This window comes from Actinospineispora acaciae DSM 45401 (genome assembly GCF_000620785.1).
GTDB lineage: Bacteria > Actinomycetota > Actinomycetes > Mycobacteriales > Pseudonocardiaceae > Pseudonocardia > Pseudonocardia acaciae.
Genome location: NZ_JIAI01000018.1, coordinates 57,672 through 113,186, shown reverse-complemented (window position 1 = coordinate 113,186; position 55,515 = coordinate 57,672). Strand labels below are relative to the sequence as shown.

General features: G+C 72.3%; 54 protein-coding genes (1 of these 54 cut by a window edge). 24 read left to right on the top strand and 30 right to left on the bottom strand.

Features of this window, described 5'->3' with window-relative positions; all coding sequences use genetic code 11:
* The 4 genes from N912_RS0142960 to N912_RS0142945 form a co-directional block, all read right to left on the bottom strand.
* Positions 1 to 357: SDR family NAD(P)-dependent oxidoreductase (locus N912_RS0142960; protein WP_037069573.1), on the bottom strand; the 357-nt coding region annotated here is incomplete at its 3' end.
* A 5-nt stretch (positions 358 to 362) separates the two neighbouring features.
* Complete coding sequence (locus N912_RS0142955; protein WP_028927295.1) at positions 363 to 785, bottom strand: cupin domain-containing protein; 423 nt, start codon at positions 783 to 785, stop codon at positions 363 to 365.
* Between the two features lie 19 nt (positions 786 to 804).
* Positions 805 to 1,560, bottom strand: coding sequence for an SDR family NAD(P)-dependent oxidoreductase (locus tag N912_RS0142950; RefSeq protein WP_028927294.1), 756 nt, complete (start codon positions 1,558 to 1,560; stop codon positions 805 to 807).
* A 2-nt stretch (positions 1,561 to 1,562) separates the two neighbouring features.
* Positions 1,563 to 2,915 carry an MFS transporter gene (locus tag N912_RS0142945; RefSeq protein ID WP_028927293.1) on the bottom strand — a complete coding sequence of 451 codons (1,353 nt, stop codon included), beginning with the start codon at positions 2,913 to 2,915 and terminating at the stop codon, positions 1,563 to 1,565.
* 117 nt (positions 2,916 to 3,032) lie between these two features.
* Between N912_RS0142945 and N912_RS0142940 the strand changes: the two genes are divergently transcribed.
* Both N912_RS0142940 and N912_RS0142935 read left to right on the top strand, forming a co-directional pair.
* A complete protein-coding gene (locus N912_RS0142940; protein WP_037069570.1) occupies positions 3,033 to 3,812 on the top strand; it encodes an IclR family transcriptional regulator in 780 nt (259 codons plus the stop codon).
* Between the two features lie 84 nt (positions 3,813 to 3,896).
* Positions 3,897 to 6,155, top strand: a complete 2,259-nt coding sequence (locus N912_RS0142935; protein ID WP_084211818.1) for a penicillin acylase family protein — start codon at positions 3,897 to 3,899, stop codon at positions 6,153 to 6,155.
* A gap of 7 nt (positions 6,156 to 6,162) precedes the next feature.
* Here the strand turns inward: N912_RS0142935 and N912_RS0142930 are convergent, their stop codons facing one another.
* A complete protein-coding gene (locus N912_RS0142930; protein ID WP_028927290.1) occupies positions 6,163 to 7,395 on the bottom strand; it encodes an MFS transporter in 1,233 nt (410 codons plus the stop codon).
* 211 nt (positions 7,396 to 7,606) lie between these two features.
* Here N912_RS0142930 and N912_RS0142925 point away from each other — a divergent pair, with 211 nt between their 5' ends.
* The gene (locus tag N912_RS0142925) at positions 7,607 to 8,455 is read left to right on the top strand and encodes a PaaX family transcriptional regulator (RefSeq protein ID WP_028927289.1); all 849 of its coding nucleotides are present in this window, start codon (positions 7,607 to 7,609) and stop codon (positions 8,453 to 8,455) included.
* Positions 8,456 to 8,475: 20 nt separating this feature from the next.
* On the opposite strand, the gene N912_RS0142920 is transcribed toward N912_RS0142925, so the two are convergent.
* Genes N912_RS0142920 through N912_RS0142880 form a run of 9 tightly spaced genes read right to left on the bottom strand, consistent with a single transcriptional unit; the run spans position 8,476 to position 16,696 of the window.
* Complete coding sequence (locus tag N912_RS0142920) at positions 8,476 to 10,125, bottom strand: thiamine pyrophosphate-dependent enzyme (RefSeq protein WP_037069565.1); 1,650 nt, start codon at positions 10,123 to 10,125, stop codon at positions 8,476 to 8,478.
* Positions 10,122 to 11,252, bottom strand: coding sequence for a pyridoxal-phosphate-dependent aminotransferase family protein (locus N912_RS65380; protein ID WP_037069562.1), 1,131 nt, complete (start codon positions 11,250 to 11,252; stop codon positions 10,122 to 10,124). Before N912_RS65380 ends, N912_RS0142920 begins: the two co-directional genes overlap by 4 nt.
* Positions 11,249 to 12,340: an amidohydrolase family protein gene (locus N912_RS0142910; RefSeq protein ID WP_156994362.1), complete on the bottom strand. Its 1,092-nt coding sequence runs from the start codon at positions 12,338 to 12,340 to the stop codon at positions 11,249 to 11,251. The genes N912_RS65380 and N912_RS0142910 overlap by 4 nt, the downstream gene beginning before the upstream one ends.
* Before the next feature lie 19 nt (positions 12,341 to 12,359).
* Positions 12,360 to 13,388, bottom strand: coding sequence for a DODA-type extradiol aromatic ring-opening family dioxygenase (locus N912_RS0142905; protein ID WP_028927285.1), 1,029 nt, complete (start codon positions 13,386 to 13,388; stop codon positions 12,360 to 12,362).
* A 14-nt stretch (positions 13,389 to 13,402) separates the two neighbouring features.
* Positions 13,403 to 14,578 carry an amidohydrolase family protein gene (locus N912_RS0142900; RefSeq protein WP_211261597.1) on the bottom strand — a complete coding sequence of 392 codons (1,176 nt, stop codon included), beginning with the start codon at positions 14,576 to 14,578 and terminating at the stop codon, positions 13,403 to 13,405.
* 2 nt (positions 14,579 to 14,580) lie between these two features.
* Positions 14,581 to 14,859 carry a hypothetical protein gene (locus tag N912_RS0142895; protein WP_156994361.1) on the bottom strand — a complete coding sequence of 93 codons (279 nt, stop codon included), beginning with the start codon at positions 14,857 to 14,859 and terminating at the stop codon, positions 14,581 to 14,583.
* Positions 14,849 to 15,211 (bottom strand): Rieske (2Fe-2S) protein, encoded by a 363-nt coding sequence (locus N912_RS0142890; protein ID WP_028927282.1) that lies wholly within the window; start codon positions 15,209 to 15,211, stop codon positions 14,849 to 14,851. The genes N912_RS0142895 and N912_RS0142890 overlap by 11 nt, the downstream gene beginning before the upstream one ends.
* Complete coding sequence (locus tag N912_RS0142885) at positions 15,208 to 15,444, bottom strand: hypothetical protein (protein WP_037069558.1); 237 nt, start codon at positions 15,442 to 15,444, stop codon at positions 15,208 to 15,210. Before N912_RS0142885 ends, N912_RS0142890 begins: the two co-directional genes overlap by 4 nt.
* Complete coding sequence (locus N912_RS0142880) at positions 15,437 to 16,696, bottom strand: Rieske 2Fe-2S domain-containing protein (RefSeq protein WP_028927280.1); 1,260 nt, start codon at positions 16,694 to 16,696, stop codon at positions 15,437 to 15,439. The genes N912_RS0142885 and N912_RS0142880 overlap by 8 nt, the downstream gene beginning before the upstream one ends.
* Positions 16,697 to 16,852: 156 nt before the next feature.
* Here N912_RS0142880 and N912_RS58270 point away from each other — a divergent pair, with 156 nt between their 5' ends.
* Both N912_RS58270 and N912_RS0142870 read left to right on the top strand, forming a co-directional pair.
* Positions 16,853 to 18,208, top strand: coding sequence for an MFS transporter (locus N912_RS58270; RefSeq protein ID WP_051581588.1), 1,356 nt, complete (start codon positions 16,853 to 16,855; stop codon positions 18,206 to 18,208).
* Entirely contained in the window at positions 18,205 to 19,203 is a 999-nt protein-coding gene (locus N912_RS0142870) for a substrate-binding domain-containing protein (protein ID WP_028927279.1), read from the top strand. Before N912_RS58270 ends, N912_RS0142870 begins: the two co-directional genes overlap by 4 nt.
* Here the strand turns inward: N912_RS0142870 and N912_RS0142865 are convergent.
* From N912_RS0142865 to N912_RS0142845, 6 genes are read right to left on the bottom strand one after another with little or no spacing between them, the layout of a single operon-like run.
* Positions 19,200 to 19,889, bottom strand: a complete 690-nt coding sequence (locus tag N912_RS0142865) for a class II aldolase/adducin family protein (RefSeq protein ID WP_028927278.1) — start codon at positions 19,887 to 19,889, stop codon at positions 19,200 to 19,202. The genes N912_RS0142870 and N912_RS0142865 overlap by 4 nt on opposite strands.
* Positions 19,886 to 20,647, bottom strand: a complete 762-nt coding sequence (locus N912_RS0142860; protein ID WP_028927277.1) for an SDR family NAD(P)-dependent oxidoreductase — start codon at positions 20,645 to 20,647, stop codon at positions 19,886 to 19,888. The genes N912_RS0142865 and N912_RS0142860 overlap by 4 nt, the downstream gene beginning before the upstream one ends.
* The gene (locus N912_RS66195; protein ID WP_037069547.1) at positions 20,644 to 20,925 is read right to left on the bottom strand and encodes a hypothetical protein; all 282 of its coding nucleotides are present in this window, start codon (positions 20,923 to 20,925) and stop codon (positions 20,644 to 20,646) included. Before N912_RS66195 ends, N912_RS0142860 begins: the two co-directional genes overlap by 4 nt.
* Positions 20,926 to 20,936: 11 nt before the next feature.
* Positions 20,937 to 22,886, bottom strand: a complete 1,950-nt coding sequence (locus N912_RS58260; protein ID WP_037069544.1) for a hydantoinase B/oxoprolinase family protein — start codon at positions 22,884 to 22,886, stop codon at positions 20,937 to 20,939.
* Positions 22,886 to 25,009 carry a hydantoinase/oxoprolinase family protein gene (locus tag N912_RS0142850; RefSeq protein ID WP_028927276.1) on the bottom strand — a complete coding sequence of 708 codons (2,124 nt, stop codon included), beginning with the start codon at positions 25,007 to 25,009 and terminating at the stop codon, positions 22,886 to 22,888. The genes N912_RS58260 and N912_RS0142850 overlap by 1 nt, the downstream gene beginning before the upstream one ends.
* A gap of 20 nt (positions 25,010 to 25,029) precedes the next feature.
* Positions 25,030 to 26,493 (bottom strand): aldehyde dehydrogenase family protein, encoded by a 1,464-nt coding sequence (locus N912_RS0142845; RefSeq protein WP_084211814.1) that lies wholly within the window; start codon positions 26,491 to 26,493, stop codon positions 25,030 to 25,032.
* A 78-nt stretch (positions 26,494 to 26,571) separates the two neighbouring features.
* Here N912_RS0142845 and N912_RS0142840 point away from each other — a divergent pair, with 78 nt between their 5' ends.
* From N912_RS0142840 to N912_RS0142800, 9 genes are all read left to right on the top strand, one after another.
* Entirely contained in the window at positions 26,572 to 27,375 is an 804-nt protein-coding gene (locus N912_RS0142840; protein ID WP_028927274.1) for an IclR family transcriptional regulator, read from the top strand.
* 58 nt (positions 27,376 to 27,433) lie between these two features.
* Positions 27,434 to 28,267 (top strand): fumarylacetoacetate hydrolase family protein, encoded by an 834-nt coding sequence (locus N912_RS0142835; protein ID WP_028927273.1) that lies wholly within the window; start codon positions 27,434 to 27,436, stop codon positions 28,265 to 28,267.
* Entirely contained in the window at positions 28,264 to 29,451 is a 1,188-nt protein-coding gene (locus N912_RS64790; RefSeq protein WP_028927272.1) for an FAD-dependent monooxygenase, read from the top strand. The genes N912_RS0142835 and N912_RS64790 overlap by 4 nt, the downstream gene beginning before the upstream one ends.
* Positions 29,448 to 30,305, top strand: coding sequence for an SDR family NAD(P)-dependent oxidoreductase (locus tag N912_RS58255; RefSeq protein ID WP_169748052.1), 858 nt, complete (start codon positions 29,448 to 29,450; stop codon positions 30,303 to 30,305). Before N912_RS64790 ends, N912_RS58255 begins: the two co-directional genes overlap by 4 nt.
* 7 nt (positions 30,306 to 30,312) lie before the next feature.
* Complete coding sequence (locus N912_RS0142820) at positions 30,313 to 31,035, top strand: SDR family NAD(P)-dependent oxidoreductase (RefSeq protein WP_028927271.1); 723 nt, start codon at positions 30,313 to 30,315, stop codon at positions 31,033 to 31,035.
* Between the two features lie 33 nt (positions 31,036 to 31,068).
* The gene (locus N912_RS61270) at positions 31,069 to 31,956 is read left to right on the top strand and encodes a MarR family winged helix-turn-helix transcriptional regulator (protein ID WP_051581586.1); all 888 of its coding nucleotides are present in this window, start codon (positions 31,069 to 31,071) and stop codon (positions 31,954 to 31,956) included.
* A gap of 114 nt (positions 31,957 to 32,070) precedes the next feature.
* Positions 32,071 to 33,258 (top strand): LLM class flavin-dependent oxidoreductase, encoded by a 1,188-nt coding sequence (locus N912_RS58240; RefSeq protein ID WP_051581585.1) that lies wholly within the window; start codon positions 32,071 to 32,073, stop codon positions 33,256 to 33,258.
* A gap of 18 nt (positions 33,259 to 33,276) precedes the next feature.
* Positions 33,277 to 34,311, top strand: coding sequence for an amidohydrolase family protein (locus tag N912_RS0142805; protein WP_211261596.1), 1,035 nt, complete (start codon positions 33,277 to 33,279; stop codon positions 34,309 to 34,311).
* A complete protein-coding gene (locus N912_RS0142800) occupies positions 34,308 to 35,486 on the top strand; it encodes a dipeptidase (RefSeq protein ID WP_028927269.1) in 1,179 nt (392 codons plus the stop codon). The genes N912_RS0142805 and N912_RS0142800 overlap by 4 nt, the downstream gene beginning before the upstream one ends.
* 131 nt (positions 35,487 to 35,617) lie before the next feature.
* On the opposite strand, the gene N912_RS0142795 is transcribed toward N912_RS0142800, so the two are convergent.
* Complete coding sequence (locus N912_RS0142795; protein ID WP_028927268.1) at positions 35,618 to 36,052, bottom strand: Rrf2 family transcriptional regulator; 435 nt, start codon at positions 36,050 to 36,052, stop codon at positions 35,618 to 35,620.
* A gap of 127 nt (positions 36,053 to 36,179) precedes the next feature.
* On the opposite strand from N912_RS0142795, the gene N912_RS0142790 reads away from it, so the two are divergent.
* Complete coding sequence (locus N912_RS0142790) at positions 36,180 to 36,935, top strand: SDR family NAD(P)-dependent oxidoreductase (protein WP_028927267.1); 756 nt, start codon at positions 36,180 to 36,182, stop codon at positions 36,933 to 36,935.
* Between the two features lie 12 nt (positions 36,936 to 36,947).
* On the opposite strand, the gene N912_RS58235 is transcribed toward N912_RS0142790, so the two are convergent.
* Positions 36,948 to 37,985, bottom strand: coding sequence for an Lrp/AsnC family transcriptional regulator (locus N912_RS58235; RefSeq protein ID WP_037069541.1), 1,038 nt, complete (start codon positions 37,983 to 37,985; stop codon positions 36,948 to 36,950).
* A 104-nt stretch (positions 37,986 to 38,089) separates the two neighbouring features.
* On the opposite strand from N912_RS58235, the gene N912_RS0142780 reads away from it, so the two are divergent.
* The 4 genes from N912_RS0142780 (at position 38,090) to N912_RS61260 (ending at position 42,269) form a co-directional block, all read left to right on the top strand.
* Positions 38,090 to 39,484 (top strand): MFS transporter, encoded by a 1,395-nt coding sequence (locus N912_RS0142780; protein WP_028927266.1) that lies wholly within the window; start codon positions 38,090 to 38,092, stop codon positions 39,482 to 39,484.
* Between the two features lie 130 nt (positions 39,485 to 39,614).
* Entirely contained in the window at positions 39,615 to 40,472 is an 858-nt protein-coding gene (locus N912_RS61265; RefSeq protein ID WP_051581583.1) for a polysaccharide deacetylase family protein, read from the top strand.
* Positions 40,469 to 41,386, top strand: coding sequence for an alpha/beta fold hydrolase (locus tag N912_RS0142765; RefSeq protein ID WP_028927265.1), 918 nt, complete (start codon positions 40,469 to 40,471; stop codon positions 41,384 to 41,386). Before N912_RS61265 ends, N912_RS0142765 begins: the two co-directional genes overlap by 4 nt.
* A complete protein-coding gene (locus N912_RS61260; protein WP_051581582.1) occupies positions 41,376 to 42,269 on the top strand; it encodes an alpha/beta fold hydrolase in 894 nt (297 codons plus the stop codon). Before N912_RS0142765 ends, N912_RS61260 begins: the two co-directional genes overlap by 11 nt.
* Here the strand turns inward: N912_RS61260 and N912_RS0142755 are convergent.
* From N912_RS0142755 to N912_RS58220, 4 genes are read right to left on the bottom strand one after another with little or no spacing between them, the layout of a single operon-like run.
* A complete protein-coding gene (locus N912_RS0142755) occupies positions 42,232 to 42,597 on the bottom strand; it encodes a RidA family protein (RefSeq protein ID WP_028927264.1) in 366 nt (121 codons plus the stop codon). The two genes, N912_RS61260 and N912_RS0142755, sit on opposite strands and share 38 nt — an antisense overlap.
* Complete coding sequence (locus tag N912_RS0142750) at positions 42,594 to 43,514, bottom strand: pyridoxal-phosphate dependent enzyme (protein WP_028927263.1); 921 nt, start codon at positions 43,512 to 43,514, stop codon at positions 42,594 to 42,596. The genes N912_RS0142755 and N912_RS0142750 overlap by 4 nt, the downstream gene beginning before the upstream one ends.
* Entirely contained in the window at positions 43,511 to 44,851 is a 1,341-nt protein-coding gene (locus tag N912_RS0142745; protein ID WP_051581581.1) for an MFS transporter, read from the bottom strand. Before N912_RS0142745 ends, N912_RS0142750 begins: the two co-directional genes overlap by 4 nt.
* Positions 44,852 to 44,899: 48 nt before the next feature.
* On the bottom strand, positions 44,900 to 46,096 hold the full coding sequence (locus tag N912_RS58220; protein WP_051581580.1) for a M24 family metallopeptidase: 1,197 nt from the start codon (positions 46,094 to 46,096) through the stop codon (positions 44,900 to 44,902).
* Between the two features lie 200 nt (positions 46,097 to 46,296).
* On the opposite strand from N912_RS58220, the gene N912_RS0142735 reads away from it, so the two are divergent.
* Both N912_RS0142735 and N912_RS0142730 read left to right on the top strand, forming a co-directional pair.
* The gene (locus tag N912_RS0142735) at positions 46,297 to 47,232 is read left to right on the top strand and encodes a LysR family transcriptional regulator (RefSeq protein WP_028927261.1); all 936 of its coding nucleotides are present in this window, start codon (positions 46,297 to 46,299) and stop codon (positions 47,230 to 47,232) included.
* A 19-nt stretch (positions 47,233 to 47,251) separates the two neighbouring features.
* On the top strand, positions 47,252 to 50,518 hold the full coding sequence (locus tag N912_RS0142730) for an NACHT domain-containing protein (protein WP_028927260.1): 3,267 nt from the start codon (positions 47,252 to 47,254) through the stop codon (positions 50,516 to 50,518).
* Here the strand turns inward: N912_RS0142730 and N912_RS61255 are convergent.
* Both N912_RS61255 and N912_RS0142720 read right to left on the bottom strand, forming a co-directional pair.
* Entirely contained in the window at positions 50,505 to 51,512 is a 1,008-nt protein-coding gene (locus tag N912_RS61255; RefSeq protein ID WP_051581579.1) for an LLM class flavin-dependent oxidoreductase, read from the bottom strand. The two genes, N912_RS0142730 and N912_RS61255, sit on opposite strands and share 14 nt — an antisense overlap.
* Positions 51,509 to 52,282, bottom strand: a complete 774-nt coding sequence (locus N912_RS0142720) for a GntR family transcriptional regulator (protein ID WP_028927259.1) — start codon at positions 52,280 to 52,282, stop codon at positions 51,509 to 51,511. Before N912_RS0142720 ends, N912_RS61255 begins: the two co-directional genes overlap by 4 nt.
* A 90-nt stretch (positions 52,283 to 52,372) precedes the next feature.
* On the opposite strand from N912_RS0142720, the gene N912_RS66860 reads away from it, so the two are divergent.
* From N912_RS66860 to N912_RS0142710, 3 genes are read left to right on the top strand one after another with little or no spacing between them, the layout of a single operon-like run.
* Positions 52,373 to 52,840 (top strand): hypothetical protein, encoded by a 468-nt coding sequence (locus tag N912_RS66860; RefSeq protein WP_342670903.1) that lies wholly within the window; start codon positions 52,373 to 52,375, stop codon positions 52,838 to 52,840.
* Positions 52,822 to 53,604, top strand: a complete 783-nt coding sequence (locus N912_RS58210; protein WP_342670902.1) for a divalent metal cation transporter — start codon at positions 52,822 to 52,824, stop codon at positions 53,602 to 53,604. Before N912_RS66860 ends, N912_RS58210 begins: the two co-directional genes overlap by 19 nt.
* Before the next feature lie 11 nt (positions 53,605 to 53,615).
* On the top strand, positions 53,616 to 54,410 hold the full coding sequence (locus tag N912_RS0142710) for a putative hydro-lyase (protein WP_028927258.1): 795 nt from the start codon (positions 53,616 to 53,618) through the stop codon (positions 54,408 to 54,410).
* Positions 54,411 to 54,435: 25 nt separating this feature from the next.
* On the opposite strand, the gene N912_RS0142705 is transcribed toward N912_RS0142710, so the two are convergent.
* On the bottom strand, positions 54,436 to 55,389 hold the full coding sequence (locus N912_RS0142705; protein ID WP_028927257.1) for a phytanoyl-CoA dioxygenase family protein: 954 nt from the start codon (positions 55,387 to 55,389) through the stop codon (positions 54,436 to 54,438).
* A 16-nt stretch (positions 55,390 to 55,405) separates the two neighbouring features.
* Positions 55,406 to 55,515: the 3' portion of an MFS transporter gene (locus N912_RS58205; RefSeq protein WP_051581577.1), read on the bottom strand. Its footprint extends 1,135 nt past the window's final position; 110 of the gene's 1,245 nt are visible here — the last part of the coding sequence; its start codon lies off the right edge, out of view; it ends in the stop codon at positions 55,406 to 55,408.

Here is a 55,515-nt window from a genome sequence, read left to right as displayed (position 1 = left end):
CATGTGTGGCATGACTTCTCGGCACATGAGGAAGGTGCTGGTCAGGTTGGCGTCGATGAGGAAGTGCCAGTCCTGGTCGGTGATGTCTTCGAGTGGGCCGAGTCGGTTGTTGCCGGCGATGTTGAGCAGTCCGTATGGGGCGCCGTGGTGTTCGATGCCGGCCGCGACGGCGTGGGCGACCTCGCCGCTGTCGGTGACGTCGGCCGCGACCGGCAGCAGGCGCGCGTGGTGCGGGAGCCGGTCGAGCGCGTCGGTGGACAGGTCGATCGCGGTGACCGCGAACCCACCGGCCAACAGCTCGTGAACCGCGGCGGAGCCGATCCCACCCGCCGCACCGGTGACGATGACGTGTCTCATCCCGCTCAGGCCCGCCGGTAGCCCGCGAGCGACTCGTCCGGCACGTCCTCCAGGTTGACCACGATGTTCTCCGGCGTTCTCGCGGTCAGCCAGACCAGCTCCTCGGTGGTGCTCATGTTCGCCTCCACGTGCGGCATGAACGGCGGGACGAACACCCAGTCACCCTGGCGCATGTCGAGGTACTCGGAGTAGTCCTCCCCCCAGTAGATCCGAGCCGAACCCCGGAGCACGTACCCGCCGGTCTCGGCCTCGCCGTGGTGGTGCGGAAGCGACCGGTAGCCCGGCTCGTTCGACACCTGACCGAACCAGATCCTGGTGGCGGGCGTGTGCTGCGCGCTCACCCCGGAGATGCGCACCGCGCCGCCGGACTGGCCGGTGCCGCGCTCTTCCTCGCCGCTCCTGGTGACTACCGGTTTCACGTCGGCCATTGGCCCTCCTCGATCGTGCTCATCCGATGTACAAGCCGCCGTTGACGGCCAGATCCGTGCCGGTGGTGTAGCGGGACAGGCCGCTGGCGAAGAAGACGGCGGCGCCCGCGATGTCGTCGGGCTCGCCGAGCCGGCCGAGCGGGACGCCGCGAGCCTGCCGAGCCTCCAGCTCGGGCGAGGCGTCCTCGGTCATCGGCGTCCGGACGATCCCCGGGTGGATGGTGTTGGCGCGGATCCCCCTGGGGCCGAGCTCGCGCGCCATCGCGCGGGTCAGCGAGACGACAGCGCCCTTGGACGCCGCGTAGTGCGGGCCACCGCGCAGGCCGCCGCCCTGCTGGGCCGCGATCGAGCCGATGGTCACGATCGAGCCGCCCGGGCCGAGGTGCGGCAGCGCGGCCTGCACCAGGTTGAGCCCGCCGCCCAGGTTGACCTCGACCATCCTGGCGAGCGCCGAGGGCGTGACGTCCGCCAGCGCGGTGCCCTCCACGATGCCGGCGTTCGCCACCACCGTGGTGAGCCTCCCGAACCTGGCCACCACCCGGTCCACCGCCGACGCCACCGCCGGCGGGTCGGTCACGTCCGCCTCGATCCCGATCGCCGCCTCGGCGCGGTCGGGACCGACCAGCGAGTCGCTCAGCCCGGCCAGCTCGCGCTGACCCAGCCCGATCAGCCCGACCCGCGCCCCGTGCGCGACAAAAGCCCGGGCGATGGCGAAACCGATGCCTTTGGCATTGTCCGCGCCTGAGACGACCGCGACGCATTCTGTCAGCAACATAATCAGCGCTCCAGCGGCCGGTCGTAGCGCTCGGGCATGAAGTACAGGGCCACCGCCGAGATGATGACGATCACGAGCCCATAACCCGTGACGCCGATCGGGTTGCCCCCGAAGAGCCCGAGCAGAAAGGCGGCGATGAACGGGGTCGGCGCGCTGAAGATCAGGTTCGCCAGGGTGTACCCCATCGCGGATCCGGTGTACCGCACCGAGGTCGGCAGCGCCTCCGCGTAGAACGCCGGCTGCACCCCCGCGTTCAGCTGCACCGAGCAGAGCGCGAGGCTGATCACCGCCGCGCTCGCCCACCAGCTCCGCAGGTCGAGAAGGGGGAACAGCAGAACGACCGACACCAGCAGCCCGACCGTGCCGATGGCGAAGACCTTCCGGCGGCCGATGCGGTCGCTGAGCCAGCCGCCCAGCACGCCGGCGGCGATGGACAGCGCGTTGCCGGTCAGCAGCAGGCTGAAACTGATGCTGTTGCTCAGCCCGAGGGTGCCGGTCAGATAGCTGATGGCAAAGGTGACGCAAATGTAGAAGACCGACGCCGACGAGGCCCAGGTCAGCACGAGCAGGGTGAGAATCCTCGGATGCGTCCTGAACACCGTCAGCGCGGAGGGCCGGTCCCTTTTGTCCGAGGCTCGCGCATCGGCGAGAAAGAGCGGGGTCTCGGCCACCCGCGCCCTGATGTAGACGCCGACCCCGATGAGCACGACGCTGAACAGGAACGGGACCCGCCACCCCCAGCCGGCGAACGCCTCCGCCGACATCGTCGCGGCCAGCGCGGTGAGCGCCAGGGTGGCGACCACCTGGCTGATCGGCGAGCCGATCGCCATCAGCGCGCCGTTGCGGCCACGCTTGCCCTCGGGCGCGTGCTCCATGGACAGCAGCTGGGACCCGGTGGCCTCGCCGCCGAGCCCCAGGCCCTGCAGGAACCGGAGCATCACCAGCAACAGCGGAGCGACGAACCCGACGCTGCCGTAGGTGGGCAGCAGCCCGATCAAGGTCGACGCCGCGCCCATCAGGAGCAGCGTCCAGGTGAGCACCCGCTTGCGGCCCACCCGGTCGCCCAGCACACCGAAGACCAGCCCGCCGAGCGGCCGGGCGAAGAACCCCGCGCCGAACGTGGCGAAGCTGGCCAGCAGGCCGACCCCCGGAGCCAGCTCGGGAAAGAACAGCTTCGGGAACACCGTGGCGGACAGCGCGCCGTAGACGGAGAAGTCGAACCACTCCAGCGCGGATCCGACCGCGCCGCTGACCACCGCGCGCCGGGCCGCCGGGCTGTCGGCCGTGTTCCCCGCGCCGCCGAGCTCCGACGCGGTCGAGCCCCCTCGGACGTCGCTGTTCGAGCTGTTGGTCATCGAGTACGTGCCTTATCGGGTCGGGTGGCGCGGCGGGATCCGCCGCGGTCCCCCTCAACATCCCACTATGAGTCACGAACCGGGCAAAGTATCCCGGTATGGGGGAAACTGGCGGCCATGTCAGTTCCCGTGCTGCGAACCGTGGACCGCGCGCTCCAGCTCATCGAGCTGCTGCGGGTGCACAGCGAGGTCACCGTCTCCGGGGCGGCCGAGGTCCTCGGGGTGGGCACCTCGGTGGTGCACCGGCTGCTCGCGACGCTCGAGGCCAGGGGGTTCGCCCGCCGGGCGGCGGACTCCCGCGCGTACTGCCTGGGGCCGGCGCTGCTCGCGCTGCGCCCGGAGAGCTCGGACGCCGACTACATCGCGATCGCCCAGGACCAGCTGCGCCAGCTCCAGGCGGCCACCGGCGAGACGGTCCACCTGGCCGCGCTGCACGGCCGCAACGTGCGGTTCTTCTACACGATCGTCTCCCGGCACACGATGCGCGTCGAGTCCCGGGTCGGCGACCTGCTCCCCGCCCACGCCGCCTCGGCCGGCCGCGCGCTGCTGGCCACGCTGCCGGTGGTCGCGCTGCGCAAGCTCTACCCGGAGCCGACGCTGCTCACCGTCGGCCGGACGTCGACCCCGACGCGCGAGGCACTGGAGACCGAGCTGGAGGCGGTCCGCCGGCGCGGCTACGCACGCAACGTGGAGGACACCGAACCGGGCGTGGCGGCGCTGGCGATGGCGGTGCACGGGCCCGCCAGGATGCCGCCGATCGCGGTCACCGTCGCCGGCCCGCAGGCCCGGCTGCTGCTCGAACGCGACGACACCGAGACGGCGACCGAACGAGAGCTCTCCGCCACGCTCCGCCGGTCGGTGCGGGCCATCCAGGCACGGTTGAGTCCCGCCGGCTGACCATCTTGACAATGCCGAGCCGGTGGTGTGGCGTGATCCGGGGCGGAATGGGTCAAAGACGACCCCGAAAAGGTGAGCCAACATATGAACAACGCGCGGAACAAGGGCCTGAGCCGACGCCGCGTCCTGGGCGGAGCGGCCGGACTGGCCGCCGGTGCCGTGGCGGTCGCGGTGGGACTGCCGGCCTGTGGCACCGCCACTTCCACGCAGACGCAGACCCCGCCCGATCTCGACCGCCTACGCGCGCGGGCGGAGCACGTGACGATAACCCGCGACGACTGGGGCATCGCGCACGTTTCGGGAAAGACCGACGCCGACGCGGTGTTCGGGATGATCTATGCCCAGGCCGAGGACGACTTCAACCGGATCGAGACCAACTATCTGACCAGCCTCGGCCGCCTCGCCGAGGCCGAGGGTGAGAGCGCGATCTGGCAGGACCTGCGCCAGCGCCTGTTCATCGACCCCGAGGTGCTGAAGGGAGACTACGAGCGGTGCCCGGCCTGGTTGCGCGAGCTGATGCAGGCCTGGGCGGACGGGCTGAACTATTACCTCGCGACGCATCCCGAGGTGCGTCCACGCGTCATCAACCGGTTCGAGCCGTGGATGCCGCTGAGTTTCTCCGAAGGCAGCATCGGCGGCGACATCGAGCGAGCGCCACTGAGCCAGGTCGAGGCCTTCTACGGCAAGCGCCCGGTGCCGATGACCGATGACGAGCGCCGGTTGTTGTTCCGCGAGCCCACCGGCTCGAATGGCATGGCCATCGCGCCGAGCCATACCCGGGACGGCCACGCGCTGCTCCTGATCAACCCGCACACCAGCTTCTTCTTCCGCTCCGAGCAACACGTCACCAGCGAGCAAGGGCTCAATGTCTACGGCGCCGCCACCTGGGGCCAGTTCTTCATCTACCAGGGGTTCAACGCCGACGCCGGATGGATGCACACGTCGAGTGGGGTCGACAATGCCGACCAGTTCGCCGAGACGATCGTGACCGGGACGGACGGCAGCCACTCCTACCGCTACGGCGACGCGCTGCGGCCGGTGACGACGAAGACGATCACGTTGTCCTACGGCACCGAGGACGGCCGGCCTGCGCAGCGCAGCTTCACCACCTTCGCCACGCACCACGGCCCGATCGTGCGCGAGGCGGACGGCAGATGGATCGCGTTCGCGCTGATGAACAAGCCGATCGAGGCGCTGCAGCAGAGCTTCCTGCGCACCAAGGCGCGGGACTACGCGGGCTTCCTCGAGGTGGCCGGACTCAAGGCCAACAGCTCGAACAACACGCTGTTCGCGGACTCGAAGGGCGAGATCGCCTTCCTGATGCCCCAGTTCATGCCGGTGCGCGACGATCGGTTCGACTATCGCAAACCCGTCGACGGCAGCGATCCGGCGACCGACTGGCGTGAGCTGCACAGCCTCGAAAGCCTGCCCCAGGTGGTGAATCCGAAGAATGGTTGGGCGTTCAACTCGAACAACTGGCCATGGACCGCCGCCGGCCCGGACAGCCCCAAGGCCGCGAACTATCCCCGCTATTTCGACGGTGCCGGGGAGAACGCGCGCGGGCCGCACGCGGTCCGGGTGCTGAGCGCCCGAACCGACTTCACGCCGGAGACGCTGATCGCGGCCGCCTTCGATCCCTATCTCACCGGCTTCGCCCGGCTCGTGCCGGGGCTGGTCGCGGGGTGGGACCGCCTCCCCGAGGGCGATCTGCACAAGGCGAAGCTCGCCGGCCCGATCGGCCTGCTGCGCGGCTGGGACTATCGCTGGGCCACGGCATCGACCCCGACCTCGCTGGCCGTTTTCTGGGCCGAGGCACTCTGGGCGACCTCGGCCCGGCCGGCCGCGGCCGCGGGTTTGTCGGTATCCGACTACATGGCCGACCGCGCCACCGATGCGCAGCGGCTCGCGGCGCTCGAATCGGCGATGGACCGGCTCACGCAGGATTTCGGCGGCTGGCAGGTGCCGTGGGGCGAGATCAACCGCTTCCAGCGCAACGACGGCGCGATCGTCCAGAAGTTCGACGATGCCAAGCCGAGCATCCCGGTGCCGTTCACCTCCGCCCGGTGGGGCTCCCTCGCGTCATTCGCGGCGAAGCGCTGGCCCGGCACGAAGCGCTATTACGGCACCAGCGGCAACAGTTTCGTGGCGACCGTGGAGTTCGGGCCGAAGGTGCGCGCCTGGGCTGTCACCACGGGCGGCGCGAGCGGACATCCCGACTCGCCGCACTTCAACGACCAGGCCGAACGCTACGCGAGCGGCAACCTCCGGCCCGTCTATTTCTATCCCGACGACCTCAAGGGCCATGTCGAGCGGAGTTACGCGCCGGGCCAACTCGCGAAGTGAGCGTGTCTCACCGTGACTCCTTCTGGCGTTCCGGCGCCGTCGACGCGTCGCCCGCGTGCCGGACCAGGCCGAAGACCGCGACGGCCCCGCTGGCCGCGACCAGGGCGGCGATGGTGAACGCGAGGTCGAACGAGCCGGATCGGTTGACGATGACGCCGGTGAGCACCGGTGCGACGACGCCCGCGGTGGCCTCGAGCGCCTGGCTGACGCCGGAGAACAGGCCGGCGCGCCGCCAGGTCACGTCGAGCACGACGGAGCTGAGCACGGGGCCGATCCAGCCGAGGCAGAAGCTGACCAGGGCGAGCAGGGCGATGGCGGCGGGAAGGGAGACGGCGCTCGCGCAGATGTAGAGGCCGATCGCGGACACCAGCAGGGCCGCCGAGGCCGGATAGGCCCGCGCCCAGCGGAACCGGCCGGTTCGGGCCAGGATGCGGTCGGTGAGCAGCCCCCCGAGCAGCACGCCGAGGACCCCACCGAGCCAGGGCAGGCTCGCCGCCACACCCATCTGTTTCAGGTCCAGCCCTCGAGCCATCGAGAAGTAGCCCGGTAACCAGGTGAGCAGGAAGTAGAGAAGGTAGCCGGTGCAGAACATTCCCCAGAAGCACCCGGCGAGGGTCCTCATCCTGTCGGGACGGAGCCCGGTTTCCGGGACGGCCCGCAGGTGCTCGGGTGTGGTGATGCCCCGCTGGATGACGGCGAGCTCGCGTTCGCCGACGAATCGGTTGCGGGCCGGATCGTCGGTGAAGATCACCCGCCAGGCCAGCACCCACAGCAGGCCGACACCGCCGAGGATGAGAAACGCCGGGCGCCAGCCCAGCTCGACCATGATCCAGGCGATCAGCGGGACGCCCAGGGCCGGGGCCAGCTGGATGCCGACCATGATCATGCTGAACGTCCTGCCGCGTTGCCGGGCCGGAATCCAGTTGGCGATCACCCGGCCGCCGACGGAGCCGCCGGGCCCCTCGCCGACCCCGAACAGGAACCGCACCACCAGGAGCGCTCCGAAGCTGTTGACCAGGGTGGTCGCCGCGGTGAGCAGCGACCAGGAGGTCGCGCCGATGAGCTGCCATCGCCGGGCGCCGTGGCGATCGGCGAGGTAGCCGGTCGCGATCGTTGCCGGTACCAGGCCGACGAAGAAGACCCCCAGCACCAACCCCCACTGCGCGGGGTTGAGGCCCAGCTCACGGGTGATCGGTTCGGTCCCGACCGAGATCGCGACCCGGTCCACGACGTTGATCATCGTGTACAGGGTGAGGAAGGCGGCAACAACCCAACGGAACATTGCGCAGCTCCCATGGTGTGACGGAGGACACTCAGTATGAAACGAAATCTATCCGTCCGGCAACTACTAGTTTCATATTGATCTCGGCCGGGCAGCCCGGCGCGGCGACGAGGGCACCCCGGGGGACTGCCTATAGTTCGAGGGAACCGAAGCTCACCGAGGGGCCGCCGTGGGTAGCACGCGAACAAGTGGGTCGACCGGGGACCGGCCGACCATTCCGGCCCGTGAGATCGTCCTGGACCTGCTCGGGGGGTTCGTCCGGCACGACACGGGCCGCATCAGCATGCAGGCCATGGCCGAGCTCATGGGCGCCTTCGGCACGTCCCCCGACGCCACCAGGGTCGTCATCTCGCGCCTGCGCCGGGAGGGCTGGGTAGCGGTGCAGCGCGAGGGCCGGCGCAGCGTGATCACCATGACCGACCAGACCAGCCAGCTCATGCGGGCCGGCGAGGGCCGGCTCTACCGGCGCGACGGTGACCTGTGGGACGGCAGATGGCGAATGATCATCTACACGGTGCCGGAGGCCCGTCGCGCCACCCGCATCCGCATCCGCCGCATCCTGGACTGGCACGGGTTCGGGCCGTTGGCGACCTCCACCTGGATCTGTAGCCACGACCGGCTCGACGCGGCGCTGGAGGAGATCGGCGAGGAGCCCGAGCTGCGGCTGGACCCGCTGGTCGCGAGCAGCATCTCCGCGGAGCACGACCGGGTCATGGCGAACCGCTGCTGGGACCTGCGGCGCCTCAACGAGGAGTACGCCGAGTTCATCGACCGCTACTCCCGGTTCGACGACGCGGCGCTGGCCGATCTCAGCGACCAGGACTCGTTCGCGCTGCGGGTCGAGGTGCTCTACGGCTATCGCAACGCCTCATTCCATGATCCGGACCTGCATCCCCGACTGCTCCCGAACGACTGGCGGGGTCGAATTGCCCACCAGCTCTTCCTGCGCGTCTACGGGATCTTGGAAGAACCCGCCGCGAAGTACTACCAGCAAGCCGTGACCCGCTATCCAACTTGAATCAATTTCGAAACAAAACATTAACGACTTACTCGTTCGTGTTTCATGGTGAGCATCGCCCACGGGTCGGGCATCGGCCCGACCGGAACCTCGATCACCGTGGGCCGGCGGGCCTCGATCGCGGCGCCGAGGGCACGCTCCAGCGCGTCCGGACCGACCGCGCGGACCCCGCGCACCCCGAACGACTCCGCCAACGCCGGGAAGTCCGGGTTGTGCAGCTCCGAGGCGATGCAGCGTCCGTCGAACCGCTCCATCTGGGTACGCCGGACGTTGCCGTAGGCGCCGTCGTTGAACACCACGGCCACCACCGGGATGTCGTGCAGCACCGCGGTGGCGAGCTCCTGGACGTTGAACAGGAACCCGCCGTCGCCGGCCAGCACGACCACCGGGGTGTCCGGCGCGGCGAGCTGGGCGCCGAGCCCGGTGGGCAGCTCGAAGCCGAGCGTGCCCTGGTAACCGGGTGTGAGGAAGGTTCGCGGCCGCCACACCGGGAAGCCGAGCCGGCACCAGTACCCGATCTGGGTCATCCCGGCCACGACGATGCCGTCCTCGGGGACGGCGCGGCGGATCGCCTCGCCGTAGTGGGCCTGCGGCCTCAGGGCGAGCACCGTGGCCGCCGCGTCCTCCCGCAGCCGGGTCAGGTCGGGCCAGCTCGGGGTTCGGCCGGAGCGGGGCAGTCGCTCGGCGAGCTGGGCGAGGGCGAGGCGGGCGTCGGCGTGGATGGCGATCTCGGGGCTGACCTCGCGGCGCAGCTCGGCCGCGTCCGCGTCGATCCTGACCAGCCTCTGGTCGGGCCCGAACGGCAGCCGCCGGCCCATCGGGAGGCCGAGGCGGGTGCCCACGGCCAGGATCACGTCCGCGGTGGGCGTCAGGCGAGGTCCGAGGGTCGGCTCGCAGGCCAGCGGGTGGCGCGCGTCGAGGGCGCCCTTGCCGTCGGCCGTCATGACGACCGGGGCGCCGGCGCGCTCGGCCAGCTCGCGCAGCTCGTCCCAGGCGCCCGCGACGAGCACCCCGCCGCCGGCCAGGACCAACGGCCGTTGCGCCGCGGTGAGCAGCGCGGCGGCCCGGTCCAGGTCGTCCGGATCCGGGTCCGGCGTCCACGCGTCGCTCGGGTCGGCCGGGCCGGCCGGGTCGGTCGCGGCCCGGTCGGTCGGCGGGCGGGCCGCTTCCAGCACGTCGGGGGGCACCTCCACGGCGACCGGGCGCGGACGGCCGGTGCGCATCCGGCGCAGTGCCTCGGCCACCGCCGGACCCAGCTCGCCGGGCCGCATCACGGTGGTGGACCACTTCACCACGGCGCGCAGCGCGGCCGCCTGGTCCCGCAGCTCGTGCAGCTGGCCGAGCTGCGCGCCGATGGTGGCCGACGGGATCTGCCCGGCCACACACAGGATCGGGGTGTTGCGGGCGTACGCGGTGGCCAGGCCTGCGGTGGCGTTGAGCAGCCCGGGTCCGGGAACGACCAGGCAGCAGGACGGCTCGCCGCTGACCCGGGTGTAGCCGTCGGCCATGTACGAGGTGGCCTGCTCGTGGCGGGTGTGCCAGACCCGGAACGCGCCGTCCCGACGGGCCAGGGCGTCGAACAGCGCGTCGAGCTGCACCCCGGGCACCGTGAAGATGGCCCGCACGCCGCCGTCGGCGAGGGCGTCCAGCAGCGCGTCGGCGCCGGTCACGACCGCGCCCCGATGCCCTCGATGCGCAGGTAGTCCCGGGTGGCGTCCAACCAGTCGGTGACGACCCCTGGCTCGGCGGCCCGGCCCATGTGCCCGACCCGGAACGAGGCGCCGGCGTGCGGGGGCAGCCCGGCCGCGGCCAGCATGCCGTGCTTGTCGACCAGCCATCGCAGGTAGTGGTCGACGTCCATGCCGTCCGGCGCCCGCACCGAGGTCACCGCCGGGGCGGCGATCTCGTCCGGCACCAGGGTGCACAGGCCGAGGGCGCGCAGCCCACCCCGGGCCTGCCGCGCGGCGGCGGCGATCCGCCGATGGTGCGCGTCCAGCCCGACCTCGAAGATCCGGTCCGTCGCGGTGGCGAGCGCGTGCACCACGTTGCCGGGCATCGTGGTCGGGTGCGGGTGCCAGCTGGACCACATGTCCTGATAGCGGTGCCAGGTGGCCAGGTCGAGGTACCACCCGACCGCCTTGCGCCGCCGCGCGGGCGGGGCGCTGATCAGCTCCAGCGCGCGGGGACCCACCGCGACCGGCGCCACCCCGACCGGCCCGCCGAGGCACTTGTTGGCCACCGTGACGCACAGATCGACACCCCAGTCGTCCATCCGCAGCGGCGCGCCGCCCAGCGAGGAGATCGCGTCCACCACGGTGATCAGCCCCGCCGCCCTGGCGGTGCGGCACAGCCGCTCGACCGGGGTGAGCACGCCCGTCCCCGTCTCGTGGTGCACCATCGCGACCGCCCGAACGGCCGGGTGCCCGCCCAGCATCGCGGCAAGCTCCTCACCGCCCGCCGGCCGGGTGCCCTCGGTGCGCAGCTCGTGCACGACCAGGCCCAACGTCCGCGCGATCTCGACCAGCCGCTGCCCGAAGATGCCCTCCACCACCACGACCAGCTCGTCGCCGGGCGCGAGGACGCTGCCCAAGGTCATCTCCATGCCGGCCGAGCCGGGCCCGAACAACAGGTGGACCTCGCCGGCGGTACCGAACACCTCCGCCAGCTGCCGCCGCAGCCGGTCGTAGGTGGCCGTCCAGTGCGGTCCGTAGTGAAGCGGGACGGGCCGCCCGAGGGTGGCGAGCACGTCGGGCTCGACGGTGCACGGACCGGGCACAAGCAGCAACGGCTCGTTCATCGGCTTTTCCTCGCCTGGGGCTCGGGCAACAGGGGGAACGCGGCGCGGGGGTTGTGGTGCAGGATCTGGGTTCGGTCCTCGGCGCTGAGGAAGTCCATCGCGTCGATCACCGGCACCAGGTCGTCGGAGGGGCGGCCGGTGACCGGGTTGAGCACGCCGGTGCCGGCGCCGGGGGCCTCGGTGCCGAACACCATCTGGGCCACCCCGCGCTGCCTGATCGCCGTCGCGAGGAAGTCCGGGTCGTAGGCGCAGGTGTCGAAGAACAGGTTGGCGCGCAGGTCCCGCCGGGTCCGCGCCACCTCGGTGACCGGCATGCCGACCTGGCCGCCTTCCCGTTCGGCGCTGGACCGCACCACCACCTCCGAGGCGCCCACCCGCAGTCGCTGCCCCGCCTGGAGCAGCCGGCGCGGCGCGCCGCCGCAGTGGCACACCAGGACCCGCAGGCCGGGGTAGCGCTCGAACACCTCCCCCTGTTCGAGATGCATCGTCGCGAGCGTCTCCTCGGCCATGTTGTGCTGCTGGTAGCCGTGGGAGACGGCCTCCAGCCGGGGGTCGCGGCTGATCGACGGGTGCACGACCAGCGTCGCCCCCAGGTCCTGCGCCGCCTCGTAGAGCGGGAACCAGTACGGCTCGCTCATCGCGGGCGTGCGGCGGTCCGCGCCGGGGTCCGGGTTGACCAGCGCGCCCACGAAGCCCTCGGCCACCCGCCGTTGCAGCTCGGCGACGCAGTTGGCGGTGTCGCACTCGGAGCTCTGCGGCAGCTGCGCCACCCCCGCCAGCCGGGTCGGATGGGCACGGCACTGCGACGCGATGACGTCGTTCGTGGTCTCGGTCCACGCCTGGACCAGGAACGGCCGCTCCCAGTGCATCATCGCCACCGGTCGGGGGGAGACGAGCTGCAGGTCGATGGCGCGCTCGTCCATGATCCGCAGGTGGCGGCGCAGCGCCCCGTCCATCTGCTCGTCGGGGATGCTCAGCCGCATCGCGGCCGGGCTGCGCAGCGCGATCAGGTTGTAGGCGTAGGCGCGGAACTGTGGCGGTGTGGACATGTGTCCGTGGGTGTCGATGACGGCGACGCCGTGGTACATGGTCAGCACCCCGTCCCGGTCACGGCCGCTCCCAGTGGGCGAAGGCCATACCGACCGGCGAGTCGTAGACGGGCACGTAGTCGACGACGGTGCCCGCCGCCCCGTCGGCCACCGCCGAGGCCGCTATCCAGTTGCGGGTCTCCCCGCTGCCGCTGCCCAGCCCGCCTCGCATGCCCGTCCCGCCGCTGGCCACCGCGAACGCCTCGGTGTCCCGGTCCGAGACGTTCGCGGCGCCCAGCGCCCAGCCGTCGAAGTGGTCGGCCATCGCCCGTGCGTCGCCGAGGCGCACGGCCTCCAGGACTCCCCTGTTGAACTCCTCGTCCAGGCCGGCGTCGGCCATGCCCGGGGTGTGCCACAGCCCGCCCGAGCCGATCACCGCGACCCGCAGGTCCTGGTCCCACGCCTCGATCCGGGCCCGGACCGCGCGGCCCAGCTGGTAGCAGCGCAGCCCGGTCGGCTGCGGCGCGTAGTAGCAGTTGATGAAGAACGGGACGGTGGGCAGGTCGTAGTCCGGGCGCAGGTAGTAGGACGGGCGCATGAAGGCGTGGCCCATGCCCTCCTCGATGTCCGCCAGCCCGGTGCAGAAGGCCAGGTCGAACCGGTCCTCGGTCAGGGTCTCCATCAGGTACCTGGCCAGGTTCGGATGGCCCTTGACCGCGACCCAGTGCTCGATGCTCTTCGGCCTGGTCGGCCGCGCCGTCCCGATGATCGGGAGCCCGAAGTAGCGGGACACCTTGTATCCCTCGAAGCCCGGGCCGACGAAGATCCCCAACGCCGGGAAGTTGGTGAAGCTGAACTGCTCGCCCTGGTCGTCGCCGAACACCAGCAGCACGTCGGGGCGCGCGGCGTCGAGCCGCTCGCGCAGCGTGGCCAGGGCGGTCATGCACCGCTGGAACTTCCGCTCGTTCTCCTCGGGCGTGTCGAGCGGGACCGCCTCGTCGAGCGTGCCCTGCCTGGACCGTTCGTCCCGCGCCTGCCGCCATTCTCGCGCGGACGCGAACAGGTACGGCGAATGCGAGGTGCATATGACCGTGCAGATCTCTGCCATGATCCCGTCTCTCCTCAGAGCCCGAACAGCTCGATCGCGTTCTCCCCCAGGATGCGGCGCTTGGCCTTCTCACCCAGGAAAGGAAGGTCGTAGATCACCGCGGGGGTGTCGAAGTCCCAGTGCGGATAGTCGGACGAGTACAGCAGGCGCCGCTCGGCATTGATCATGTCGAAGGTGTTCTCGATGACCTCGATCTTCGCCGTGCGCTCCATGGGCTGCGAGGAGTAGTACATGTCCCGCATGTACTCGCTGGGCAGCCGGGTCAGCATCGGGGCCTCGCTGGAGCGCATCAGGTACTCGTTGTCCAGCCGCTGCATCAGGAACGGTATCCAGGCCAGGCCGCTTTCCACCCACACCACCTTCAGGCCGGGGAAACGCTCCGGAATACCGTTCATCACCATGTTGGTGAGGTGGATCATGTTGGTGGTGGTGAAACCCAGGGCGTGGACGGAGATGAACTTGTTGAGCATTCCCATCGACCGGTCGTGCCAGTTGTACGCGGCGTGGAACGCCAGCGGCATGCCCCGCTCCTGCAGCTCCGCGTACACCGGCACGTACTCGTTGGCGTGCACCTGGCGGTAGCGGACGCTGGTCACCATGAAACCGACCACGCCGGGTTCGTCGGCGAACTCGCGCACCATGCGCAGCGCGGCGGCCGGGTCGTTGAACGGGAGGTAGACCATCGTCCGAATCCGCCCGTCCCGGGTCAGGACATCACGGGTCAGCCACCGCGCATAGGCGCGGGCGAGCGCGACCTCGACCTCCACCTGCGGGTGCAGCCCCAAGGTCAACATGACGGTGGGGAACAGCACGGTGTAGTCGATGCCGAGGTTGTCCATGGCCCACAGCGTGCGCGCCACCAGCGGGTTTCGACCGTCGTGCCGGTCCGCGCGCAGCTCGTCGGGGACGTCCAGCCCGCCGCGCAGGATGCGGCCGGCCAGCTCCTGGTCGCCGATCGGCGCCCCGACCGCGCGGGTGGCCATCTGCCTGTCGAACTGGTGCCTGGCCCACGCCTTGATGCCGTCGTCCTCGATGTAGGGCACCAGGGTCTGCCAGGTCGACGTGTCCTCGTAGTGGTGCGAGTCGACGTCGACAATCGTGAAGTCGTACAGGTTGCGTTCTTCGGCCTGTTTGCGCGCGTTCGTGAGCATGTTCGGGACCGGCACCTGGCTTCGGTCGTACAAGGACATCGTCATTCCCTCCCGTCCGCGCCCACCCACGGCTGCCCGCCGAAGCTCTGCCACAGTGCGAGCTCGAAGACCTCCAGGTTCTGCTGGCGCAGCATCGCGGTCGCCGCGATCACCACGTCGGTGGCCGTGACGTCGCCGGCGAATGGATGCAGTCCCTGGCGGGCGCGGTGGACGAACAGCCGGAATGCCGCGGTGAAAAGTCGGCTGACCTCGTCGTCGCCGACCAGGTCCGGCTCGTCGACATACGACTCCAACAGTTCGGCCGCTCGCTCAGGCGACAACGTAGACCTCGCCATCCCGGCAGACCACCTCGAAACGACGCAGCCGAATCCTGGGATCGGCGGCCATCCGCCCGGTGCGTATGTCGTACTCCCAGCTGTGCCACGGACACACCAGATGCGCGATCCCGGGGTTCGCCCGTTCTCCCAGCACCCGGCCCTCGGCGTCCAGGACGGCCTCCATTTTCGGGAAATACTGCCCCTGGCACACCGGGCCACCCTGGTGCACGCATTTGTTCTCGTAGGCGACGAACCCGTCGCTCAACCGGAACACCCCGATCTGGGTGTCGCCGGACACGACGAGCCTGCGGTCCCCCTCGGCGAAATCCGCCTCTCGACCGACGTGCACGCTCATCGGGACCGCTCCTCGCTCACCACGCGCAGCCCGAGCACCAGCACGGGCTGGCCGCGCTGCACCTCACGCCGTTTGGTCAGGTCCAGCACTCGCCGGGTCGCCTCGTCCACGACCAGCTCCCCGGGGTCCTCGCCGCGCTCGCGCGCCTCGACGATGAGCCGGCGCACGTCGTCGAGCAGCTGCGCGGTCGTCGCCTCCGCGTCGCCGGCCCGCCACACCAGCCGCTCAGGCATCGGCACCGACCAGTTCCTGCCACGGGACGGCCGCCGGGGCCAGCCGTTCGAACCCGCACAGCTCGTCGGTCCGCGCGCCGGCGCCGAGCCCGACCAGATCGTCCCGCTCGCCCCGCAGGTACCGGCGAGCCGCATTGATCATGATGCGGCGCATCCGGATGACCGCCACATCGCTGGTGCCGAGATGCTCACGGCCGCGGTCGTAAAGCCTGCCCATGCTTTCCTGGACGGCCTGGTCCTCGGCGTTCACGCCCGCGATTCCGGTGAAGGTCTCCCCCCGCCCCATCGCCTCGCGGTCCTGCAGCCACCCGTTCTCCGCGCGCCGGACCCGGCGCAGCCCGGCGTCCAGGTCGACCCCGGGAACCATGCCCAGCGCCGTGCGCAGCGCGGCCCTGAGGTCCTCGCCGATGGGGTTCTCCCGGTCGGCGATCACGAAGTACATCGCCGTGTTGTGGTCGTCCTCCGGCACGTACGCCTGCACGCTGGGCAGCGCCATCGGCCCGGCGAACAGGCCGAAACACGGCGCCACGAAATGGGACAGGCGGACCAGCCGGCTGGCCTCGTCCCCGGCCCGCCGCAACGCGGCGTAACGGAAGCCGTACGCGGTGTCCTCGATCTCCAGCCGAGGGCTTCCGTCCATCGAGATCGACCCCAGCCGCTCACCGCCGGCCGCGTCGCCGGCCCGGAAGAACAGGTCCTTGTGCAGGTGCGTCAGGTGCGCGGAGTCGATCACGCCTTCCAGCCCCTGGACCCAGTTGCAGGCCACCCGCGCCTTGAACACCACGTAATGGGAGGCGGGCAACAGCGTCCACTCGAAGGCCCGAGGCTCCGGCGCGTCCTGCGAGCCGAGGTAGGCCCACACCAGGCCGCCGCTCTCGTGGACCGGGTACGCCGCGTGCCTGATCCGATGCCGGAACGAGCTCGACTCCGGCTCGGACGGCGTCTCCCGAACCCGACCGTCCGCGCCGATCTTCCAGCCGTGGTAGATGCAGCGAAGGCCGCACTCCTCGTTGCGGGCCAGGCTCAGCGACGCCCCCCGGTGCGGGCAGTGCTCGTCCAGAACCCCCACCCGGCCGCCCGGATCACGAAACGCAACCAGGTCTTCCGAAAGCAGCCTGGTTCGAATCGGAGCGCCGCCGGCAACCAGCTCGTCGCCGCACGCGACCGGCAGCCAGTAGCGCCGCAGCAGCCCACCCATGCCGGTGTCGGGGCCGACGCGACACAACAGCTCGTTCTCTTCGGGCTTCAACATCGCGGCCGCGCCTCCTCGCCAGTAGCAGCGTCAGGAGACTACAACAGCTTCAATCCGAACGGCTAGTATTTGTTTCGCTTTTGCGATCGCCCGCCGCGCTGGGCTGTACGGTGGGTCGGAACTGCCGGCGCGGGGCGGACGCCAGGGAGGTCGACGATGACCGGGACGGTCCACCTCGGCGAGCTGATGGGGCGGCCGCGCATCGGCCCGGTCAGGGCTCTGGTGGTGGTGCTGTGCGCGCTGGTGGCGCTGTTCGACGGGATGGACCTGCAGATCATCGGGCTGGCGGCGCCGGCCATCGCCGCCGACCTGCGCATCCCGGCGGCCAGCCTGGGCGCGGTCTTCTCGGCGGCGATCGCGGGCATGGCGATCGGCGGCCTGGTGCTCGCGCCGCTGGCCGACCGGGTGGGTCGCAAGGTCGTCCTGGTCGCGGCGGTGCTCTGCTTCGGTGCGTTCACGCTGGCCACGATGGCCGCGAACGCCGTCACGGCGCTGCTGGCCTTTCGGTTCGCCACCGGGCTCGGGCTCGGTGCCGCGATACCGTCCGCGATCAGCCTCGCCTCGGAGTTCGTGCCGGCCCACCGCCGCGCCACGGTCGCCGGTCTGCTCTTCGCCGGCTTCCCGGTCGGCGGTGTGCTCGCCGGGCTGCTGGGCAGCCGGCTGATCCCCACCGCGGGCTGGCACGGCCTGTTCCTGGTCGGCGGGATCGCGCCGCTCGTGGTCGCGGTGGTCGTCGTGGTGTCGCTGCCCGAGTCGCCGGTCTTCCTGGTGGCACGCCGGGCGCCGGTGCGGCGGATCGCGCGCACCCTGGCCAGGGTCGCCCCGGAGCTGACGATCGACGCGTCCACCCGTTTCACCGGTGTCGAACAGCGGGAGCGGCGAGCCCCGGTGGGCCAGCTCTTCGCCACCGGGCGCCGGGCGAACACCCTGTTGCTGTGGGCCGCGTCCTTCACCTCGTTCGGGGTGCTCGTGGTCAACTCCTCCTGGACGCCCACGCTGCTCGCCCCGCTCGGCGTGCCGGTCGCACGCACGGCGGTGGCGCTGGCGCTGTTCAACGCCGGCAGCGTCGTCGCCACGGCCGCCGGCGGCTGGCTGATCACCCGGTTCGGTGTCCGGCGGGTCCTCCCTTCGGCGTTCGCGCTGGCCGCGGCCGGTGTCACGGGCATCGGGGTGGCCGCCCCGTCGGTCTCCGGGGTGATCGGGATGCAGATCCTGATCGGCGTGGGCCTGGGCTGCGCCAGCTCGGGCGTCATCGGCCTCGCCGCGGTGGCGTACCGGACGGCGATCCGCTCCACCGGCGTCGGCTGGGCGCTCGGCGTCGGGCGGGTCGGCTCGTTCGTCGGGCCGTTGCTGGTGGCCGCCCTGGTCGCCGCCGCCTGGCCGGTCGCCGGTGTGTTCGCCGTGCTCGGCGCCGTGTGCCTGGTCGGTGGCCTGGCCGCCGCCGCACTCCGTCAGGCCCGTCACGCCCGTCAGGCACGCATGGGCCCGTCGCCGTCAGAAGGGACAGCATGACCCGCATCCCGATCACCCTGGCCTGCTGGGACTACGACCGCACGCAGCCGCTCGCGGACGGCTCGGTGCGCCCGGAGGGGGTGGACCTGACCTACCTGTGCCTGCCGGTCGAGGAGACCTTCTTCCGGATGCTGCGCCACCAGGAGTTCGAGGCCGCCGAGATGTCGCTGTCCTCCTACGTCACCGCGCTGGCGGCGGACCCGGAGCGCACGCCGATGCGGGCCATCCCGGTGTTCCCGTCGCGCGCGTTCCGGCACAACGGCATCTACATCCACGCCCACAGCGGCATCGAGAAACCGTCCGACCTGGTCGGGCGGACCGTCGGCGTGCCCGAGTACCAGCTCACCGCCGCGGTGTGGATCCGAGGCATCCTCGCCGACCACTACGACGTCCCGGTGTCCTCGGTGCGCTACCGCACCGGCGGTATGCACCGGCCGGGGCGGGTGGAGAAGCAACGGCTCAGCCTGCCACCCGAGATCGACATCGCGCCGATCCCACCCGACCGCACGCTGGCCGACATGCTGGTCACCGGGGAGATCGACGCGCTCTACGCGCCACGCACCCCGCGCCCCCTGCTCGAGGGCCGCCCCGAGGTCCGGCGGCTGTTCGAGGACCCGCGCGCGGCCGAGCAGCGCTACGCCGCCGAGACCGGCATCTTCCCGATCATGCACCTGGTGGTGCTCCGCCGCGACGTGTACGAGCGCGGGCGATGGCTGGCCCGCTCGCTCTACACGGCCTTCGAGCGGGCCAAGGCCGCCACCGAGGAGCGGATGAACGAGACCGCCGCGAACCGCTACATGCTGCCCTGGCTCTACGACGAGGTGGAGCGGACCAGACAACTGCTCGGCACCGACTTCTGGCCCTACGGACTCGAACCCAACCGCGCGACCCTGGGCGTCTTCCTCCGCTACGTCCACGAACAGGGCCTCACCGACCGCCGCCTCGCCCCCGACGAGCTCTTCGTGCCCGAGACCCTGGAGAGCTACGTGATCTAGAGCCCCAGTCGGCGGACCAGGTGGTCCCACACCTGGATGACGGCCTGGTCGTGGTAGATGTGGCCGCGTTTGGCGAGGGACTCCTCCGGTCCGGACCAGGTCGGCCAGCCGCCGAAGCCGCGGGTGAGCCATTGCTGGTGGGCGGCGCGTTCGAGGAGGACGGCGGCGACGGTGGCGTGGCGCAGGTCGGGCCCGACCGTGACGACGCCGTGGTTGACCAGGAACACCGCGGTGGCCTGGCCGAGGGTGGCGGCGAGCCGCCGGCCCAGCTCGCGGGTCAGGATCAGGTCGGCGGTGGCGGTGAACCTCGGTACGGACGGTGGCACGAAGTAGTTGGCGGCGTGGCTGACCGGCAGCAGCTCCACCCCGGCGGCGGCCAGCGCGACCGCGTACGGCGAGTGGGTGTGTACCACGGCGCCCACGTCGGGCCGGGCGGCGAGGATCTCGGTGTGGATCGGGTACTCACTGTGTCGCGGCCCGTCGCCGTCCAGCACGGTGCCGTCCTCGTCGACCAGCTGGACCCGGTCCGGAGTGGTCTCGTCCAGGCTCCAGCCGCTGGCCTTGAGCCACGCCCCCCGTCCCCCCGGGTCGCGCGCCGAGGCGTGCCCCCAGATCAGGTCGCCCTGGTCGGCGGTTCCGAGGATGCGGGAGGCGAGGCTGACCAGCTCACGGATGTCGTCGCTCATCGGTGCACCAGGCCGCCGTTGACGCTGATGGTCTGGCCGGTGAGGTAGGCGCTGTCGTCGCAGAGCAGGAAGGCGGCGAGCCCGACCATGTCGTCGGGGTCGGCGGTGCGGTGCAGCGCCTGCGCGTCGATCATCGCCTGTCGCTGCGCCGGGCTGACGGTGCCTCGGGGGACCTCGGTGTAGACCGGTCCGGGCGAGAGCGTGTTGACCCGAATCCCGAACTGACCGAGCTCGTGGGCCATGGAGTACGTCATGCCCTGCACGCCGCCCTTGCTCGCCACGTAGTGCAGGTAGCCCTGCCGGCCCATGAGGACGGCGTCGGAGCCCACGTTGACCACGCTGGCCGAGCCGGACCTGCGCAGCGGCGCCAGCAGCGCGGAGACGACCAGCCACGGCCCCTTGAGGTTGACGGCGAGGACGGCGTCCCACTCGGCGGGAGTGATCTCCCAGAACGGCTTCATCTCGATCGTGGAGAACACCGCCGCGTTGTTGATCAGTCCGTCGAGCTGCCCGTGCTCGTCCTCGACCAGCCGAGCCAGGGCCGCGCAGCTGTCCGGGTCGGCCACGTCCACCACGGCGCAGGTCGCCTTGCCGGGGCCGGTCAGGCCGGCGGCGGTGGCGCGCACCGCGTCGGCGTTGCGGTCGGCGAGCACGACGTGGCAGCCCTCCTCGACCAGCCGGCGGGCGTAGCCCGCGCCGATTCCCTGGGCGGCGCCGGTGACGACGACCGCCTTTCCTGCCAGGCCACGCGCGGTCATCGCAGGCTCCATTCTCGATACGTGGGTTCGTCGGCGGGGACGATCTCGGTGTGCAGCAGCACCAGGCAGCCGGGGCAGAACGCCTGGCGCAGGGCGATCGGGCGGTCGGTGAACCGGGCGGGGTCGGCATGCACCCCCGGTCCGGCGGCGGTGGACGGCCGCTCGGAGCGCCTCGCCAGGTCGAGCGGGGTGGCGCTCGACGTCCCGACCCGGGCACCGCAGTGTCGGCACCCGACGTGCCCGTCGGCGGCGACCGTGAGGTTCAGGTCCACGTCCATGGTGGTTCCCTTCAGGACAGGCCGGCGCGCTCGCGCCGCAGCCGCTGGCGAAGGCGTTCGGTACCGGGGACGTCGACCCCCGGGCCTCGCAGGCGCACGCCGTAGACCTGCTCGGCGCCCCGAGCGGACACCTTCCCCAGCGCCACGTCGCGGGCGACGGCCTCCGGCTCGCGCAGCAGCGGGTCGCCGAGCCCGCCGCCGCCCTGCCAGTGGGTGAAGTAGACGTCGTCCGCGCCGAGGTCGGTCTCCAGGTGCGGCGGCAGGGTGTCCGGCCGGCCGCCGAGGTCCTCCAGCCGGGACGGGATGGTGCCCTCGGCCAGTTGGCGGCGCGCGGACGAGTCGCGGACCAGCACGTCCCACTGGGTCGCCGCCGGGTAGCCCCCGGACAGCCCGGGCGCCTGGGGGACGGCCTTGCCATTGGCCGACACCACGAGGTGCACCGCGCCGGCGGGCGTGTCGTAGGGGATGAAGCAGCTCGAGGCGCCGACGCCGCCCCGGTGGCGGCCGGGGCCGCCGGAGTCGACCTCCTCGCGCCGCCACAGGTACAGCATGGGGAAGCTGAACTCGTTGATCTCCACGTCGGCGACGCGGCCCATCGGGATGCAGTTCTCCCCGCCGGTGTCCACCCCGTCGCCGTCCACCTTGGCGCCCAGCCCGCCGGCCATGGCGTCGCAGAGCATGGTGGCGAACCCGCCGCCGCGCTGGTCGACCCCGGCCAGCAGGGTCAGGTCCCAGGTGCCGCTGCACACGCTCATCGCCGAGCGGCTCAGCTCGGGATGGGTGGCGAGCATCGCGGCGACGGTCTCGGAGACGGCGTTCTGGGTGGCCCACGCGGAGTTCACCGAGGCCTTCCCGATCCCGGCGGGGAAGGTGCAGTTGTTGATGGTGCCGGGTTCGCTGACGATGTCGAGGCAGCGGTAGATGCCGCCCGGTGCCCACGGGATGTCGGGGCAGAGCATGGTCAGCACGATCGGCAGGATCCCGCCGCGCAGCCCGGCCAGGGTGCAGTTGATGATGCCTTCGACCTGCGGGTCGGTGCCGGTGAAGTCGAAGCTCAGCCGGTCGGCGCGCTTGGTCATCCGCACGACGATCTTGTGGATGTCCCGGTCGCCGGCGCGGGCGCCGTCCTGGTGGGCGACCGAGGACCACTCGCCGTCGGGCAGCAGCCGCAGCTTGGCCCGCAGCCGGGTCTCGGCGTCGGCCATCATGCGTTTCATCACGGCCTTGACGGTGTCCGGCCCGTACTTGTCGATCAGGGCGGTGAGCCGCTCGTGGGCGACGTTGTTGGCGCCGATCTTGGCGCGCAGGTCCAGCCCGACCAGCTTGGGGACCCGCGAGCGGCGCAGGTACATGTCCTCGACGTCGGCGCGCAGCCGGCCACGCTCGACGATGGCCACCGGCGGGATGGGCAGCGACTCCCAGAACACGTCGTGGCCCTCGACCGACCAGCTGCCCGGGGAGACCCCGCCGAGGTCGACCTGGTGGGCCACCGCGCCGGTCCAGCAGAACAGCCGGCCGTCGTGGAACAGCGGTGCGAGGACCGTGACGTCGTTCTGGTGCAGCCCGCCGCCGATCCACGGGTCGTTGAGCAGGAACTGGTCGCCGGGGTGGATCCCCGGGCTGGTCGACCGGTTGGCCAGGGTCCAGCGGGCCGCCATGTCCAGCGAGGCGCCGAGCTGCATGTTGTACAGGCCGACCTGCACGGTCTCGCCGGCCTCGTCCATGATCCCGGCGCCGAAGTCGTTGCAGTCGGTGACCACGACCGACCCGGACATGCGCTTGATCGCGTCGCCCATGTCGTCGGTGATCGCCACCAGCCGGTGCCGGATCACCTCGTAGGTCAGTGCGTCGACGTCCCGCTCCCCCCGGTGCAGGGTGAGCTCGCCGAAGGTCTGCTCGGGGTCGAGCGGCGCCGAGGGCTGGGCGAACCGCTCGGAACCGGCGATCGGGATGACGGGCATCACGCGCTCTCCTTCCCGGACGTGAGGTCGAGAACCAGGTTTCCCAGCCGATCCACCACACCGCGGGTGCCCGGCGGCAGCGCCACGGTGGTGGTGGGCGCCTCGACGATGGCGGGGCCGTCGATCCGGTGGCCGGCGCCGAGCGCGCGGTAGTCGTAGATCGCGGTCCGCTGGACGCCGTGGGTGATGTCCAGCAGCACCTCGCGGGTGCCCGACGAGATCGGCTCGCCGGCGCGAGGGGCGTGCTGGGGCAGCTCGGGGCGGATCGGCAGGGTGCCGACGGCGCGGACCCGATAGGTGATCACTTGCAGCCCGGCGTCCGGGAACCCGGTGCCCTTTCCGTAGAGCTCCTCGTAGCGCCGTTCGAACTCGGCGCCGACCAGGGTGACCGCGTCCGCGTCGAGCGCTCCGGCCGGCACCGGGGTGGACACCTCGGCCAGCTGCATGGTGTAGCGCAGGTCGGCCTCGCGCTCGTAGCGGATCGCCCGGAAGGCCAGGCCCTGCTCGGCCAGCCGGTTCTCCAGCTCGGCCTCCAGGCCACGGAACGCCTCGGTGAACGCCGACGGGTCGACCGGCATCGCGGCCGGCTCGGACCGTTCGGCGGTGAGCACGATGTCCGAGGTGGCCAGCCCGTAGGCGGAGAACACCGCCGCGGTGGAGCCGAGGGGCACGACGACCTGGCGCGCCCCGAGGTCGCGGGCGTAGCGGGCGCAGTGCATCGGGCCGGCGCCGCCGAACGCGTAGAGGGAGAAGTCCCTGGGGTCCTGGCCGGAGTTGACCACCACCTTGCGCACCAGGTCGGCGGTCTGGGCGTTCTGGATCTCGTAGACGGCGGCGGCCGCCTCGTCGACGGACATGCCCAGCGGGCCGGCCAGGCGCTCGGCGATGGCATCGCGGGCGAGCGAGGTGTCCAGCTTCTTGCGGCCGCCCAGGAAGTTCGCCGGGTTGATGATGCCGAGCACCAGGTCGGCGTCGGTGACGGTGGGCTCGGTGCCGCCCTCGCCGTAGCAGGCCGGCCCGGGCCGGGCGCCGGCGCTGCGCGGCCCCACCCTGAGGTTCCCGCCGGGGTCCACCCAGGCGATCGCGCCGCCCCCGGCGCCGATGGTGTGCACGTCGACCATGGGGGTGCTGATCGTGTACTGGTTGAGCACGGCACCGCTGGTGCGCACCGGCGCGCCGTCGACCACCAGGCCGACCAGGAACGTGGTGCCGCCCATGTCGGTGGAGATGATGTTGCCCGGTTGGTCGGCACGGCGGAGTGCCTCGGCCATCCGGGTGCAGCCCACCACCCCGCCGGTGAGCACCGAGCCGATCGTGGTCACCGCGCGGGCCGGCGCGTCGGTTGCGCTCACGCAGCCGCCGGAGCCCTGCATGACCAGCAGCGACCCGGCGAGCCCTCGCTTGCGCAGGGTGGCCTCCAGCGGACGCAGGTAGCCGGCCAGCCTCGGCCCCACCTGGGTGTTCATGATCGTGGTGACGCTGCGCGAGTACTCCCGGATCCGGGGGCTGACCTCGCTGGACAGCGCCACGTACAACCCCGGCGCCTCCTCGTGGATCAGCTCGCGCACCCGCCGCTCGTGCGTGTCGTTCCGGAACGACCACAGCAACGACACCGCGATGGCCTCCACGCCGTCGGCGAGCAGTTCCCGGACCGCGCGGCGCACCCCGTCCTCGTCCAGCCCGACGACCACCGCGCCCTTGTAGTCGACCCGCTCGTCGACCTCTTTGATCAGGTGGCGGGGCACCAGGGCGGGAGGCTTGGCGGTGCGGGCCATGTGCTGGATGTCCTCGCTGCCCAGCCCCGCGTAGCGGCCCTCCAGGTTCATGATGCTGATCGAGTCGGCGTGGCCCCGGGTGGTCAGGAAGCCGACCCGCGCCACGTCCCCGGTGACCAGCGAGTTCAGCGTCGAGGTCGTGCCGTGCACTATGTAGTCGGTCTGGTTGAGCAGCCGCTCCACGGGGATGTCCAGCTCGACCGCCAGCTCGTCGACGGCGTTGAGGAAGCCCTCGGCGAAGTCGGGCGGGGTGGACGGGGTCTTGGCGGCGGCGAGCCGGCCGCGTTGGTCCGCGACGAACGCGTCGGTGAACGTGCCGCCGGTGTCGATGCCAATGACGTAAGCCACGAGAGCCTCCGGGATACGGGTCAGCGGCGGAACATGACGTTGATCGCCTTGAGGTCGGTGTAGCTGAGCAGCTCCTCCAGGCTTTCCTCACGCCCGACGCCGGAGCCCTTGACCCCGCCGAAGGGGACGTTCGGGAAGTGCCGCGAGGAGCCGTTGATCCAGGTGTGGCCGGCCTCGAACTCCCGCACCACCCGGTGCGCCCGGTCGAGGTCGCGGGTCCACACGCTGGCGGTCAGCCCGTACTCGACGCCGTTCGCGATCTCGATCGCCTCGCGCTCGTCGTCGAACGGGATCACCGACAGCAGCGGCCCGAACACCTCCTCCTGGGCGATCCGGGAGGTCGGGGTGACGTCGGTGAGCACGGTGGGCGCCACGTAGAGCCCGCGCTCGAAGCCGGGTCCGCCGCCGGTGGCCACCTTGGCGCCCTCGCCGACCGCGATGTCGATGTAGCGCAGCGACTTCTCGTACTGCGCGCGGTTGATCATCGTGCCCTGCTCGGACCACTCGGCCAGCGGATCGCCGATCCGGCGGGCCTCGACCAGCTCCACCACCCTGGCGACCAGCCGGTCGTGCACCTCGCGCTGCACCAGCAACCGGGAGTTGGACCCGCAGGACTGGCCGGACCAGGTGAAGTTCATGCCGAACACCGCGCCCTCGGCGGCCGCCTCCAGGTCGGCGTCGGCGAAGACCACCATGGCGTTCTTCCCACCCAGCTCCAGCGTCACGTCCTTGACCCCGGACTCCGCTGCCGCCCGCTGGATCGCCCGCCCGGTCGGCTCCGAACCGATGAACCCGATCCGGCGCACCTTCCGGTGCCGCACCAGCGCGTCCGGCACCGCCGGCCCGTCACCCACCAGCACCGACAGCACGCCGGGCGGGAACACCTCGGCGGCCAGCTCGCCGAGCCGCAGCGCCGACAGCGGGGCCGCCTCCGGCGGCTTGAGCACCGTGGGGTTCCCGGCCACCAGTGGCGCGCCGACCTTGCAGGCGAACATCAGCGGGTGGTTGTACGGCACGATCCGCGCGACCACCCCGACCGGCTCGCGCACCGTGAGGTGCAGCGCGTCGCTGGCCGGGATCGTGGTGCCCTTCAGCTCCAGCGCCAGCCCGGCGAACATCCGCAGCTGCGCGGCGGCCACCGCGACGTCGGCCCGGGAGTTCGAGATCGGCGAGCCGGCGTCGATCGTGTCCAGCAGCGCCAGCTCCTCGCCGTGCCGCTCCACCAGGTCGGCCAGCCGGCGCACCAGCGCCGCGCGTTCGGTCGCGGTCGTGTCGCGCCAGGCCCGGCGGGCGCCATGAGCCGCGGCCACGGCGTCGTCCACGTCGGCCTGGCCGGCGTCGGGCACCTCGGCGATCACGGTCTCGGTGACCGGGCTGACCCGCCGGAACGTGCGCCCGCTCCGGGCCGCGCGCAGCTCCCCGCCGGCCAGCAACCGCCACTCCCGGTCCAGCGCCCGCGCCACCGGTGCCGGCAACTCCGCCATGTCGACTCCTTCCCGGTCCGCTCGGTGATGCCGGCCACTGTCCCGGCCGCTCCCGCCCGGACTCCATAAAATTCCTCTATGCAGAAGATGCAGCTGCAGAAGCGGCCGGCCTACCTGGTGACCTCGGTGGACAACACGCTGCGGCTGCTGCAGATGCTGCGCGACGAGGGGCGGCTGCGGCTCAAGGACGCCGCCGAGGAGCTGGGGGTGGCCCAGTCCACCGCGCACCGGCTGTTGTCCATGCTGGTCTTCCGGGGGTTCGCCATCCAGGACGAGCATCGCGCCTACCTGCCGGGACCCGGGATGGGCAACGGCCCGGCCGGGCTGAGCTGGGCCAGGGAGCTGCGCGACCTCGCCGCCCCGCACCTGGAGGCGCTGTCCGACCGGCTCGACGAGACGGTCAACCTGGTGATCAGGGCCGGCACCAGGGTCCGGTTCCTGCTCAGCGTCGAGGCCCGCAACGTGCTGCGGGTCAGCGACCGGCAGGGCACCGTGCTGCCCGCCCGCCGCGCCTCCGGCGGCAAGGCGCTGCTCGCCGAGCTGGACGAGGCCACCCTGCGCCGGCTCTACCTCGGCGCCGGCTCGGAGCTGGCCGGGGAGCGGCTCGACGAGCCCACCTTCACCGCGCTGCTCGACGAGCTCGCCCGGGTGCGGCACAACGGGTACGCGCTCAACATCGAGGAGACCGAGTCCGGCGTCGCGGCGGTCGGCATGGCGGTGGTCGCGCGGCGGCCCTCGGCCATGGCGGCGTTCTCCGTCTCCACCCCGCGAACGCGGTTCCGGTCCCTGTTCGAGGGCCGGGCCGTCGAGCTGATGCGCGAGGTCCGCCAGGAGCTGGAACACGACCTGCGGGCCGCCGGCCTCGGCGCCGACGACGGCTGACTTCTTCAGAGCAGAAGTTTGGACGGCTCCCGGCGGGCGGGGTCGTAGGTTCCGGCCCGTGAAGTTGACCACCTTCCGCGCCCGGGCCGGCACCCGCGCGGGCCGCGTCGCCGAGGACGGGCGGACAGTCGTCGAGCTGGATGCGCCCGACCTAGGGACGCTGCTGGCCGATCCGAGGTGGCGCGAGGCCGCCGCCCGCTCCGACGGCCCGCGCCACCGCCTCGGCGACGTCTCGCTGGCCCCGCTCGTGCCCCGTCCCGGCAAGATCCTCTGCGTCGGGCTGAACTACCGCACCCACATCCTGGAGATGGGCCGCGAGCTGCCGGAGCATCCCACGCTGTTCGCCAAGTTCGCCGAGGCCCTGGTCGGCCCGGACGATCCCATCACCCTCGATCCGGCGTCCCGGGCCGTGGACTGGGAGGCCGAGCTGGCGGTGGTCGTCGGTGCGCCGGTGCGCCGGGCGAGCGGGCCGGAGGCGGAGGCGGCGATCGCCGGGTTCGCCGTGCTCAACGACGTCACCATGCGCGACTGGCAGTACCGCTCACCGCAGTGGCTGCAGGGCAAGACGTTCGAGGCCAGCACGCCGTTCGGGCCGGTGCTGGTGACCCCGGACGAGCTGCCCGGCGGCACCCGCCCCAGCCTGGAGCTGTCCGCCGCCGTGGACGGGGAGGTCGTGCAGTCGGCCAACACCGCCGACCTGGTGTTCGACCCGGTGGCCCTGGTCGGCTACCTGTCCCGGATCCTCACCCTGCGGCCGGGCGACGTCATCGCCACCGGCACGCCGGGCGGGGTCGGCCACGCCCGCAGCCCCCGCCGCTACCTCACCGAGGGCGCGACGCTCGTCACCGAGATCGAGCACATCGGCCGGCTGCGCAACGCGGTGCGGGCATGAACGCTTCTCCCGACACCGACGTGGTCGTCGTCGGCGGCGGCATCGGCGGGCTCGGCGGCGCGCTGGCGCTGGCGCTGGCCAGGCCTGGGCTGCGGGTCCGGGTGCTGGAGCAGGCCGCGCGGTTCGGCGAGGTGGGCGCCGGGCTCCAGCTCGCGCCGAACGCGACCCGTGTGCTGCGCGGCTGGGGGCTGCTCGACGACGTCGTCGCCCACGGCGTGCTCCCCCGGCGGCTGGTGATGCGCGACGCGGTCGACGGGCGCGAGCTCACCCACCTCGACCTCGCCGACCTGGAGCGGCGCTACGGGGCGCCGTACGTCGTCATCCATCGCGGCGACCTGCATGCGATCCTGCTGCGGGCCTGCCGCGCCGAGGGGGTCGAGCTGGTCACCGACGCGGAGGTTCGCGACGTCGAGCTGGGCAGCGGCCGGGCCAGCGCCGTCACCGCCGACCGGCGCGACACCGCCAGCATCGTGGTGGCGGCCGACGGGCTCGGCTCGCGGCTGCGCGCGCGGATCAGCGACGACGAGCCGATCAGCTCGGCGTACGTCGCCTACCGGGGCGCCGTGCCCGTCCACGAGCTGCCCGGCGACCCGCACCTTCGGGACGTCGTGGTCCACATCGGGCCGCGCTGTCACCTTGTGCAGTACCCGCTGCGCCGGGGCGAGCTGTTCAACCAGGTGGCGGTGTTCCGGTCGGCCCGCGCGCTGGCCGGCGAGGCCGAGTGGGGCACGCCGGACGAGCTGGACGCGGCCTTCGCGGCGACCTGCGCGCCGGTCCGGGACGCGCTGCCCCTGCTCTGGCGGGACCGATGCTGGCGGATGTTCGACCGCGAACCGATCGACGGCTGGGTCGACGGCCGGCTGGTGCTCATGGGCGACGCCGCCCATCCGATGCTCCAGTACCTCGCCCAGGGCGCCTGCCAGGCTCTGGAGGACGCCCACAGCCTGGCCACCCAGCTGACCAGGCACACCGGCGACGGCCGGGTCGACTGGGACGGCGCGCTGCGGCGCTATGCCGAGGAACGGTCTCCGCGCACCGCTCGCGTGCAACGGACCGCGCGGCGGTGGGGCGAGCTCTGGCACTGCGACGGGCTGTTCCGCTCGGTGCGCAATGCGCTGCTCACCGACCGGGACCCCGCCGACTACCGCCACATCGACTGGCTCTACCAGGTAGGACACCAATGACCATGGATGGACGAGGCCGCGCGGTCGTGGTGACCGGAGCGGCGGACGGGCTCGGCCTGGCGATCGCCACCCGGTTCGCGGAGCTGGGCGACCGGGTGGCGCTGCTGGACATCGACGGCGAGCGGCTGGCCGCCTCGGTGCGGCGGCTGCGGGCGGCGGGCCACCAGGTGGCCGGCTTCCCGGCGGACGTCACCGATGAGACGGCGGTGAGCGACGCGGTCGCGGCGGCCGTCGAGCGGTTCGGGCCGGCGCGGGTGGCGGTCAGCAACGCGGGCATCGCGCCGAACGCGCCGGTGCTGGACTGCTCCAAGGCTCGGTGGGACCGGGTCATCGACGTCAACCTCACCGGCACCTTCCTGTTCACCCGGGCTGTCGGGCGGGCGATGGTGGACGCCGGCGAAGGCGGGGCGATCTGCTGCATGTCCAGCGGCGCGCACCGCCTCGGACGGGTGGGCGCGGCGGCGTACTGCGCGTCCAAGGCGGGGATCGTCATGTACGCCAAGGTGCTCGCGATGGAGCTGGGCGAGCACGGGATCAGGGTGAACGTGGTCGCGCCCGGGTTCGTCGACCACGGCTACCGGGAGGGCCTCGGTGACTTCGTCTCCGGCGACTACGCGGAGGCGATGGCGGCGGCCACCCCGCTGAACCGGCGCGGGGCGGCGACGGATGTGGCCGGGGCCGTCGAGTACCTGTGCTCGGACGCGGGCGGGTACATCAGCGGCGCGGTGCTGGCGGTCGACGGCGCCAGCTCGGCGGGCCGGTTCCACATTCCGTGGAGTGGTACGGAGCGCGACCCCGCACCGGTCGACAAGCGACCACCAACAGAGCGCTCATCAAGCCCCGCCGGCGAGTGAGGCGAGAATGGAGCTCGGTGATGTCGCGGTGGTCACCGGGGCGGCCGGCGACATCGGCGCGGCGATCTGCCGGCGGCTGGCCGCGGACGGCGCCACGGTGTGGGCACTCGACCGGCGAGCCGGCCAGGCCGCCTCGATCCAGGTGGACGTGACCGACTCGGGAGCGGTGGACGCCGCCTTCGCCCGGATCGAGGAACGCGAGGGCCGGATCGACGCGCTGGTCAACGCGGCCGGCGGCCCGGGCGGCGCGCGACACGGCCTCGACGAGGTCTCCGACCAGGACTGGCACGCGGTCACCGCGCTCAACCTGGACGGGGTGTTCCACTGCACCCGCGCGGCGGTGCGCGCCATGAAGCGGGCCGGCGGCGGATCGATCGTGAACATCTCCTCCGGCGCCGGCCGCACCTACTCCCGCACCGGCGTCCAGGCGTACGCGGCGGCCAAGGCCGGCGTCATCGGGTTCACCCGGCAGGTGGCGCGCGAGCTCGGGCCGGCCGGGATCCGGGTCAACTGCGTCGCGCCCGGCCTGATCTGGGCGGCGCCGACCCGTATCGAATGGGAGCGGATGTCCGAGGCGGCCCGGGAACGTCACCTCGAAGGGGTAGCGCTCGGGCGGGTCGGCGAACCCGACGACATCGCCGGACCTGTCGCGTTCTTTCTTTCCGACGATGCCCGATACGTGACGGGCCAGACGATAAGCGTGGACGGCGGCGCCGTCATGCTCGGCTGATTCGATCTGAAACCCGGCTGTTAGTGTCGGCGAATGGCCGGCCTCCGCGACGATGCGGCGCACCTGTTGCGGGTGGCCCAGCAGCGCCACGTCGCGCTGATGGACCTCGCCGGCCGCGACTCCCTGACGCCCGTGCAGTACGCCGTGCTGCTCGCGCTGACCACCGCGCCGGGCGTCGACCAGCGGACGGTCGGCGAGTTGGCCTCGCTGGACAAGTCGACGGTCGGTGACGTGGTGAGCCGGCTGGTCCGGCGCGGGCTGGTGCGCCGGCACCGCGACCCCGCCGACGGGCGCCGCAAGCTGTTGCACGTCACCGACGACGCGCGGCGGACGGTGCGGGCCGAGGTCGAGCACCTCAAGGAGATCGACGCGCGCTTCCTGGCCCCGCTGCCGCCCCCCGAGCGGCACCGGCTGCTGCGCCGGCTGCGGGCGATCGCGTTCGCCGACCGGGTCGACCCGTCCACGACGATGACCGGCGGCGACCCGGCGGGCATCTCGATCGACGAGATCGCCTGGGCGTTCGGCCGGCTGGTCCGCATCTGCCACCAGACGCACACCGCGTACTGGGCGGAGGAGACCGGGAGGCGGGTCACCCCGGTCCAGTACTCGGTGCTCGGCGCGATGCGGGGGCGCGACGGGATCGACCAGCGCACGCTCGGGGAGCTGGTCGCGCTGGACAAGGCGACCAACGCGGACCTGGTGGCCCGGATGTGTGAACGGGACCTGCTCCGCCGGACCAGGGACGCCGGGGACGCCCGCCGGTACGCGCTGCGGCTCACCGAGGCCGGCGCGGCGGTGCGGGCCCAGGTCCAGCCCGGGGCCGACAGGGCGCTCGCGCGGCTGCTCGCCCCGCTGGGCGACGGCGAGCGGGCGGAGTTCCTGGCCGCGATGCGCGCGGTGACGTCCGCCGACGCCGGCTGAGCGAGTTCCGCAAGCCAGAATCGTCGATGCTCCACCTTGACTTAAATCCTCCGTATACGAACTAATGAACATGAGAGCGGCGCCGCGTCCATCCGACAAGGCCAGGAGATCCCCATGCACAACGGCTCCACACGCACGGTGAAAGAGCGGCGCCCGGACACCCAGCTCCGGTTCGGCCTCATGTGGCCGAACTCCCCGGCCCCCAACGTCACCTCGCGGGCCGTCGCCGACCGCAACCCCGACGTGCTCGACGTCGACCAGCACATGGCGCTGGCCCGCACCGCCGAGTCGATCGGCGTCGACTTCGTCTTCTTCGCCGACGGCTACACCCACCACGGGCCGGACAACGCGCGCGTCGGCCACGGCGAGCCCTGCATCGCCGCGCCCATCTGGGCGCCGGTGGTGATGGCGGCGACCCGGCACATCGGGGTGGTCACCACCATCCACACCCGGTACCACTCCCCGGCCGTGATCGCCCGGTTCGGCGCCAACCTGGACGTGCTCAGCGGCGGCAGGTGGGGCTGGAACGTGGTCCCCGGCGCGAACCCGGCCGAGTCCCGACTGCTCGGCCTGCCCGAGGACATCGACCACGACGACCGCTACGCGATGGCCGCCGAGACGATCGACGCGGTCCGGACGCTGTGGACGGCGAACGGCGAGCCGGTGGAGTTCGACGGGCGGTTCGTCTCGTTCTCCGGCACGCCCCGTGGCCCGTACCCGGTGCAGCGGCCGTGGCCGTTGCTGTTCAACGCCGGCGTGTCCCCGGCCGGGCAGGAGCTCATCGCGAACGCCTGCGACTACGCGTTCTTCGCCGTGGTGGACGACCTGGCGAAGGTGCGCGAGCCGGTGCAACGGCTGGCCGACCTGACCGAGTCCAGGGGCAGGTCACCGCTGGAGGTCAACATGGCCGGGTCGATCGGCGTGGTGGTCGGGCAGACTCACGCCGAGGCCCGGGAGAAGTACGAGTGGATCCGCGACTCGGTCGACCTGCCCGCGGCGCGCGGGTGGGCACGGGGCTTCCTCAGCCGCAGCCAGACCTACCAGTCCACCTTCGACAGCGCCGAGTTCGACCGGACCGCCCGCAAGATCGGGCTGGCCGCCGGCAGCCGCGTGCTGGTCGGCACCGCCGAGGAGGTGGCCGAGCAGCTTATCGACATCCACCGCGCCACCGGCCTGCGCGGGTTCATGCTGCTGGTGCTGCTCTGGGCCCCGGACGAGGTCGCCAAGCTGGCGGACGTCTTCCCCCACCTGCGCAAGGCCAACGTGTGGACGCCGCCGGCCGAGCGCGGCTGGTGCTGGTAGCGGGTGGAGGCCGACGGCATGACCGACCCGATGTGTCGCCTGCGTCCGGACGAGGTCGAGGCCGCCCTCGACGACCCGGTGTCCGGCCGGCGGGCGCTGCCCGCGTTCGACGTGCACGTGCACTACCTGCCCCCGAGGTACCGCTCGCTGGTCGTTGCGGCGGGCATCGACCACCCGGACGGGCACCGCGCCGGCCTGCCGGGGTGGAGCGCGGCCGCGCACGTCGAGCACCTCGACCGGCTGGGCATCCAGACCTCGGTGGTGTCCATCTCGACGCCGGGGGTGCGGCTCGGCGACGGGCACGAGGTGGCCAGGGTGGCCAACGAGGGCGGCGCCGAACTGGTCGGTGAGCATCCAGGCCGGTTCGGATTCCTCGCCGCGCTGCCCGTCCCGGATGTCGACGCGGCGCTGGCCGAGATCGAGTACGCGTTCGACGAGCTGGGCGCCTGGGGCGTGAGCCTGCTGAGCAACGTGGCGGGCGTGTACCTCGGGGACGCCCGGCTCGAACCGGTGTTCGCCGAGCTGTCCCGCCGCAACGCCGCCGTGCTGCTGCACCCCACCGGACCCTCGCGGGCGGTGCCCGGCGTGCTGGACGGCTGGCCGCGCCCCATGTACGAGTACTTCTTCGACTCCACCCGCGCCGTGATCAACCTGATCATGTCCGGCACGCTCGCCCGCAACCCCGGGGTCCGGCTGATCGTGCCGCACGCCGGCGCCGCGCTGCCCGCGCTCGCCCAGCGCATCGCCCGCAACGTCTGGACCGTCAACGCCGGCCTTGCGGCCGATCGCGAACCGATCCCGGAATTCGTGGCGTCGCTGCGCCGCTGCTACTTCGACCTCGCCGGCAGCGTGGTGCCCTTCCAGCTCCCCTCGCTGCGCGCGCTGGTCGGCGTGGACCGGATGCTCTACGGCAGCGACTACCCGTTCACCCACGCCGAGCTCAGCGCCGAGCTCAACGCCGACCTGCGCACCACCGACCTGTTCACCGAGCCGGAGCGGCGCGCGGTGCTGCGCGACAACGCGACCGGGCTGTTCCCGGAGCTCGGGCTATGAGGTACGACGGCTACACCTCGTTCTCGTACCTCACCCCGGGGCGGGACTACCGCGCCTACGACCTCGCGCCGGAGCTGAACCGGGTCGCTCCGTACGACCTCGGTCTGAGCGAGGACCAGGCGGCGCGAGCCGAACGGCTGCTGCGCGAGTCGATGGTGATCAGCCTGCACGACCATCCGCAGGTCTATCCGGCAGACCTGCGCGACGGCGTGGACTACGCCCACCGGGGCCGCACCCCGCTGGCCTACCTCGGCCTGTCCCGCTCCGGCCTGGACGCCGTGTTCGACAACCTGGCCGGGCCGACCGGGTGCATCACCAGCCACTACGGCTGGACCTGGACCGACGTGCTGCACGACATCGGCATGCGGCTGGCCGACGTGGCCCACCAGGACTACGTGACGATCGCCCGCACGGTCGCCGACCTGCACGCCGCGCGCGCCGACGGGCGGCTCGCCCTGGTGCTCGGCCTGGAGGCGGCGACGCCGATCGAGAACAACATCGACCGGCTGGACCTGCTCTACGGCTTCGGCGTCCGCCAGCTCGGGGTGGTCTACAACGAGGCCAACCTGCTCGGCGGCGGACTTGCCGAACCACGCGACGGCGGGCTCACCCGGTTCGGCCGGCGCGCCGTCGAGCGGATGAACAAGCTCGGCATGGCGATCGATCTCTCGCACGCCGGCGACCGCACCTCGATGGACGCCATCGCGGCGTCCGAGCGACCGGTGCTGATCACCCACGCCGGCGCCCGAGCCGTGTGGCCGACCGAGCGGATGAAGCCCGACCACGTGCTGCGTGCGCTCGCCGAGTCCGGCGGGCTGCTGGGCATCGAGGCCGCACCACACTCGACGCTCTCCCCCGCCCACCCCCGGCACTCGATCGAGTCGGTGATGGACCACTTCACCTACTGCGTCGAGCTGATGGGCATCGAACACGTCACCTTCGGCCCGGACACCCTGTACGGCGACCACGTCGCGGTGCACCACGCGTTCGCCCACCTGTTCGCCGCCTCGAAGCACCCGACGGTCGAACGGGTGCCGTACTGCGCCGGGATGGAGAACCCGACGGAGAACTTCCGCAACGTGATCGGCTGGCTGGTCAAGCACGGCTACCGCGACGACGAGATAGCCATGGTCGTCGGCGGCAACACCCTGCGCGTGCTGAACCAGACCTGGTAACCGACCACAACCGACCGCGGACCAGCAAACGCCCAGCTCAGAAGCCGTGAGTGGTTAGAGGTGCCATAGCACCTCTAACCACTCACGGGTGGTGACCAGGGGAAACGAACTGACGGGGTTCGGCGCCCGGGCTAGCGCGGTACCGCGAGGACGTCGCGGAGCACGTCCTCCATCGTGACGCGAGCCAGCTCGGCCCTCAGCGTCTGCTCGATGCCCCCGTAGATGCCCTGCATCGCCGGTTGGATGCCGTGGCCCACCACGCACCCCTGGTCCGGGGTGGCGCGGTGCATCGCGAACAGCGGACCGGCCTCGACCGCGTCGTACACGTCGAGCAGCGTGATCGACTCCAGCTCGCGCGCCAGCGACCAGCCGGCGCCCACGCCGCGCCGGGACTCCACGAGCCCGGCCTTGCGCAGCTCCCCAAGGAGCCGCCTGATCACCACGGGGTTGGTGTTCGCGCTGGTCGCGATCTGCTCGGACGTGGCCACCTCGTGGCCCTGGCGCTGGTAGAGGCTGATCCAGGCCAGCGCGTGAGCGGCGATCGTCAACCTGCTGTTGGCGCTCACGAACCCTCCCCACGGCCGTAACGCACCATGTTACGACCGCCCTGTCGTAACAACAACAGTTGCAACAGATTGTCGTAACAACTAGTGTTACGACTACTGAATGATCGCAACGACGAGGTGGGAAGCAATGAACGAACCGCTCACTGGCAAGGTCGCCCTGGTCACCGGGGGGTCCCGCGGACTGGGGGCCGCCACCGTCAGGCTCCTGGCCGAGCAGGGCGCCGACGTCGGGTTCACCTACGTCAGCTCGCAGATGCAGGCACAGGCCGTCGTCGACGAGGTGCGCGGCACCGGCGCGAAGGTCGCGGCCTTCCGGTCCGACCAGGCGGACACGAGCGGGGCGCCGGCGCTGATCGACGAGGTGGTCGCGTACTTCGGCGGCCTGGACATCCTCGTCAACAACGCGGCGATCTCGCCGGAGCAGGGCCGCACGGTGGACGACCCGGACGCCGACACGGCCGCGCTGGACCGCATGCACGCCACGAACTACCTGGGCGTGATCGCGATCATCCGGGCCGCCTCCCGGGTGCTGCGCGCGGACGGCCGCATCATCACGGTGAGCTCGGGACTGGGCAGCCGGGTCGGCATCCCCGGCGTCGCGGACTACTCGGCGTCCAAGTCCGGGATCGAGCGGTACACCATGGGCGTCGCCCGCGACCTCGGACCGCGGGGCATCACGGCCAACGTGGTGGAGGCCGGGCTGATGGAGACCGGGATGGAACCGCCCAACCCCGAAACCCTCAAGGCGCTGCTCAGCTCGCTGTCGCTGCAGCGCATCGGCCATCCGAGCGAGATCGCCGCCGCGATCGCCTTCCTGGCGAGCCCCGCCGCCTCGTACGTCACGGGCGCGGTGCTGGACGCCCACGGCGGCTACAACGCCTGACCCGAGGGCGGGCTACCTGTCGTCCGGGAGTGACGACCACACGTTGGTCGGCACCACGCCCCAGGGGCGGCCGGCGCGGTCGAGCATGTGCCCGGCGAGCTTCATCGTCTCCAGCAACACCGTGCGCTCGTCGACCACCAGGTCCGGCAGCAGGTCGGTGAGCCGCCGCTCGACGGCCTCCAGGTCGGCCAGCTGGCGCAGCCACAGCACGAAGGCGAGGTTGCGGGTGCCGCTCACCGCGCCGAGCAGGCGCACCTCGGGGACCTCGCGGCGGATCCGGCCGACCGGCGCGGCGCCGTCGCGTCCGCCCGAGGCCCACAACACCACCGACGCCGACCAGCCGAACGCGCGCTGTGCGATGTCGCAGCGGGGGACGACGGCCCGCGCGGCGAGCAGCACGTTCAGCCGCCGTCGCGCGGTGCTGGCGCTCACCTCCAGCCGCTGGCCCAGCTCCCGGTAGCTGACCCGGCCGTCGCGCACCAGCTCGTCGAAGATCCGCTGGTCCTCGGCGGCGAGCACGCCCTGGCGCCCGGCCGCGTTCGCCGGGGCGTGGTCGGTGAGCAGCCGGGTGCGCTGGGCCGGGCTCAACGCCCGCAGCTCCCAGGTGGCGCCGGGCAACAGCAGGTCGGTCACCACGTGGGTGCGCATGGCGCGCACCCCGTCGATCCGCGCGATCCGCTCGGTCAGGTAGTAGCCCAGGTCGTCCAGGCCGGTGGTGTAGACGGTGACGTAGAGGTGGTACTGGCCGGTGCACGCATAGATCGTCTGGACCCTCGGCTCCTCGGCGAGCAGCCGGCCGATGTCGACGGTCCGCGCCGGAGCGCAGTCCAGCTCGACGAACGCCATCACGAAGTCGTGCGCCGCCGCGGCGGGCAGCACGGCGGTCACCCGCGCGGCGCCCCGCTCACGCAGCCGTTTCCAGCGCCGGGCCAGGGTGACCGGGTCGACGTCGAGCAGCGGGCCGAGGTACTCCCAGGACGCCCGGGGCGCGAGCTGCAGGGCGTGCACCAGCGACTGGTCCACCTCGTCCGCCACGAACGATTCCTGCACGCGACCGCTCCGCCACAGACGTATCCGGAGTTTTCCCTGCCACTTCCCGCCGCCCGGCTAGCGTCGACCGCCGATCCCCGGCACAACCGAAGGAGGTTCCCGGGATGACGGCCACCGCGGACGACGTCCGCCCAACGTATAACACCGCGTGGTGGGCGCAGCGGCGCTACCAGATGCTGACCACGAACTGGCTGACCTACTTCGTCAACTATCTGGACCGGGTCAAGACGTCCGCGCTGCTGCCGTTGATGGCCGCCTCGCTGGCGCTGAACACCGCGCAGCTCGGCTGGATCCTGTTCGCGTTCTACCTGACCTACGCGCTGTCCCAGCCGCTGGCCGGCTATGTGACGGACGTGCTCGGCGCCCGGCGGTCGCTGGCGTTGTCGGCGGCGGCGTTCACCACGTTCACCTGGACGATCGCGTTCACCCACACCTTCACCGACCTGCTGGTCCGCAATGCGATCTTCGGGTTCACGCTGGGCTTCGAGTACACGGCGGCCTCCCGGCTCATCGCCATGTGGTTCCCGGCCCGCACCCGGGGCCGCGCGCACGCGATCCACCAGACCGGCAACACCGCCGGCGCGATCATCGCCCCGCTGGTCGCGGTGCCGCTCGCCGAGGCGACGGGCTCCTGGCGGTGGCCGTTCGTGATCATCTCCTTCTTCGGGCTGCCGCTGCTCGCGCTGATCCACCGCTACGTGTTCGACCGCCCGGAGAACAGCCCCCGGGTCTCGCGCGCCGAGCTGGTGACCATCTACGGCTCGGGCGGCGCGGACCGGGTCGGCACCGTGACCGACCCGACCCGGGCCCGCTCGGCCGACGAGCTGCCGCCCGGCGAGCGCCCGATCTCCTACCGCCAGGCGCTGGGGAACCGCAACGTGGCGCTGCTGGCCTCGGCGATGTTCTTCGCCTCGTTCGAGGTGTGGGGGCTGTCGTCCTGGCTGCCCACCTACGGGGTGCAGCAGCTCGGCATGCCCCTGTTCACCGCCGGCGCGATGGCGTCGGTGTTCTGGGCCGGCACGGTCCTGGGCACGCTGGCCGGGGGCGCGCTGTCGGACACGGTGTTCGGGCTCAAGCGCACCCCGGTCTGGCTGCTCGGCGGGATCGTCGCGGCCGCCGCGATCGTGGCGGCGGCCCTGCTGCCGAGGGGGGTGCCCGCCGGCGTCCTGTTCGCCCTGCTCGGGATCGCCGGGTTCTTCGCCATGTGGTCCCCGCTGGCCGTGCTCACCCCGGCCTACGTCGCCGAGCTGCTCACCCCCGGGGTGGTCGGGCGGGTGGCCGGCGCGACCATCTTCGTCGCCAGCATCGGCAGCGCGTTCGCCCAGCCGCTCGCCGGCATGCTGGTGCTGCACGGGCCGGACGGGCCCCAGTACTGGCCGGTGTTCCTGGCCTTCGCCGGCGCCGCCGCGCTGTCCGCGCTGTGCTGCTTCGGCCTGGTCGAGCCGTCGCTACGCCGAACCTACCTCGGACACCTGCTCGCCGGCGCCAGGAACAGGTAGGAGGAACCATGCCGTTCGCGACAGCCGTGCTCGTGGCCTGCCTGGCCGTCACCCTCGCCACCCTGGTGATGCTCGGCATCGTCTGGCGACAGCGCTGAGAGCCCCGAAGTCGATCAGTAGAGGAGCGTTCATGCCACGGCCCATCCGGCCACGCCGCCCCCGCACCGTGCACTGGCCCGACGGGGCGACCATCGCGGTGTCGGTCAGCGTCGCCTTCGAGAGCTTCGAACGGCACAGCCAGTACCGCCAGGAGTACCGGGACGGCGGGGTGGACCACTTCTCGCTGTCGTTCGGCGACTACGGTGCGCGCGCCGGCGTGTGGCGGCTGCTCGACCTGTTCGCCGAGCAGGACGTGCCGGTGGGCTTCTCGGTGTCCGGGCTCGCCGCTCGAGCGCACCCCGGGGTCATCGAGGCCATCCGCGCCGACGGCCACGAGCTGGTCGCGCACGGCTGGGCCAACGACATCGTGATGGCCCAGGACCTGGAGACCGACCGGGAGCTGGTGCGGCGCACGCTGGACGCGATCGGCGACGCGGCGGGCGGGCAGCGGCCGAGCGGCTGGTCCGGCCCCGGCAACCAGGGCTCCCCCGACACCCAGCGCGTCCTCGTCGAGGAGGGCCTGCGCTGGACCGGCGACGACGCCAGCGACGACCTCCCGTTCGTGGTCGACGTCGACGGGCGGCCGCTGGTAGTGCTGCCGAAGACCAACATCGCGGCCAACGACCTGGTGCAGTGGATGATGCCGGCCAACGGCCCCGACGTGTTCCTGGCCGGCTTCACCGACACCTTCGACACCCTCTACGCCGAAGGCGTGGCCGGCGCCCCCGGCTGGGCGGAGATCGTCGTGCACTGCCACATGGGCGGCCGGCCGGCGTTCGTCCCGGCGCTGCGCGCCGCGCTCGCCCACGCGCGACGCCATCCCGGGGTCTGGTGGGCGCGCAAGGGCGAGATCGCCGAGTGGGCGCTCGACCAGGGGTTCCGGCGGTGAGCATCCCGAGCTACCCCGGCGTCGGCCCCGGCCGCTACGTCACCGTCGGCGACCGACGCACCTGGTACGCGGACGCCGGCACCGGCATCCCCGTGGTCTACGTGTACGGCGGCAACTTCGGCCCGGTCACCCAGGCCGGGGGCTCCAACGCCGCCGCCTGGTCGACCACGTTCGCCGAGCTGGCGCGCACGCACCGGGTGATCGCCTACGACAAGCTCGGCCACGGCTTCTCCGACAGCCCCGGCACCGAACCGGACGACTACACGATGGCGGCCGTCGTAGGGCACCTGGTCGACCTGGTCGAGACGCTGGACCTCGGGGCCGTGCATCTGGTCGGCCACTCCCGGGGCGGCTACATCGCCACCCGCGCCGCGCTGCTGCGCCAGGACCTGGTCCGCTCCCTCACCGTGGTCAGCTCCGGCACGCTCAGCCCCGGCGTGGGCACCAACGCCGTCGCGCTGGCCGGGTGCCCGTACCCGCCCGACACCCGCGACGCCAAGCGCTGGGTGAACCAGCGCTACTGCTACGACCCCGACACCGTCACCGACGAGTGGCTGGACGCCACCTACCTGACCATGAACGCCGAGGGCTACCGGGCCGCCCGCGACACGGTGGTCGCCGGCCGCCTGCTCGAGCGCGTGTTCTGGCCGCGGCTCGCGCGGGAGAAGCGGGAGACGATCGGCTGGCTGGCCGAGGGCCGGCTGCAGCGCCCCACCCAGATCATCTGGGGCCGCGACGACCGCACCGCCCGGGTCGACCTGGCGTTGGACCTGTTCCGCACGGTCAGCGCGCACGAGCGCGACACCACGCTGTCCATCGTGAACAGGTGCGGGCACTTCCCCTACCGCGAGCATCCCGCCTGGTTCAACGAGGTGCTGCACGCCTTCGTCACGAGGATCGACCATGCCTACTGAGCCCACCGTCGGCACGGTCACCGTCGGCGCCCACCAGGTCCGGGTGCTGCGCGCCGGCGCGGGCGACGCCGCGATCCTGCTGCTGCACGGGGGCGTGCCCGGAGCCACCCCGTACGCCGCCTGCGCCGACCTGTGGCGTCCGCTGCTCCCGGCGCTCGCCGGTGAGCACGCCCGGGTCATCGCCCCCGACCTGCCCGGCGCCGGCGGGACCGTGCCGTCCGACCCGTCCGCGTTGACCGTCGCCGGCCAGGCCGACCTGGTCGCGGGCCTCGCCGCGCGCCTCGGCGTCCGCCGCGCCGCCGTCGTCACCCACGCCGACGCCGATCTGGTCGGGCTCCTGCTCGCCCGCCGCCGGGGAACCCCTGTCTCCTCGCTCACCCTGGTCTCCCCGACCGGCGCGCTGCCCACCGGGGACATGCCGGAGAACCTGACGCTGCTGCATCCGCCGAGGCCGATGTGGTCGACCGGCTCGCAGCGGTGGGCGCTGGAGCGGCTCTCGCGCCGGCCGGAGCACGTCACCCCGGAGCTGCTCGCGCTGCTGGCCGAGCACGCGGCCGGCGCGGCACACGCCACCGCCCTCGGCTGGCAGGACGACTTCGACGTGGCCGCCGACGTCCGCGCCGACCGGATCGCCGCCGCCAACGCCGTCTACGGCCATGCCCGCGACCAGGGGTTCGCCGTCCCGATCACCCTGCTCGCGGGCGCCGCCGACCCGTTGGTGGACCTCGACCGCCTGGCCGTGCTGGCGGACATCCTCGCCACCACGCCCGGCGAGCTCGACCTGCGCGTGCTCGGCGACTGCGGCCACTTCCCGTTCCGCGAGCAGCCGCACAGGGCCGCCGACGTCATCCGGGGATCACGGCGGTGGCCTCGATCTCGATGAGCTCGCCGGCGGGTAGGCCCGCGACGCCGACGGTGGTGCGCGCGGGGTGGCGGTCGCCGAGGGACGCCGAGTACGCCCGATCGAACTCCGTGAACACGCCGGGGTCGGGCAGGCCCACGAGGTAGCAGGTCATGCGGACGACGTCGTCGAGGGTGGCGCCGTGGGCAGCGAGGACGGCCGCGATGTTGGCCACCGCCCCACCGGTCTGCTCGGCGAGGTCTCCCAGGTCACCGAGGGCGTCCTCGCCGGTCTGCCCCGCGACGAACAGCCAGTCGCCTCGGCGCACCGCGAGGGCGTAGTGCCCGGAGGGCGTGGGGGTGGTCGTCATGGTTCCTTCCCTTCGTCGGGGGCGTCGGCGCGCCCGGTGAGCACCACCGCCACCCGGCGACCGGTGACGCGAGGCAGCAGCGCCGCGCCCGCCGCCGCGGCGGGTTCGACGCGATGGCCGGCCGCGTGCAGGGCGCCGGTGGCGGCAAGCAGGTCGTCGTCGGAGACCAGAACCAGCTCGTCGATCACCTCTCGGCACACGGCGAAGCTGAAGCGGTTGTCCGCACCGAGATCACCCATCAGGGACGTGGCCACCGTGCTCTCCTCGGCGACGGCGACCGGGCGCCCCGCCGCCAGCGACCGCGCCATCGCCGGAGCCCGCTCGGCGCCCACGCCGACCAGCCGCACCCCGGGGTACCGGCCGCGCAACGCCAGCCCCACCCCGGCGGCCAGCCCCCCGCCGGAGACCGGGACGACCACCACGTCCAGGTCCGGCAGGGCCTCCCCCAGCTCCAGGCCCAGCGTGCCCTGACCGGCGATCACCTCCGGGTCGTCGAAGGGCGGAACGAAGACCTGCCCGCGCTCCACAGCGGCCGCCTCGGCCCGCGCGATCGCCTCCGCCTGGTCCGCCGCGCGACGATCGACGCGAGCCCCGGCCCGTTCCAGGGCGCGCACCCGGGACGCGGCCACCCCGCGAGAGACGAACGCGGTGACGCCCAGCCCCTCGGCCCGCGCGACATGGGTGACCGCCCGCGCATGGTTGCCGGTGGACGCGGTGGTCACCGCGGTCGCGCCTCGGTGCGCGGCGGCCAGCACGGCATTGGTCGCGCCACGGATCTTGAAGCTGCCGGTGGGCTGCCGGTACTCACACGCCCACCACACGTCGGCACCGGCCCGCTCCAGGGCGACCAGCCGCGTCCGCCCGGCCAGCCGCGCGCGGGCGGTGAGGATGTCGTCGAGACCGGGTAAGGAGGTCACGGGACCTCGTCCAGGGAGATCCGGTTCCGTTCCTCGGCGAGCGCGGCCGCGACGATGGTGGCGACGGCGGCCACGGCCAGGTAGACGGCCACCGGAACCCAGGAGTCGAACGCGGCGAAGAGCCCGAACGCCACGGTCGGCGCGATGCCGCCGCCGATGACCCCGCCGAGCTGGTACCCCACCGACACGCCGCTGTAGCGGACGTTCGTGGTGAACCGCTCGACGTGGAAGGCGGCGTGACCGGACGACACAATCGCCTGCGCCACCAGCCCGCCGCAGATCGCGACCATGATCGGGACCGTGCCCCTGGTGCCGAGCAGCGGGAAGAACGCGAAGCCCCAGGCGCCGGCCGCGACCGCGCCGAACACGTACACCGGCCGGCGGCCGATCCTGTCCCCGACGATCGCGCCCAGCGGGATCACGATCATCTGCAGCGCGTTGCCGACGATCACCGCCGAGAGGGCCACGTCCGAGGAGACGCCGAGCGCGGTGGTGAGGTAGGCCAGCGAGAACACGGACACCACGTAGATCGTGACGTCGGAGGACATGCGGCTGCCGATCGTGATCAGCAACGCCTTCCGGTGGTCGGTCAGCACCTGGCGCAGCGGGCTGCGCTCCCGGTTGGTGGCGCTGAGGTACCGGCGGAGCTGCTCGGTCTCCACCATGCGCAGGCGCAGGTAGTAGCCCAGGACGACGAGCACGGCGCTGACCAGGAAGGGCACCCGCCATCCCCACTCGCGGAAGGCGGCCTCGGGCAGGGCGGCCGACATCAGGCCGACGGCGCCGAGCCCCAGCAGCTGGCCGGCCGGCGCGGCCCACTGCGCCCAGCTCGCGACGAACCCGCGCCGGCGCGGTCGCGCCGCCTCCGCCATGACGATGGTCGCGCCGCCGTACTCGCCGCCGAGGCCGACACCCTGGACGAAACGCAGCAGCACCAGCAACGCCGGCGCGACCAGCCCGGCCGAGGCGTAGGTCGGCAACAGCCCCATGGCGAGGGTCGCGCCGCCGGCGAGCACCAGCGAGACCCGGAACGCCACCAGCCGGCCGTGCCGGTCACCGATGTGGCCGAAGACGATCCCGCCCAGCGGCCTGCCGAGGAACCCGACCGAGAAGGTGCTCAACGACAGCAGGATGCCCGTCATCGGGGTCACGTCGGGGAAGAACAGCCGGTTGAACACGAGCGCGGCCAGCGTGCCGAACAGGAAGTAGTCGTACCATTCGAGCACCGTTCCGGCGGTCGCGCCGACGGTGACCTTGACGGTCTCCGCCCTGGTGAGCGTGGGTGTTGTGCCGCCCGGCCGGGTGTCCACGGACGGGCGGTGGCGTGCCGTGCTCATGCTGATGGCCTCCTTGCGATCAGCTCGGCTGCGTCGGGGTGCTCGGCGTCAGGTGCCCAGCCGCGCCAGCTCACGCGCGGCGGTGGTCAGCGGCTCCGGCCGGTCGTCGGTGACCAGGACGGTCTCGCTGAAGACGTACCCGCCCGTGTTGGGCGTCCAGACCCCCAACATGACGTGGAAGGTCATGTTGGCCTCGATCGGCGTGCGGTCGTTGGGGAACAGCGACGCGGCCCGCTCGCTCCACGAGCCGGACGGGTAGCCGATCCCGATGGTGTAGCCGATCCGCGAGTCCTTGGTGACGCCACGCCCCTGGGTGGCCTTGGTCCACGCCTCGGCGACGTCACGACATTCGCGGCCGGGACGCAGCTCGTCGAACGCGGCCAGGTAGCCGTCCAGCACGACCGAGGCGGTGTCGACCAGCTCGGGCGAGGGCCGGCCGAGCACGTAGCCGCGGGACAGCGCCGAGTGGTAGCGGTGCCGGCAGCCGGCGAGCTCCAGGTTCACCGGCGTGTCGGCGGCGAAGGGCGCGTCGCTCCAGGTGAGGTGCGGGGAGTCCGTCTGCCGCCCGGTGGCGATGTTGGGGGTGATCGGGATGTCGCCGCCGAACTCGGGCAGCCCGGTGAGCAGGGCGTGGTAGATCTCGGCCATCGCGTCGCACTCGCGCACGCCGGGGCGGATCACCTCGGTTGCCCGTTCCATCGCGCGCATCGCGATCTGGCCGGCCTGGCGCATGTAGGTCAGCTCGGCGTCGGACTTGACAGCGCGCAGGCGGTTGACGATCCCGGTGCCGTCGGTGACGGTCGCCGACGGCAGGTGGTCGGTCAGGCCCCGGTAGCCGCGCGGGGTGAAGCTCAACGCGTCGGTCTCCACCGCGAGCCGTCCGCGCGCGGGGAGGCGGGCGGTGATGAGCTCGGCCACGAAGTCGAAGGCGTGCACGCCCGGGTCGGTGACGTAGGTGTCCGGGTACCCGATGATGCGGTCCGGCGGGAGGTGCGTGGTCCAGGTCGCGCACGGCACGTCGATGTCACGTCCGAACCAGACCGGCTCGGGGTCCTCGGTGGTGACCAGGACCGCCTGCGGCGTGTAGTACGACCGCGACTCGTAGCCGGTGAGCCAGTTGATGTTCGCCGGATCGATGACGAGCAGCGCGTCGACGTCCCGCTCGGCCAGGCGCCGCCGGAGCCGGTCCGCGCGGTCGCGGTATTCGGCAACGGAGAATGCTGGCTTTCGACTACCGTCATTCATCGGTTTCTCTCCGCATCTCGACAACCGTGTTCGGAACAGTGTCGTACGCGTACACCAGCACGTCTATTGAATGTTCTAGACCATTACTGTGCGAGCAGCTCGAACAATCCAGTTCTGCCACCAGGGATTTCCATGGCAATGCGCGATCGATCGTTTCGAGAGATCGAACTGTTGGCGGCTCGCCGCCGTACCATCCCCATATGATCGATCCCCGGCTGCAGACACTGCGAGTGCTCGAGCACCACGGGAATGTCACCCGGGCGGCGGCCGCGTTGAACGTCAGCCCGTCGACGGTGTCACACCAGCTGCATCAGCTTTCCCGTGACCTCGGTGTGCCGCTGCTGCAGCCGGACGGACGAGGGGTTCGGCTCACCTCCGCCGCGCGGGTGGTGATCGCGCACGCCAACGTCCTGTGCGAGGAATGGGAACGCGCGCGGGCCGAGCTCGCCTCGCACACCGCCGGCGAACCCACCGAGCTGCGGCTGTGCGGCGTGTCGAGCGCCATCGCCGGGTTCCTCGCGCCGACGGCCGCCCTGCTGCGGTCCAGGTACGCCAAGACGACGGTGGCCGTGCACCAGGCGAGCTGCGCCGGATCCTTCGCCCTGCTGCTCGCCGAACAGGCGGACGTGGCGGTCGTCCTGTCCACCGCGGACAACCCGCCCACCGACGACGTGCGGTTCGAGCAGCAGGTGCTCCTGGACGACCCGGTGGACCTGCTGGTCCCCCGCTCGCACCGGCTCGCCGAGCGCGCGGGCGTGGCGCTCACCGAGGCCGCGCGCGAGCCGTGGATCCAGGATCCCGACCGCGCGGACCAGTACGACCTGATCCGCACCGCCTGCGCGGCGGCCGGGTTCACGCCTCGGATCGTGCACCGCGCGACGGAATGGTTCGCGATCTCCGCGCTGGTCTCCCACGGCCTCGGCGTGTGCATGCTCCCCCGGCTGGTCCCGGTGCCGCCCGAGCACGCCGTGACCCGGGTACCGCTGCACGGCACCGTCCGGCCCTACCGGCGGATGATCACCGCCATCCGCCGGGGCTCCGGGCGACAGCCGGCGGTCTCGGCCGGTCTCGACGCGGTGCGCGCGGTCGCCTCGGACGTGATCCGGGAGAAGAAGCTGCGCACGGCCTTCGAATGAACGGCGATAGGGTGCGCCGGTGAGCGGGTTGGAGGCCCCCGCGCTGGCGCTGGGCGCCTCGGTGGTGCGTGCCGTGGTCAAGGTCTGGGTCGGTGACCGAAGTGTTGCCGCCGACGTGTCCGCGCGGGCGGTGGACATGCTGGCCGACCGGGCGGCCGGGGCGGTCGAGCGGCGGCGGCTGCGGCGGATGTTCGAGGAGATGGAGGAGGTCGTCGCCCAGCGGTTGGGTCCACTGCTGGAGCGCGAGTTCGCCGGGCTCGCCGATCACGAGAAGCGGGCGGCGGTCGAGGCCGCGCGGGAGACGTTCGACCGGGCCGCGCTCGACGACGAGGACCTCTTCGCGGCCGACCTGGACGCCGGCTATCTCTACGGCCACCTGGTGCGGGCGGTGCCCGGTATGGCCGGCCGGTCGTTGCTGTCGGCCGACGCGGCGGAGTTCTACGACCGGCTGCTGCGCGAGTGCTGCGCGTACCTGGTGCGGATCACGACCACGTTGCCCCGGTTCCAGGCCGGCGTGCTCACCGAGCTGCTGCGCCGCGACACCGAGACCCTCGAGCTGGTGCGTGAGGTGCTCGCCCGGATGCCGGCGCGTCGCGGCGTGCACGACTTCGAGGCCGACTACCGGCTCCAGGTCACCAACGCGCTGGACCGCATGTCGCTGTTCGGCGCCACCGTGTCCGAGCCGAGCCGCCGCTACCCGCTCTCGGTGGCCTACCTGAGCCTGCGCGTCGACCTCGGGGACGCCGTCGAGCGCCCTGCGCCGGAGGAGGACAGCGACAGGGACACCGACACCGACCCCGACGCCGGTGTCGGCGGCGAGACCTCGCCTCGGCGCGTCGACGAGCTGCTGCCGGTGGCGCCCCGGCTGTTGGTGTTGGGCGAGGCGGGTTCGGGCAAGACCACGCTGTTGCAATGGATCGCGGTGCGCTGCGCGGCCGGTGCGGTCACGCCGTTCCTGATCCGGCTGCGCCGCTACGTCGACGCGCCGCTGCCCGCCCCGGAGGGTTTCCTGGACGAGGTGGGCCGGCACATCGCCGAGGAGATGCCGCCGGGGTGGGTTCACCAGCGGTTGCGCGGCGGCGAGGCCATCGTTCTCGTCGACGGCGTCGATGAGCTGCCCGAGCAGCGCCGAGGCGAGGTCCGCGACTGGCTCACCGAGTTGATCACAGCGTTTCCGGCCGCCCGGTTCGTCGTCAGCTCCCGCCCGGCCGCGCTCGACCCCGGCTGGCTGCGCGGCGCGGAGTTCGTCCACGCCCGGCTGCAGCCGTTGGCGCCCGGCGACGTCCGGGCGCTGATCGGCGGCTGGCACGACGCGGCACGCGCGCAGTGCGTCGACGACGACGAACGACGCGCCCTCGACGACTACGAACGCCAACTCGTGGAGGCCATCGGCTCCCGCACCGCGCTGCGCCGCCTCGCGCGGACCCCGTTGCTGTGCGCGCTGTTGTGCGCGCTGCACCGCGACCGGCACGGCCAGCTGCCCGCCAACCGGATGGAGCTCTACGAGATCACGCTGCACATGCTGCTGGAACGCCGCGACAAGGAACGCGGGCTGCGCTCACCGGAACGGCTCGGGCGCATCGAGAAGACCCTGCTGCTGCAGGATGTGGCGTACTGGCTGGTCCGCAACGGCTTCTCCGACGCACCCACCGCCAGGGTGGCCGAGCGGATCGCGACCAAGCTCGGTTCGATGGCCCAGATAGGCGAGGACGCCGACGTCGTGTTCCGGGCGCTGGTCGAGCGCAGCGGCCTGCTGCGCGAGCCGGTCGCCGGGCGGGTGGACTTCATCCACCGCTCGTTCCAGGAGTACCTGGCCGCCAAGGCCGCGATCGACGCCGACGACATCGGTGTCCTGGTCGAGAACGCGCACCGCGACCAGTGGCGGGAGGTGGTCGTGATGGCGGCCGGGCACGCCTCCCGCCGCCAGCGCGAGGAGCTGCTCACCGGCGTGATCAGGCGCGAGGACACCCCCACCGACGGTCGTCGGCACCGCCAGCGGCTCGCGCTGCTCGGGGCGGCCTGCCTGGAGACCTCGCCGGAGCTCGGCGACGCGCTCCGCGCCGAGATCCGCAGCCGGGTCAGCCGGCTCCTGCCTCCCCGCGACGGCAACGCCGCCCACGCGGTTGCCGGGGCCGGCGAGTTCGTACTCGACCTGCTGGCCGCCTCGCACCCCAGGTCGGCAGGCACGGTCGAGGCCACCATCGCGGCCGCCGGCCACATCGGCGGGGACGCCGCCATGCCGGTCATCGCACGGTTCGGCGCCGACCCCCGCCCCACCGTGGTCCGCCAGCTGCTGGAGGCCTGGCCCCGGTTCGACCCCGCCCGCTACGCCGAGACCGTGCTGGCCGACTCGCCGCTGCTCGACGGGTCGCTGCGGATCGACGACCCCGACCTCATCCCGGGCTTGGTCCATCTTCGCGCGCTGCGCCACCTCGAATGCCGTTTCCACCGGCCGCACGGCGACCTGGCCTTCGTCGCCGACCTGGCCGAGCTGGACTCTCTGTTCGTCACCGACCCGGCCGCGCTCGACCTGTCCCCGCTGGCCCGTACCCGCCTGCGGCGGCTCGCGCTCGCGCCCGGCCCCCGTGCCCAGCCCCCGCCCGTCGACCTGGCCGCCCTGCGCGAGCTCGACACCCTCACCCGGCTCGACCTGCTCTTCGCCAGCGTCGGCCGGGCGCACCTCGCCCGCCTCCCGCACCTGTCCGCGCTGCAGCTCTCCCACCTCGGCGACGCCGCCGCCCTCGATGAGCTGCGCGCGCTCACCGACCTCACGATCGTCGGGCTGCGCGACATGACCGGCCTGCGCGACCTCACCCCGCTGGGCTTCCTCGACGCACCCGAATGGTTCGGCCTGCACAACTGCCCCGACCTCACCGACATCAGCGGACTGCGGAACTGGGCCGGGCCGCTCCGGCGGCTGTGGCTGCGCGACTGCCCACGGCTGGACCTACGGCGGCTGCCCGACCTGCCGGCGCTGGACTTCCTCGACCTGTCCGGGTCCGAGGTCACGGACCTGACCCCGCTCGCCCAGCTCCGCCAGGTGCAGACCCTGCGGTTGGCCCATCTCTCCCAACTGCCCGACCTCGCCCCGCTGCGCGCGCTGCCCCACCTGAGCCGGCTGTGGCTCTACAACAGCGGCGACGTCGACCTGAGCCCGCTGGCCGGCATGCCCGGCCTGACCGTCTTCGCCAGCCGGCACCAGCACCTGCACGGGTCCGGCCAGCTCGGCCCCGCCAGCTCGATCGAACGCCGCGGCTCGGTCAGGCCCCGGGTCAACCGCCGATAAGCCCTTCCCGAGCCAGCCTCGGCCCGATCACCTTGCCGAACGCCGTGACGTCCGCCTGGGGCAGGTCGTACCCGGTTTCGGCGGTGTGCGACGGGAAGAGGAACACGTGCCGCACCCCGGACTCCTGGTTCGCGGCCAGCAACCGGTCGGCGCAGTACTCCGGCGGCCCGAACAGGCCGAACGCGTCGCACACCCGAGCCGCCAGTTCCGGGGACAGCTCGGCCGGGTCGTGCCCGGCGGGGATGTCGATGCCGGCGGCGCGCAGCCAGCGCAGGTTCGCCCCGCTCGGGTAGCTCAGGAACGGGGTGCCCGGCCGGAACCAGCGGCGTGGCCACTCCCGCGCGGTGTCGAAGGGCTCGATCGCGGTGGGCACGATGAAGATCTCCCGCACGGTGGCCGGGTCTCGACCGGCCCGCGCCGCGCCGGCGCGCACGTGCGAGCGGGCCGCCTCGATGCCGTCCGGATGCAGGCCGACCAGCATGGCCACGCCGTCCGCGACCTCGCCCGCCAGCTCCAGCAGCCTCGGGCCGGCGGCCAGGACGAAGATCTCCGGCGCCACGCCCGCCGCGTTGTTCATCCAGATCTCCCGGCCCTCGACGGTGGCCGGTTTCCCGGCGAGCAGCCGGCGCAGGGCGGTCACCGTCTCCCGCAGCCGCTGGACCCGGCCCTGAGGCTGCCCGGCCTTCTCCACGGACAGGAAGCCGGGGGCGAGCGTGAGCATGATCCGGCCGGGGGCGATCTCGGCGAGTGCGTTGGCGGTCGCGGCCAGCACCAGCGGGTGCCGGGTGACCGGGTTGGTGGTGGCCGGATAGAGCGTCAGCGCGCGGGTACGGGCGGCGGCCAGGGTGAGCGCGGCGTACACGTCCCGACCGGAGTGGTGGTGGTCGTGCACGCCCACGCCGTGGAAGCCGGCGTCCTCGCAGGACGCGATGAACTCGGCCAGCTCGGGCAGCGGCCGCCCCACCGGCACCCGGATGTCCACGGCGACGCTCATGACCGCTCGTCCAGGTGGCTGCGGATGACCGAGAAGCACAGGTGGTCGTCGTTGACGTGGGCCACGGTCACCGCGACCGGGCGCTCGTCGGCCTGGATGTGGGTGTGCCGCAGCCGCAGCACCGGCCGGGTCGCCGGCAGGCGCAGCCGGGTGGCCACCTCCGGCGGCGCGAGCACCGGGCGGACCTCGGCCACCGAGTAGCACACCGGGCGGCCCAGGTGCGTGCGCACGAACTCGAAGGTCGACCGGGTCGCGTCCAGGGTCTCCGGCGACCGGTCCCGACCGCCGGCCAGCAGCCGCACCGGTACCAGGTCGACGGTGTGCACCGCCGGCGTGTCGCCGGCGTGGAAGACCCGCTCGATGCGCAGGCCGGGCTCGCCGGCGGGCAGTTCGAGGGACGCCGACACCTCGGCGTCGAGCGGCACGACGCGTTGCTCGGCGATGTGTACCGACGGCTGGGCGAGCAGGTCCAGGAACGCGCCGGCTTCCGCCAGGTTGGCGCGGATGCCCACCGCGTGCCGGTTGATGAAGGTGCCCCGCCCGTGCAGCCGGCGGATCCGGCCCTCCTCCTGCAGCGACTGCAGGGCCGAGCGCAGCGTGGGCCGGCTGACCCCCAGCGCGGCGGCCAGCTCCGCCTCGGAGGGAAGACGCGTCGTGCCCTGCGCGCCGAGCCTGGCGACGAGCTCCCGCAGCCGGCCCCTGACCTGGCCGTAGCAGTCCGCACTGACCGCCTCGACGAGGATCGCCGGCGCCGGTGTCGAAGTGGTCACGCACTCTCCTACTGCCGCTGGCCATAGAAAGGTCTGACGTCTAACTTAAGCGCAACGGTAGAAAGGGCAACCCCGACTCCCGGGAGTGAGATGGGCGGCACGACCAGGACCACCGAGCCGTCCGGGCCGCGCAGCTGGCTGCGGGTGCCGCCCCTGCTCGGCGCCGCCGTGCTGATGGCGATGAGCGCCGCCGGGCCGGGCTTCATCACCCAGACCGCCTCGTTCACCGTCCTCTACCAGGCCTCGTTCGCCTGCGCCGTGGTCGTCTCGATGGTGATCGACGTGGCGGTGCAGCTGAACGTGTGGCGCATCCTGGGCGTCTCCGGGCAACGCGCCCAGGACCTCGCCGCGAAGGTCTTCCCCGGCGCCGGCCAACTGCTGACCACGTTCGTCGTGCTCGGCGCGGTGGTGTTCAACATCGGCAACGTGGCCGGCGCGGGGCTGGGGCTGCACAACCTGCTCGGCGTGGACAGCGGCTCGGCGCGGCGGTCAGCGGCTGCCTGGCCATCGCCATCTTCCTGGCCAGGTCGGTGTTCGTCGTGTTCGACCGGGTCATGATCGTGCTCGGCGTCGTCAAGATCGGGTTGATCATCGCACTGGTCGCGGTCACCGCGCCCCCGCTCGACCAGGCGGCGGTGGGCACCGTGGCCCCGCACGGGCTGCCGCTGCTGCCCATCCTGACCCTGATCGGCGGCACGGTCGGGGGGTTCATCACGTACTCCGGGGCGCACCGGCTGATCGACGCCGGCGTCACCGGGGTGGCCAACGTGGCGCGGATCAACCGGGGCGCGCTCACCGGCGTCCTGGTCGCCTGCGTGCTGCGCATCGTGCTGTTCCTCGGCTTCTTCGGCGTCGTGGCCACCGGGGCACACCTCGCCAACGCGAACGACGCCGCCGGCTCCAGCTTCCTGGCCGCGTTCGGCCCGGTGGGCCTGCACCTGTTCGGGCTGGTGTTCTGGGCCGCCGGGATGACCAGCACGATGGGCAACTCGTACACCACCGCCACCTTCCTGCGCACCTACCTGGCCCCGGTCCGCCGCCACTTCAACCGGGCGGTGATCGTGCTCATCGGCCTGGCCACCGTGGTCTTCGTGGTGGCCGGGCAGACCCCGCAGGCCATGCTCGTGTTCGCCGGCGCGATCAACGGGCTGGTGCTGCCGGTCGGGCTCGGCATCATCCTGTGGGTGGCGCTGCGCCGGCGCGACCTCATCGACGGCTACCGCTACCCGAAGCTCCTGCTCGGCTCCGGGATAGCGGCCTGGCTGTTCACCGCGTACGCCGCGGTCCTGTCCATCACCTCCATCGCATCGATCTTCCAGTGAGGCAGACGACCATGCCCTCCACCCCGACCGCCACCCCGAGCGCCGACCCGGCCGAGGCGCGCGCCCGGTTCCGCGACGGCGAGCGCACCCCCACGGCGGGCTGGGCGCCCGGCTACGCCCAGGCCAACCTGATCATCGTCCCGCGCGACTACGCCTACGAGACGCTGCTGTTCGGGCAGCGCAACCCCAAGCCCTGCCCGATCATCGACGTCACCGACGCCGGCAGCCCGCACCCGTCCGTCGCGCCGAACGCGGACCTGCGGGTGGACCTGCCCGCCTACCGGGTCTGGCGCGACGGCGAGCTGGTCGACGAGCCGGCCGAGATCACCCGGTACTGGTCGGACGACCTGGTCAGCTTCCTGATCGGCTGCAGCTTCACCTTCGAGACCCCGCTGGTGGCGGCCGGGCTCGAGCTGCGGCACATCGCCGAGGGCGGCAACGTGTCCATGTACCGGACCAACCGCCCGTGCCGCCCCGCCGGGCGCCTGTCCGGGCCGATGGTGGTCTCCATGCGCCCGATCCCCGCCGACCGGGTGGCCGACGCGGTGCGCATCAGCGGACGGTTCCCCTCCGTGCACGGCGCGCCCGTGCACGTCGGCGCGCCCGAGGCGCTCGGCATCGCCGACCTGTCCGTCCCCGACTTCGGCGACCCCGTGGACATCCGCGACGGCGAGGTGCCGGTGTTCTGGGCCTGCGGGGTGACGCCGCAGGCGGCGATCATGGCCTCCCGGCCGCCGTTCGCCATCACCCACGCGCCCGGCTACATGTTCGTCACCGACATGCCCGACCACGTCTACGCGGTCTGAGCGCGGCCGCCTCGACGACGAGCGGTCAGGCGCAGGCCGGTGAGTCGGCGTCCCAGCGGTTGAACGCCGCCGGTGGGTCGGCCGCGAGCCGCGCCCGCGCGGTCCGCCACATCGCCGCCCACGCCTCGGGGTCGCGTACCTCCGTGTCCGGGCGGGTGGCGCAGCGGGCCACGAACGGCGGGAACATCGGCCGGCCGGTGGGCTGGCCGACCGGTTGGTAGCGCAGGTCCATGCTGATCCGCACCTGGTCGGAGGTGGTGTTGCCCAGCGAGCTGTGCACGGTGCGGGGGTGCATGAGCAGCACGCTGCCCGCCCGCATCGGCAGCGTGACCGCGTCGCCGTCGTCCACCCGCCGGTCCGGGATGTGCGCGCCGCGCCGGATCGACGGGCAGTGGGTGCGCAGCTCGCCGCCGCGCGGGGTGGGGATCACCCGCATGCAGCCGTTGTCGACGGTGGCCTCGTTGATCGGTACCCAGACCGTCAGCACGTTCGACTCGTCGGCCTCGGAGAGGATCACCCCGTTGTCCTGGTGCCAGGGGATCTGGGCCATCTGGCCGTCACCGTTCTCGATCGTGCCCTCCGGCAGCTTGATGCGCACGTGTCCCACCGGGCTGACCAGGATGTCCGGGCCGACCAGCGCCGAGGCCAGGTCGAGCAACCGGGGGTTGGTCAGCAGCCGGAAGCAGGCCGGGCCCAGGTGCATGGGCGTGTCCGAGCGGATGCCGGCCTGCGGCAGGCTGATGTCGAAGTGCTGCGACAGGCTGGCACCGTGCTCGCGGGTGATCCGGATCAGCCTCGGCCCGAACGGCAGGTCGGCGTGCGTGTCCCGGATCGACCCGGCCGCGTGCAGCGTGGCGGTGACGCGGTCGAGGACCTCGGCGTACTCGTCCAGGATCGGTTGGAGGTCGCGGCCGGGATCGAGGACGTCCTCGACGACCGTGTAGCCGCGCTCGTCCAGTTGTTGCGCCACCCCTGGCATGTCTGTCTCCTCCCATTCATCCGGCGGTCGCACGCTCCAGGTTCCGTAGCCGGGAGATCGCGCCGAAGGCGAGCATGCACAGGCCGCCGGCGGCGCAGATCCCGGCGGCCAGGCCGAACGTCAACG

Bases quoted from the DNA above. Each gene is read 5' to 3' on its own strand.
- N912_RS0142880 (WP_028927280.1), bottom strand. From the start codon at position 16,696: ATGTTGAAGCCCGAAGAGAACGAGCTGTTGTGTCGCGTCGGCCCCGAC.
- N912_RS0142705 (WP_028927257.1), bottom strand. From the start codon at position 55,389: ATGCCAGGGGTGGCGCAACAACTGGACGAGCGCGGCTACACGGTCGTC.
- N912_RS0142860 (WP_028927277.1), bottom strand. From the start codon at position 20,647: ATGACCGCGCGTGGCCTGGCAGGAAAGGCGGTCGTCGTCACCGGCGCC.
- N912_RS0142735 (WP_028927261.1), top strand. From the start codon at position 46,297: ATGATCGATCCCCGGCTGCAGACACTGCGAGTGCTCGAGCACCACGGG.
- N912_RS64790 (WP_028927272.1), top strand. From the start codon at position 28,264: ATGAACGCTTCTCCCGACACCGACGTGGTCGTCGTCGGCGGCGGCATC.
- N912_RS0142910 (WP_156994362.1), bottom strand. From the start codon at position 12,340: ATGTACCACGGCGTCGCCGTCATCGACACCCACGGACACATGTCCACA.
- N912_RS0142900 (WP_211261597.1), bottom strand. From the start codon at position 14,578: ATGTCCTTGTACGACCGAAGCCAGGTGCCGGTCCCGAACATGCTCACG.
- N912_RS0142930 (WP_028927290.1), bottom strand. From the start codon at position 7,395: ATGATCAACGTCGTGGACCGGGTCGCGATCTCGGTCGGGACCGAACCG.
- N912_RS58260 (WP_037069544.1), bottom strand. From the start codon at position 22,886: ATGCCCGTCATCCCGATCGCCGGTTCCGAGCGGTTCGCCCAGCCCTCG.
- N912_RS0142955 (WP_028927295.1), bottom strand. From the start codon at position 785: ATGGCCGACGTGAAACCGGTAGTCACCAGGAGCGGCGAGGAAGAGCGC.
- N912_RS0142780 (WP_028927266.1), top strand. From the start codon at position 38,090: ATGACGGCCACCGCGGACGACGTCCGCCCAACGTATAACACCGCGTGG.
- N912_RS58220 (WP_051581580.1), bottom strand. From the start codon at position 46,096: ATGAATGACGGTAGTCGAAAGCCAGCATTCTCCGTTGCCGAATACCGC.
- N912_RS0142890 (WP_028927282.1), bottom strand. From the start codon at position 15,211: ATGAGCGTGCACGTCGGTCGAGAGGCGGATTTCGCCGAGGGGGACCGC.
- N912_RS0142935 (WP_084211818.1), top strand. From the start codon at position 3,897: ATGAACAACGCGCGGAACAAGGGCCTGAGCCGACGCCGCGTCCTGGGC.
- N912_RS0142800 (WP_028927269.1), top strand. From the start codon at position 34,308: ATGAGGTACGACGGCTACACCTCGTTCTCGTACCTCACCCCGGGGCGG.
- N912_RS0142940 (WP_037069570.1), top strand. From the start codon at position 3,033: ATGTCAGTTCCCGTGCTGCGAACCGTGGACCGCGCGCTCCAGCTCATC.
- N912_RS0142840 (WP_028927274.1), top strand. From the start codon at position 26,572: ATGCAGAAGATGCAGCTGCAGAAGCGGCCGGCCTACCTGGTGACCTCG.
- N912_RS0142755 (WP_028927264.1), bottom strand. From the start codon at position 42,597: ATGACGACCACCCCCACGCCCTCCGGGCACTACGCCCTCGCGGTGCGC.
- N912_RS0142865 (WP_028927278.1), bottom strand. From the start codon at position 19,889: ATGAGCGACGACATCCGTGAGCTGGTCAGCCTCGCCTCCCGCATCCTC.
- N912_RS0142805 (WP_211261596.1), top strand. From the start codon at position 33,277: ATGACCGACCCGATGTGTCGCCTGCGTCCGGACGAGGTCGAGGCCGCC.
- N912_RS61255 (WP_051581579.1), bottom strand. From the start codon at position 51,512: ATGAGCGTCGCCGTGGACATCCGGGTGCCGGTGGGGCGGCCGCTGCCC.
- N912_RS0142945 (WP_028927293.1), bottom strand. From the start codon at position 2,915: ATGACCAACAGCTCGAACAGCGACGTCCGAGGGGGCTCGACCGCGTCG.
- N912_RS61270 (WP_051581586.1), top strand. From the start codon at position 31,069: ATGGCCGGCCTCCGCGACGATGCGGCGCACCTGTTGCGGGTGGCCCAG.
- N912_RS0142845 (WP_084211814.1), bottom strand. From the start codon at position 26,493: ATGGCGGAGTTGCCGGCACCGGTGGCGCGGGCGCTGGACCGGGAGTGG.
- N912_RS0142905 (WP_028927285.1), bottom strand. From the start codon at position 13,388: ATGGCAGAGATCTGCACGGTCATATGCACCTCGCATTCGCCGTACCTG.
- N912_RS65380 (WP_037069562.1), bottom strand. From the start codon at position 11,252: ATGAACGAGCCGTTGCTGCTTGTGCCCGGTCCGTGCACCGTCGAGCCC.
- N912_RS0142870 (WP_028927279.1), top strand. From the start codon at position 18,205: ATGACCCGCATCCCGATCACCCTGGCCTGCTGGGACTACGACCGCACG.
- N912_RS58240 (WP_051581585.1), top strand. From the start codon at position 32,071: ATGCACAACGGCTCCACACGCACGGTGAAAGAGCGGCGCCCGGACACC.
- N912_RS66195 (WP_037069547.1), bottom strand. From the start codon at position 20,925: ATGGACGTGGACCTGAACCTCACGGTCGCCGCCGACGGGCACGTCGGG.
- N912_RS0142745 (WP_051581581.1), bottom strand. From the start codon at position 44,851: ATGAGCACGGCACGCCACCGCCCGTCCGTGGACACCCGGCCGGGCGGC.
- N912_RS0142885 (WP_037069558.1), bottom strand. From the start codon at position 15,444: ATGCCTGAGCGGCTGGTGTGGCGGGCCGGCGACGCGGAGGCGACGACC.
- N912_RS61260 (WP_051581582.1), top strand. From the start codon at position 41,376: ATGCCTACTGAGCCCACCGTCGGCACGGTCACCGTCGGCGCCCACCAG.
- N912_RS58255 (WP_169748052.1), top strand. From the start codon at position 29,448: ATGACCATGGATGGACGAGGCCGCGCGGTCGTGGTGACCGGAGCGGCG.
- N912_RS0142710 (WP_028927258.1), top strand. From the start codon at position 53,616: ATGCCCTCCACCCCGACCGCCACCCCGAGCGCCGACCCGGCCGAGGCG.
- N912_RS0142820 (WP_028927271.1), top strand. From the start codon at position 30,313: ATGGAGCTCGGTGATGTCGCGGTGGTCACCGGGGCGGCCGGCGACATC.
- N912_RS0142790 (WP_028927267.1), top strand. From the start codon at position 36,180: ATGAACGAACCGCTCACTGGCAAGGTCGCCCTGGTCACCGGGGGGTCC.
- N912_RS0142950 (WP_028927294.1), bottom strand. From the start codon at position 1,560: ATGTTGCTGACAGAATGCGTCGCGGTCGTCTCAGGCGCGGACAATGCC.
- N912_RS66860 (WP_342670903.1), top strand. From the start codon at position 52,373: ATGGGCGGCACGACCAGGACCACCGAGCCGTCCGGGCCGCGCAGCTGG.
- N912_RS61265 (WP_051581583.1), top strand. From the start codon at position 39,615: ATGCCACGGCCCATCCGGCCACGCCGCCCCCGCACCGTGCACTGGCCC.
- N912_RS58270 (WP_051581588.1), top strand. From the start codon at position 16,853: ATGACCGGGACGGTCCACCTCGGCGAGCTGATGGGGCGGCCGCGCATC.